The sequence below is a fragment of the Desulfoluna sp. CYM3A genome (genome assembly GCF_056829965.1).
In genome coordinates this window covers 5,096,920-5,153,753 of the sequence record NZ_CP186556.1, presented here as the reverse complement: position 1 = coordinate 5,153,753, position 56,834 = coordinate 5,096,920, and the positions used below count along the sequence as shown (strand labels likewise).

The 56,834-nt window shown below is 61.3% G+C and carries 53 protein-coding genes (2 of these 53 only partly in view); 36 read left to right on the top strand and 17 right to left on the bottom strand.

Features of this window, described 5'->3' with window-relative positions:
• Positions 1-948 carry the 5' portion of an alpha/beta hydrolase gene (locus tag ACOYW1_RS26110; protein ID WP_482420306.1) on the bottom strand. Its footprint begins 129 nt before the window's first position, so the window shows 948 of its 1,077 coding nt (coding positions 1-948); its start codon is at positions 946-948; its stop codon lies off the left edge, out of view.
• 155 nt (positions 949-1,103) lie between these two features.
• The gene (locus tag ACOYW1_RS26105) at positions 1,104-1,943 is read right to left on the bottom strand and encodes a glycosyltransferase family 2 protein (protein ID WP_482420305.1); all 840 of its coding nucleotides are present in this window, start codon (positions 1,941-1,943) and stop codon (positions 1,104-1,106) included.
• Between the two features lie 156 nt (positions 1,944-2,099).
• Here ACOYW1_RS26105 and ACOYW1_RS26100 point away from each other — a divergent pair, with 156 nt between their 5' ends.
• The 7 genes from ACOYW1_RS26100 (at position 2,100) to ACOYW1_RS26070 (ending at position 11,701) form a co-directional block, all read left to right on the top strand.
• On the top strand, positions 2,100-2,570 hold the full coding sequence (locus tag ACOYW1_RS26100) for an HAD family hydrolase (RefSeq protein ID WP_482420304.1): 471 nt from the start codon (positions 2,100-2,102) through the stop codon (positions 2,568-2,570).
• 644 nt (positions 2,571-3,214) lie between these two features.
• The gene (locus ACOYW1_RS26095) at positions 3,215-3,871 is read left to right on the top strand and encodes a TetR/AcrR family transcriptional regulator (RefSeq protein ID WP_482418378.1); all 657 of its coding nucleotides are present in this window, start codon (positions 3,215-3,217) and stop codon (positions 3,869-3,871) included.
• On the top strand, positions 3,871-5,763 hold the full coding sequence (locus tag ACOYW1_RS26090; RefSeq protein ID WP_482420303.1) for a TolC family protein: 1,893 nt from the start codon (positions 3,871-3,873) through the stop codon (positions 5,761-5,763). Before ACOYW1_RS26095 ends, ACOYW1_RS26090 begins: the two co-directional genes overlap by 1 nt.
• Complete coding sequence (locus tag ACOYW1_RS26085; protein ID WP_482420302.1) at positions 5,750-6,250, top strand: TolC family protein; 501 nt, start codon at positions 5,750-5,752, stop codon at positions 6,248-6,250. Before ACOYW1_RS26090 ends, ACOYW1_RS26085 begins: the two co-directional genes overlap by 14 nt.
• A gap of 51 nt (positions 6,251-6,301) precedes the next feature.
• Complete coding sequence (locus tag ACOYW1_RS26080; protein WP_482420301.1) at positions 6,302-7,405, top strand: efflux RND transporter periplasmic adaptor subunit; 1,104 nt, start codon at positions 6,302-6,304, stop codon at positions 7,403-7,405.
• A complete protein-coding gene (locus ACOYW1_RS26075) occupies positions 7,402-10,464 on the top strand; it encodes an efflux RND transporter permease subunit (RefSeq protein ID WP_482420300.1) in 3,063 nt (1,020 codons plus the stop codon). The genes ACOYW1_RS26080 and ACOYW1_RS26075 overlap by 4 nt, the downstream gene beginning before the upstream one ends.
• A gap of 103 nt (positions 10,465-10,567) precedes the next feature.
• A complete protein-coding gene (locus ACOYW1_RS26070) occupies positions 10,568-11,701 on the top strand; it encodes a GGDEF domain-containing protein (protein WP_482420299.1) in 1,134 nt (377 codons plus the stop codon).
• A 22-nt stretch (positions 11,702-11,723) separates the two neighbouring features.
• On the opposite strand, the gene ACOYW1_RS26065 is transcribed toward ACOYW1_RS26070, so the two are convergent.
• The 5 genes from ACOYW1_RS26065 to ACOYW1_RS26045 form a co-directional block, all read right to left on the bottom strand.
• A complete protein-coding gene (locus ACOYW1_RS26065) occupies positions 11,724-14,120 on the bottom strand; it encodes an ATPase, T2SS/T4P/T4SS family (protein ID WP_482420298.1) in 2,397 nt (798 codons plus the stop codon).
• Entirely contained in the window at positions 14,117-15,529 is a 1,413-nt protein-coding gene (locus ACOYW1_RS26060) for a sensor histidine kinase (protein WP_482420297.1), read from the bottom strand. Before ACOYW1_RS26060 ends, ACOYW1_RS26065 begins: the two co-directional genes overlap by 4 nt.
• A 23-nt stretch (positions 15,530-15,552) precedes the next feature.
• The gene (locus ACOYW1_RS26055) at positions 15,553-16,218 is read right to left on the bottom strand and encodes a GTP-binding protein (RefSeq protein ID WP_482420296.1); all 666 of its coding nucleotides are present in this window, start codon (positions 16,216-16,218) and stop codon (positions 15,553-15,555) included.
• Positions 16,219-16,233: 15 nt separating this feature from the next.
• Positions 16,234-16,809, bottom strand: a complete 576-nt coding sequence (locus ACOYW1_RS26050; RefSeq protein ID WP_180137775.1) for a response regulator — start codon at positions 16,807-16,809, stop codon at positions 16,234-16,236.
• A 231-nt stretch (positions 16,810-17,040) separates the two neighbouring features.
• Positions 17,041-18,318: a peptidase U32 family protein gene (locus tag ACOYW1_RS26045; RefSeq protein ID WP_482420295.1), complete on the bottom strand. Its 1,278-nt coding sequence runs from the start codon at positions 18,316-18,318 to the stop codon at positions 17,041-17,043.
• 193 nt (positions 18,319-18,511) lie between these two features.
• Here ACOYW1_RS26045 and ACOYW1_RS26040 point away from each other — a divergent pair, with 193 nt between their 5' ends.
• Positions 18,512-18,892 carry a nucleotide pyrophosphohydrolase gene (locus ACOYW1_RS26040; protein ID WP_482420294.1) on the top strand — a complete coding sequence of 127 codons (381 nt, stop codon included), beginning with the start codon at positions 18,512-18,514 and terminating at the stop codon, positions 18,890-18,892.
• On the opposite strand, the gene ACOYW1_RS26035 is transcribed toward ACOYW1_RS26040, so the two are convergent.
• A complete protein-coding gene (locus ACOYW1_RS26035; protein ID WP_180137769.1) occupies positions 18,889-19,800 on the bottom strand; it encodes a hypothetical protein in 912 nt (303 codons plus the stop codon). The two genes, ACOYW1_RS26040 and ACOYW1_RS26035, sit on opposite strands and share 4 nt — an antisense overlap.
• A gap of 292 nt (positions 19,801-20,092) precedes the next feature.
• On the opposite strand from ACOYW1_RS26035, the gene ACOYW1_RS26030 reads away from it, so the two are divergent.
• Together ACOYW1_RS26030 and ACOYW1_RS26025 are read left to right on the top strand one after the other, a co-directional pair.
• Positions 20,093-20,581: a hypothetical protein gene (locus ACOYW1_RS26030; protein WP_482418368.1), complete on the top strand. Its 489-nt coding sequence runs from the start codon at positions 20,093-20,095 to the stop codon at positions 20,579-20,581.
• A 132-nt stretch (positions 20,582-20,713) separates the two neighbouring features.
• Complete coding sequence (locus ACOYW1_RS26025) at positions 20,714-21,547, top strand: lysophospholipid acyltransferase family protein (protein WP_482420293.1); 834 nt, start codon at positions 20,714-20,716, stop codon at positions 21,545-21,547.
• On the opposite strand, the gene ACOYW1_RS26020 is transcribed toward ACOYW1_RS26025, so the two are convergent.
• Positions 21,544-21,744, bottom strand: a complete 201-nt coding sequence (locus ACOYW1_RS26020) for a hypothetical protein (RefSeq protein ID WP_482418366.1) — start codon at positions 21,742-21,744, stop codon at positions 21,544-21,546. The two genes, ACOYW1_RS26025 and ACOYW1_RS26020, sit on opposite strands and share 4 nt — an antisense overlap.
• A 2-nt stretch (positions 21,745-21,746) precedes the next feature.
• Positions 21,747-21,977, bottom strand: coding sequence for a hypothetical protein (locus tag ACOYW1_RS26015; protein ID WP_482420292.1), 231 nt, complete (start codon positions 21,975-21,977; stop codon positions 21,747-21,749).
• Positions 21,978-22,271: 294 nt separating this feature from the next.
• On the opposite strand from ACOYW1_RS26015, the gene ACOYW1_RS26010 reads away from it, so the two are divergent.
• Entirely contained in the window at positions 22,272-23,906 is a 1,635-nt protein-coding gene (locus ACOYW1_RS26010) for an NAD+ synthase (RefSeq protein WP_482418364.1), read from the top strand.
• A 667-nt stretch (positions 23,907-24,573) separates the two neighbouring features.
• Positions 24,574-25,578: a glycosyltransferase family 9 protein gene (locus ACOYW1_RS26005; RefSeq protein ID WP_482420291.1), complete on the top strand. Its 1,005-nt coding sequence runs from the start codon at positions 24,574-24,576 to the stop codon at positions 25,576-25,578.
• A gap of 12 nt (positions 25,579-25,590) precedes the next feature.
• Here the strand turns inward: ACOYW1_RS26005 and mnmL are convergent, their stop codons facing one another.
• On the bottom strand, positions 25,591-26,535 hold the full coding sequence (gene mnmL / locus ACOYW1_RS26000) for a tRNA modification radical SAM protein MnmL/YtqA (RefSeq protein ID WP_482420290.1): 945 nt from the start codon (positions 26,533-26,535) through the stop codon (positions 25,591-25,593).
• Positions 26,536-26,780: 245 nt separating this feature from the next.
• Here mnmL and mnmG point away from each other — a divergent pair, with 245 nt between their 5' ends.
• The 8 genes from mnmG (at position 26,781) to ACOYW1_RS25960 (ending at position 36,484) form a co-directional block, all read left to right on the top strand.
• A complete protein-coding gene (gene mnmG, locus ACOYW1_RS25995) occupies positions 26,781-28,655 on the top strand; it encodes a tRNA uridine-5-carboxymethylaminomethyl(34) synthesis enzyme MnmG (protein WP_482418361.1) in 1,875 nt (624 codons plus the stop codon).
• Positions 28,656-29,276 carry an ABC transporter ATP-binding protein gene (locus ACOYW1_RS25990; RefSeq protein ID WP_482420289.1) on the top strand — a complete coding sequence of 207 codons (621 nt, stop codon included), beginning with the start codon at positions 28,656-28,658 and terminating at the stop codon, positions 29,274-29,276. It abuts the gene before it with no gap.
• Positions 29,273-30,088 (top strand): ABC transporter permease, encoded by an 816-nt coding sequence (locus ACOYW1_RS25985; protein ID WP_482418359.1) that lies wholly within the window; start codon positions 29,273-29,275, stop codon positions 30,086-30,088. The genes ACOYW1_RS25990 and ACOYW1_RS25985 overlap by 4 nt, the downstream gene beginning before the upstream one ends.
• 178 nt (positions 30,089-30,266) lie before the next feature.
• Positions 30,267-31,040, top strand: a complete 774-nt coding sequence (locus ACOYW1_RS25980; RefSeq protein ID WP_482420288.1) for a DnaJ domain-containing protein — start codon at positions 30,267-30,269, stop codon at positions 31,038-31,040.
• Complete coding sequence (locus ACOYW1_RS25975; protein ID WP_482420287.1) at positions 31,012-31,155, top strand: hypothetical protein; 144 nt, start codon at positions 31,012-31,014, stop codon at positions 31,153-31,155. The genes ACOYW1_RS25980 and ACOYW1_RS25975 overlap by 29 nt, the downstream gene beginning before the upstream one ends.
• A 164-nt stretch (positions 31,156-31,319) precedes the next feature.
• A complete protein-coding gene (hpt, locus tag ACOYW1_RS25970; protein WP_482418357.1) occupies positions 31,320-31,838 on the top strand; it encodes a hypoxanthine phosphoribosyltransferase in 519 nt (172 codons plus the stop codon).
• A 56-nt stretch (positions 31,839-31,894) separates the two neighbouring features.
• Positions 31,895-33,991 carry a DUF3426 domain-containing protein gene (locus ACOYW1_RS25965; protein WP_482420286.1) on the top strand — a complete coding sequence of 699 codons (2,097 nt, stop codon included), beginning with the start codon at positions 31,895-31,897 and terminating at the stop codon, positions 33,989-33,991.
• A gap of 318 nt (positions 33,992-34,309) precedes the next feature.
• On the top strand, positions 34,310-36,484 hold the full coding sequence (locus ACOYW1_RS25960; RefSeq protein WP_482420285.1) for an acetyl-CoA hydrolase/transferase C-terminal domain-containing protein: 2,175 nt from the start codon (positions 34,310-34,312) through the stop codon (positions 36,482-36,484).
• Positions 36,485-36,619: 135 nt separating this feature from the next.
• Here ACOYW1_RS25960 and ACOYW1_RS25955 read toward each other — a convergent pair whose 3' ends face one another.
• From ACOYW1_RS25955 to ACOYW1_RS25940, 4 genes are all read right to left on the bottom strand, one after another.
• Positions 36,620-36,886: a hypothetical protein gene (locus tag ACOYW1_RS25955; RefSeq protein ID WP_482420284.1), complete on the bottom strand. Its 267-nt coding sequence runs from the start codon at positions 36,884-36,886 to the stop codon at positions 36,620-36,622.
• Complete coding sequence (locus tag ACOYW1_RS25950) at positions 36,874-37,881, bottom strand: diaminopimelate decarboxylase (protein ID WP_482420283.1); 1,008 nt, start codon at positions 37,879-37,881, stop codon at positions 36,874-36,876. Before ACOYW1_RS25950 ends, ACOYW1_RS25955 begins: the two co-directional genes overlap by 13 nt.
• Positions 37,872-38,351 carry an Lrp/AsnC family transcriptional regulator gene (locus ACOYW1_RS25945; protein WP_180137742.1) on the bottom strand — a complete coding sequence of 160 codons (480 nt, stop codon included), beginning with the start codon at positions 38,349-38,351 and terminating at the stop codon, positions 37,872-37,874. Before ACOYW1_RS25945 ends, ACOYW1_RS25950 begins: the two co-directional genes overlap by 10 nt.
• 116 nt (positions 38,352-38,467) lie before the next feature.
• Positions 38,468-39,880 carry a DEAD/DEAH box helicase gene (locus ACOYW1_RS25940; RefSeq protein ID WP_482418352.1) on the bottom strand — a complete coding sequence of 471 codons (1,413 nt, stop codon included), beginning with the start codon at positions 39,878-39,880 and terminating at the stop codon, positions 38,468-38,470.
• 323 nt (positions 39,881-40,203) lie between these two features.
• Between ACOYW1_RS25940 and ACOYW1_RS25935 the strand changes: the two genes are divergently transcribed.
• The 16 genes from ACOYW1_RS25935 to ACOYW1_RS25860 all read left to right on the top strand — a co-directional run bounded on the left by ACOYW1_RS25935 (position 40,204) and on the right by ACOYW1_RS25860 (position 55,895).
• Complete coding sequence (locus ACOYW1_RS25935; RefSeq protein ID WP_482420282.1) at positions 40,204-41,742, top strand: HD-GYP domain-containing protein; 1,539 nt, start codon at positions 40,204-40,206, stop codon at positions 41,740-41,742.
• Between the two features lie 176 nt (positions 41,743-41,918).
• Positions 41,919-42,368 carry a chemotaxis protein CheX gene (locus ACOYW1_RS25930; RefSeq protein ID WP_482418350.1) on the top strand — a complete coding sequence of 150 codons (450 nt, stop codon included), beginning with the start codon at positions 41,919-41,921 and terminating at the stop codon, positions 42,366-42,368.
• Positions 42,369-42,599: 231 nt separating this feature from the next.
• Positions 42,600-42,974, top strand: coding sequence for a chemotaxis response regulator CheY (locus ACOYW1_RS25925; RefSeq protein ID WP_092213365.1), 375 nt, complete (start codon positions 42,600-42,602; stop codon positions 42,972-42,974).
• 111 nt (positions 42,975-43,085) lie between these two features.
• Positions 43,086-44,432 carry a sigma-54 interaction domain-containing protein gene (locus ACOYW1_RS25920; protein WP_482418349.1) on the top strand — a complete coding sequence of 449 codons (1,347 nt, stop codon included), beginning with the start codon at positions 43,086-43,088 and terminating at the stop codon, positions 44,430-44,432.
• Positions 44,433-44,725: 293 nt separating this feature from the next.
• Positions 44,726-46,264, top strand: coding sequence for a tetratricopeptide repeat protein (locus tag ACOYW1_RS25915; RefSeq protein ID WP_482420281.1), 1,539 nt, complete (start codon positions 44,726-44,728; stop codon positions 46,262-46,264).
• Positions 46,210-47,175, top strand: coding sequence for a tetratricopeptide repeat protein (locus tag ACOYW1_RS25910; protein ID WP_482420280.1), 966 nt, complete (start codon positions 46,210-46,212; stop codon positions 47,173-47,175). The genes ACOYW1_RS25915 and ACOYW1_RS25910 overlap by 55 nt, the downstream gene beginning before the upstream one ends.
• Before the next feature lie 94 nt (positions 47,176-47,269).
• Positions 47,270-48,607 carry a sigma-54 interaction domain-containing protein gene (locus tag ACOYW1_RS25905; RefSeq protein WP_482420279.1) on the top strand — a complete coding sequence of 446 codons (1,338 nt, stop codon included), beginning with the start codon at positions 47,270-47,272 and terminating at the stop codon, positions 48,605-48,607.
• A 94-nt stretch (positions 48,608-48,701) separates the two neighbouring features.
• Positions 48,702-49,085: a flagellar basal body rod protein FlgB gene (flgB, locus tag ACOYW1_RS25900; protein ID WP_482420278.1), complete on the top strand. Its 384-nt coding sequence runs from the start codon at positions 48,702-48,704 to the stop codon at positions 49,083-49,085.
• A 19-nt stretch (positions 49,086-49,104) separates the two neighbouring features.
• Complete coding sequence (gene flgC, locus ACOYW1_RS25895) at positions 49,105-49,539, top strand: flagellar basal body rod protein FlgC (protein WP_482418345.1); 435 nt, start codon at positions 49,105-49,107, stop codon at positions 49,537-49,539.
• An 18-nt stretch (positions 49,540-49,557) separates the two neighbouring features.
• Positions 49,558-49,845: a flagellar hook-basal body complex protein FliE gene (gene fliE / locus ACOYW1_RS25890; RefSeq protein WP_482418344.1), complete on the top strand. Its 288-nt coding sequence runs from the start codon at positions 49,558-49,560 to the stop codon at positions 49,843-49,845.
• A 156-nt stretch (positions 49,846-50,001) separates the two neighbouring features.
• Entirely contained in the window at positions 50,002-51,504 is a 1,503-nt protein-coding gene (gene fliF / locus ACOYW1_RS25885) for a flagellar basal-body MS-ring/collar protein FliF (RefSeq protein WP_482420277.1), read from the top strand.
• Positions 51,505-51,509: 5 nt separating this feature from the next.
• Complete coding sequence (gene fliG, locus ACOYW1_RS25880; RefSeq protein ID WP_482418342.1) at positions 51,510-52,535, top strand: flagellar motor switch protein FliG; 1,026 nt, start codon at positions 51,510-51,512, stop codon at positions 52,533-52,535.
• A gap of 102 nt (positions 52,536-52,637) precedes the next feature.
• Positions 52,638-53,513 (top strand): FliH/SctL family protein, encoded by an 876-nt coding sequence (locus ACOYW1_RS25875; protein ID WP_482420276.1) that lies wholly within the window; start codon positions 52,638-52,640, stop codon positions 53,511-53,513.
• Entirely contained in the window at positions 53,503-54,993 is a 1,491-nt protein-coding gene (locus ACOYW1_RS25870) for a FliI/YscN family ATPase (protein ID WP_482420275.1), read from the top strand. The genes ACOYW1_RS25875 and ACOYW1_RS25870 overlap by 11 nt, the downstream gene beginning before the upstream one ends.
• Complete coding sequence (fliJ, locus tag ACOYW1_RS25865; protein WP_482423825.1) at positions 54,929-55,318, top strand: flagellar export protein FliJ; 390 nt, start codon at positions 54,929-54,931, stop codon at positions 55,316-55,318. Before ACOYW1_RS25870 ends, fliJ begins: the two co-directional genes overlap by 65 nt.
• 16 nt (positions 55,319-55,334) lie before the next feature.
• Positions 55,335-55,895, top strand: coding sequence for a MotE family protein (locus tag ACOYW1_RS25860; protein WP_482420274.1), 561 nt, complete (start codon positions 55,335-55,337; stop codon positions 55,893-55,895).
• Positions 55,896-56,040: 145 nt separating this feature from the next.
• Here ACOYW1_RS25860 and ACOYW1_RS25855 read toward each other — a convergent pair whose 3' ends face one another.
• Together ACOYW1_RS25855 and ACOYW1_RS25850 are read right to left on the bottom strand one after the other, a co-directional pair.
• Entirely contained in the window at positions 56,041-56,670 is a 630-nt protein-coding gene (locus tag ACOYW1_RS25855) for a hypothetical protein (RefSeq protein WP_482420273.1), read from the bottom strand.
• A 43-nt stretch (positions 56,671-56,713) separates the two neighbouring features.
• Positions 56,714-56,834: the 3' end of a substrate-binding domain-containing protein gene (locus ACOYW1_RS25850; RefSeq protein ID WP_482420272.1), read on the bottom strand. The gene runs 674 nt beyond the window's last position; 121 of the gene's 795 nt are visible here — the last part of the coding sequence; its start codon lies off the right edge, out of view; it ends in the stop codon at positions 56,714-56,716.

The following is a 56,834-nucleotide window of genomic DNA, read 5'->3' as shown; positions in this document are numbered from 1 at the left end:
ATGGCTGTCGCGCTCCTCGGTTGAGGCGTGGATCCCCCGGTTAAAGTCGATGCGCTTGGCCTTGACGTTGAGGCCGTAATAGAAGCGGAGCATCTGGTTGGGGGTAAACAGAAAATCCTGAAGGTTGGTGCTGATGCATACTGCCAGGTCCCGGTCCTCATCGTTGAATCGCTCCAGGAAATTGACGGGGGAGCGGTCCAGGGCCCAGGGAAGCAGGGTATCGAAGTGGGCCTCGTGCTCATGGTTGAAGAGCTGGTCCGTGATGATGCTGAGCTCAGGGTCCAGGTTGGCCGCGATGTCGCCCATGCCCACGAGGATCACCTTGACCCAGACCGGCTTGGGGCTCTGGTTGAGGTAGAGGGAGTCCACCAGATCTCCCCAGGGGACCATGGCCATCACCGCCTTGACCCGGGTGTCGAAGGCGGCCCCCATGAGGGAGAGGCCTCCGCCCAGGGAGATGCCGCACATGCCGATCCTGGCGTCGGAGTCGTCAGCGACGCTTCCGTCCGGAGCCTTCACAACCCCGGTTACCGGTGTGTTGGCCGTGAGCCAGTCAATGAGGGTGGTGATGTCGGACGTGTCCTTTCGACCTCCCACGTTCACCACGCCTTCGGACTGGCCCCAGCCCCTGGCGCTGTAGGAGAGGACGATATAGCCTTTCTCACAGAAGCTTTTGGCCTGGACCCAGTACTCGTGCTCTTCCATGAGCCAGCTGTTGGGCATCACCAGGGCGGGGAATGTCTCCCCCGGCACCTTGGGCTCGGGAAGAAAGAGGTTGCAGGAGAGGGTGACCCCGTCCTCGGGGTTGGTGATGTGCAGTGTGTCCTGATAGGTCCAGCGGTAGTCGGAGGGGCTGAGGGTAAATGTTTCGCCGGGCATGGTGCCCATGGCATGGGCCGCTTGCATGGGGGCAAGGGCCAGGAGAAAAGCAGCTATCCATCGAATCATTGGGTGATCCTCCTTGGGTTGGAGACCTTTCCCGTGACATTCAGGGGGGGGAGTGAAGGTCATGATGTGGAACGCTGTTTGTATGAATGAATTCGGTATTATGTTAGAGCAGGGTGAAGGGTAAATCAAGGATAAAGGCTAAGAAAGAGAGGGGGTTAGATGGTTTTTGTCGGGATCGTCTGGTTAACCAGACGGGTGATGGCGTCGGCCTCCTCGTCCCGTCCGTGTTTTCGGCAGCCTCCGGCGTAGATCCGCCCCTTTTTCTCTAAAACAGCTCGTGTCGCCTCGGCCTGGGCCGTGGACAGGACGCCGCTCTTCAGCAGTTTCACCAGGGATTGGATACGGAACCGGTCCAGAAACGGGGTTTTGGAGAGCTGGTCCTCGTGGCCTCCGTGCTTGATCACCAAAGGGGAGGGTGTCGTGTAGACAGGGGTTGTGCAGGCGATCCTCAGCCAGAGGTCGTAGTCTTCGCAGGCGGGAAGGGTCTCGTCGAAGAGGCCGACCTCCTTGAAGAGGGTGCCATGGAGCATCACCGCCGACGGGCTCACCAGGCAGAGGTGGAGGGATGCCTCAAAAATGTCCCCGGAGGGTTTTTTGTGATGCTTGCACGGGTTCACCCGTTTTCCGTTTCGGATCCAGAGCTCTTCGGTCTGGCAGATCCGCGCCTCGGGGTTGGCTTTGAAAAACGCGGCCTGTTCCGAGAGCTTTTCCGGCAGCCACCGGTCATCGGAATCGAGGAAGGCGATATATTCCCCCTGTGCTGCGGCAATCCCGTGGTTTCGCGCCCGGCTTACGCCCCCGTTGTCCAGGGTGATGACCTGAAGAGCGTCCCCGTAGGCTGCCAGCAGGGACGGTGTCTCGTCCGTGGAGCCGTCGTCCACCACGATGAGTTCCACCTCGGGGTAGTCCTGGGCCAGGACCGAATCCACGGCGTCGGCCAGGGCCCAGGCCCGGTTGTATGTGGGGATGATCACGCTGATCAACGGGTTGTTCATTCTTCCTCCAGGGTGGTGTATGGTATAAGCATCCCGGCAGATAGCCGTGCCGCGTCTCCTTAAGAGCCGTCCAGGCCCATGGCCTGTGACCTTCAGGGAGTGCATGGGCGCATACTTAGCACTTTTTTCCAAAAAAATCGACGCGAGGGGGTTTCCATGATCAACGAATCCATTCCGGGTTTTTCCGATATTGCCGTTTCTCACCTGGTCCTTGACTACAACGGGACCCTTGCCCTGGACGGGAAACCCCTGGTGGGGGTCAGGGAGCGTATTGAGGCCCTGAGCGGGTCCCTGACCATTCACGTGGTCACCGCCGACACCTTTGGCCGGGCCGGGGACGCCCTGGCCGACTGGCCCGTGTTTCTCACCGTCCTGACCCCCGGGGAAGAGGCGGAGCAGAAGGCCACCTATGTGCAGACCCTGGGCGCAGATTCGGTGGCGGCCGTGGGCAACGGCCGCAACGATTGCCGCATGCTGAGCCTGGCCTGTGTGGGCATAGCTGTTACAGGGCCGGAAGGGGCGGCCTCCCCTGCCCTGATGTCCGCGGACATCGTGTGCCCGGATATACTGGCAGCCCTGGACCTTCTCCTGCATCCCAACCGCCTGAAGGCCACCCTCCGGACCTGAATCGGTCTCGCGAAAGCGGTGGTGTAACGATTTCGCTCAAAAGCGCCTCCGGCGGCCCTGCCGGGGGCCAAACTTTTAGAACGTCAGACAAACAGGTTTTAAACCATCATTTCCAGACTCCGGCGAAGCACGGGGGCATTCAGGAATGTTTTTTGCGGCGATTTTCAATAAAGCGCCCCGCCGGAGTTATTCCGGTTAAAGTCAAGCGAATCCCAAAAGTTCTGCATCGTGTTTTTAGAAGAATGAAACGGGCCTCTCCTGCAAAGACGGTTGCCGGATGTCACACAACACGCGAATGCCCCGATAACGAAGGCAGAATGGCTGCCTTCATGCATTCGCCATAGGGTTTCAAGGTGCCCCCACCTTGCCGCCGGAGGCAAGGTGAACAGTTACCATCGATTCTTTCTTTATTTTTATGGCCACCGGCGCGTTTCGCCCCGCGGTTACGTCCGGTCGTCCCTTTCTCCCATGTTTTCCAATCCTTCTCTCCTGTCTGTTACCTGCGAATAAATATTGACATTCGAACGAACGTTCGTATATCTCCTATAACATTGTTTCTTTCATAAAAACCGAGTTTGCCGGATGACGTGTTCTTTTTTGTCCGCAGGGACGGGCACGCCGCCATGCCGGAGAAGGGACCCGTTATGCTGCCTTTCAAGTCGACCCGTCAGGTCATCATCGATGCCGCAGGGGCCTTGTTTGCCAGAAAGGGCCTCGACGGAACAGGTATCCGCGAAATCGTCAAAGAGGCGGGGACCTCTCTGTCGTCGGTGAATTATCATTTCACCAACAAGGAGGGACTCTACCTGGCGTGTATCCGTCACATCATGGAGGAGAAACTGGATCTGCCCGGCCTGTTCGGCACCCTGGACACCGGGGAGTACACCACGCCGCAGCAGGTGTCCGATGTGATGGGGTACATGATGCACCGGTGCCTCCTGGCCCTGCTCGGGCCGGGGGTGCCCGAATGGTACGGCATCCTCATGGTTCGGTCCCGCATGGACCTGCACCCCAAATCGTCGCGGGCCCTCATGCGGCTGGAGGAGCCCCAGAAACTGAGGACCTTTGTTCGGGAGCATGTCCCGGGGGTCGGTGACTCCTTTGTGCAGTACTGGTACGTCAGCGTCATGGCCCAGATCCAGTACTACATCATGGAGCGGGAGGCGGTGCTCATGGCCTTTGACCTGCCCGGGTACGATAAACCTTTTTTAACGGCCACGGCCAGCTACATGGCCGAGAGCATGACACAGGTCCTGGGCCTGCCGGCCCCGGACCACCGAGAGGTGGCAAGGAGGCTTTGATGGGTCATGGGGGGAGGCGGTGGGCAGGGAGCGGGGGAAAGAGGGTGGCGGGGTGGGTGCTGGTCTGGCTGATCCTCCTTGGGGCGTCTGTGCCCCACGCGGCGCCGGTGCGCAGGGTCGTGGGGGTTGTCATCGGAGGTGCTGCACCTTCCCAGGACGCCTTGCTCACGCGGGTGCGACACGAACTTGCCACCCTTGCCGGGCCGGAGATGGAGTTGGTACTCCCCGAAGGCAAGGTGTGGCGGGGAGAGCCCACCCCGGAGGGCATGGCCTCGGCCTTTGACGCCCTGGAGGCCGACGGTGAGGTCGCCTTGGGTGTGGCCCTGGGGTACGTGGCCTCGGGGGTTGCTGCAGAGAGGACCCGGTGGAACACCCCGGTGCTGGCCACCCACCTGTTGACCCGTCCGGAGGCTTCGGTCCCCGGGTTCCGGGGCATTGTGGTGGGGCCTTTGATCCGCACGGGGCTGGGGCAGTTTTTCGGGGCAGTGACAGTGCCCCGGGTGACGGTTCTGGTGGATGAGCAGGCCCGGCTCATCCTTCCCCGCATCGAGGCGTTTCTGGGAACCGTTCCTTTTTTGCAGGAGGTGCCCTGGACCCTGCGCACGGTCCCTGCGCGGGGGGATGCCCTGCGGGAGGCGGTGCGGCACGAAACGGGCGGGGTGATTTTTTCCCCGTTTCCCGGGATGTCCGAAGCGGCCATGGCCGGGGTGGCGGCAGAGCTCAGGGCCGGGAAGCGCCCCTCCTATGCCATGGGGGGAAAAAAGGATGTGGAGGCCGGGCTTCTCTTCGGGTCGGTGCCCAAGGGCGAGACCAGGCGTCTTGCCCGTCGGACGGCATTGACCCTGTACAGCATGGCCCGGGGCGAGACGGTGGGGACGGACCGGGATGAGTGGGCCGTGGAGGGAACCCCGGTGATTCATGTGGGAACGGCAAAGGCCATCGACTTTTCGCCGCGTTGGGAGCTGTACCGTTATGCGGAAAAGGTGGGGGAAGAGAGCCCGGAGCCGGTGCTCCTCTCCCTGGCGGAAGCCATGGAACGGGCCCGGCTGTACAACCCCGACCTGGCCTCGGAGGCCCGTCTGGTGGAGGCCGGGGCACAGGAGTCCAAGAAGGTGCTGGCCGCCTTGCTGCCCAGCATTGAGGCGTCGGTGACCGGGATCCGCATCGACGAAAACAGCGCGGAGAAGAGCCGGGGCACGGAGTCCGAAGATACCGTCAAGGGCAGCCTGACCCTGACCCAGGTGATCTATTCCGAAGCGGCCTTGAGCGGCTACAGCGCTTCAAAATCTTTTCAGCTCTCCCGGGAGGCGGAGCAGAAGGCCCGGGAGCTGGATAAGGCCCTGGCCGCGGGCCAGGCCTATATCAACCTGCTCAAGGCGCGCAGCCTGGCAGCCGTGCGCAAGGGAAACCTGGGGGTGACCCAGGAGAACCTGGAGAGGGCCCGTGCCCGGAAACAGGTGGGGGCCCTTAACCCGTCGGAGCTGTTCCGGTGGGAGAGCGAGGTGGCGAGCAATCGCACGGAGCTTCTCAACGCACGGGTTCAGGTGCGGTTTGCGGCAAATGCCCTGAAGCGGCTGTGTGGCATGGAGGTGACCGATACGGTGGACACCCTGAACGGCGAGGCAGACCAAGCGGTTCTTTTGACCGTGCACCCGGCGTTCCGGGAGATGCTGGACCGGCCCACGGAGTTCGGGGCCCTGGTGGCCTCCCTGGTGGACGTGGGCCGGGAGGCCTCGCCGGAGCTTCTCCAGGTGGACCATGCCCTGACCTCGGGCCGTCGCCGTGTCCGGGGGGCTCGGCGTGCCTTCTACCTTCCGGAGGCGGCCCGAGGGGAGCTGTCACCGAGATTTTTCCTACCGGGGCGGTTACGATCGGGTGTTGCCCAATTATGATGAGAAGGAGTGGTACGTGGCCATCCAGGCGAGCTTTCCCCTGGCCACGGGGGGCGAGCGCCTGGCCGACCTGCGGCAGGCGGCCGAGGAGACCTCGGCCCTCTCTTTGAAGCGGCGTTATCTCATGACGGTGCTGGCCGAGCAGATCACCGACGCCGCCGACGCGGTCCAGGCCACCGGGGCCACCATCGGGCTGGCCGCCACCTCCCGGGATGCCGCCGAGAAAAACCTTGCCCTTGTCACCGACGCTTACGCCGAAGGGGCCGTGGCGGTGATTACCCTGCTGGACGCTCAGAATACGGCGGTTTCAGCGCGTATTGCCGCAGACAATGCAGTCTACGATCACATGGAGCGATGCTCTCGTTCTCAGCGTTTGCTGGGGCGGTTGGATTTTTCCGGGGGGGCCGGGGAGACGATGGTCAGGCGGCTCGCAAAGGCCGTAGCAGAGGAGGTTGGGAACAGAGACGCGGGCATGGCGCCGATGTGATTGCTGGCCACGTGATTCATGAACCGAGACGGAATTGCATAAGGAGAGGGTATGGGCGGTCGGGTGTGGAGAGGAGTGGTTCTGGCGGCAAGCCTGTTGGCGCTGGAATGCGTGGGGTGTTCGGAGGACAGGGCGGCCGAGGAGGTTCACCTGAGGCCGGTGCGGGTGCAGAGGGCGGTGCGGGTTGCCCCTGAGGTCTCCCGGGTTTTTTCCGGGTATGCCCTGGCCTCGGTGGAGTCCAGGCTCAGCTTCAAGGTGCCGGGCACCCTGGAGCGAATCCCGGTGAGGTGGAGCCGTCCCCAGTGCCGGGACCTTGTGGCCTCCCTGGACGACCGGGACTACCGCCTGCGGGTCCAGGAGGCCGAAGCGGGCCTGGACCAGGCCAGGGCACAGGCCCGCAACGCCGCCCTCTCCTATGAACGGGCGCGGCGGCTCTGGGAGAACGACAACATCTCCAAGAGCGATCTGGACCGGGCCCGGGCGGCCTGGGAGTCGGCCACGGCCCAGGTGACCTCCATCGAGAAGAAGCGGGACCTGGCAAAGCGCCAGCTGGGGTACACCCGCCTGGTGTCGCCCATGTCGGGTTCGGTGACCATGGTCCTGGCCGATGAGAGTGAAAACACCGGGGCCGGGGTGCCGGTGGCCATTCTTGCCTCCGGGCGCCGGGTGGAGGTCCATGTGGATATCCCCGAGGTGATGATCTCGGACATCCGTGCAGGGCAGGCGGTGGCCGTGCGGTTTGCCGCCATGGGGAAGAGGCCCTTTCCGGCCGTTGTGTATGAGGTGGGCACGGCGGCCACAGGCTTTGCCGCCACCTACCCCGTGACCCTTCGCCTTGTGGAGGAGGTCAGGGAGGTGCTGCCCGGCATGGCGGCGGAGGCGACTTTTCGATTTCCGGGGCGCGGTGGGGAGCGGTTCCTTGTTCCTTCCCATGTGGTGGGGCAGGATGCGTCCGGACCTTTTCTCTTTGCCGCAGAGCCCGACGGGGAGGGCAAGGCCACGATCCGGCGCCTTCCCGTGGCCGTGGGAGCCCTGACCCAGGACGGCCTTGAGGTCTTTTCCGGCCTTTCCGGCGACGAGTGGGTGGTGACGGCGGGCATGAGCCGCCTGAGCCATGGCATGCGGGTGCTGCTCAAAGCCGGGGAGGCGCCATGATGCACATCACGGAAGCGGCGATCCGCATGAACCGGGTGACCCTGGTGGTGATCCTCATGGTGGTGCTGGGGGGCTGGGTGACCTTGCACAGGCTGCCCCAGGACGAGGATCCCGGGTACATCATCCGGGTGGCCATGGTCACCACCTATTTCCCCGGTGCCAGCCCGGAGCGGGTGGAGCAACTGGTCACCGACAGGCTGGAGAAGGCGATTCAGGAGATCTCCGAGCTCGATTACGTGGAGAGCGAGTCCCGGCCCGGGATTTCCATCATCTATGTGCACATCGACGAGTCATACAAAGAGATGCGCCCCCTGTGGGACGAGCTGCGGCGCAAGGTGGACAGGGAAACCCCCAGGCTTCCGGAAGGGGTCATCGGGCCCTTTGTGAACGACGACTTCGGCGATGTGTTTGGCCAGGTCCTGGCCCTCACCGGTGAGGGGTACACCTACCGCGAGCTCAAGGATGTGGCCGACGAGGTCCGTGACGAGCTTCTCCGCATCGACAACGTGGCCAAGGTGGAGATCATCGGCGCCCAGGAGGAGCAGGTGTTCCTGGAGTTTAACTCCGCGCGCCTGGCCCGGTACGGCATTTCGCCCCTTATGCTTCAGCAGGTGCTCTCTCAACGCAACATCATCATCCCCGGCGGGGCCCTGGAGTCGGGGCAGGAGCGGATCAACCTGGAGCCCACGGGGAACTTTGAGGCCGTGGCCGAGATCCTGGATACGGTGATCTCGGTGCCGGGCCGCAAGGAGGTGGTCTACTTAAAGGACCTGGTGGCCGTGACCCGGGGGTACAAGGACCCGCCCTCCACCCGCATGCGATTCAACGGTGTTCCGGCCCTGGGCCTGGCCATCTCCATGTCCGACGGCGGGGATATCATTGCCCTGGGCAAGGAGGTGACGGCCTTTACCAAGCGGCTGGAGGCCCTCTATCCCATCGGCGTGGGGTTTCAGTTCCTGGCCCGTCAGCCCGAGCGGGTCCATCGGAGCGTCAGCGATTTTCTCTCCAACCTCATGCAGAGCATCGTGATTGTCTGCATGGTGATGCTGGTGAGCCTGGGGGTGCGGACCGGGCTCCTCGTGGCCAGCCTCATCCCCGTCACCATCCTCATGGCTTTTTTGCTCATGGGCTTTTTTGGCATCGGCATCGACCAGGTCTCCCTGACGGCCCTGCTGATCTCCCTGGGAATCCTGGTGGACAACGCCATTGTCATGAGCGAGTCCATCATGACCCAGGTGCGGGAGGGCCAGAGCGTGGCCGAGGCCGCGGTGACCTCGGCAAAGGAGCTGGCGCGTCCGCTCCTCACGGCCTCGTTGACCACCTCCTTTGCCTTTTTGCCCATCTACATGGCCAAATCGTCCACCGGGGAGTACACCTCACCCCTGTTCAAGGTGGTGACCCTTACCCTCCTCAGCTCCTGGGTGCTGGCCCTCACCATGATCCCTTTGTTCTGTGTCCGGTTTCTGCGCGTCAAGGGGCCGGATAAGGAGCCAGGGTATCAATCGCCTTTTTATAACCGGTACCGGCGGGCCCTTCTGGGGGTGCTGCGCCACCGCCTGCTGTTTGTTACGGCCATGTGCCTTGCCTTTGTGGTGGCCATGGCGGGGTTTCGGTACGTGCCCAAGCGGTTCATGCCGGACTCGGACCGTCGCATCATCACCGCCACCGTGGAGACGCCCCCGGGCTCGGACATCGCCCACACCGAAGCCATGGTCAAGCAGATGGAAACCTTCATCCAGGCCAACCTCATGGCGGAAGAGGGGGGAGAAGGGGTGGTGAGCTGGGGGAGCTTCATCGGCGAAGGGGCTCCGCGGTTTATCCTCTCCTACCGGCCGGACCCGCCGGAGAGCAGCTTTGCCTATCTCCTCATCAACACCACCTCCTTTGAGGCCGTGGCCGAGGTGGTGAACCGGCTTCAGGATTTCTGTGACGCCGAACTCCCCGAGGTCCGGGCCAAGGTGTCCCGCCTGTCCGTGGGGCCGCCGGTGAACCATCCTGTGGCGGTGCGTATCTCCGGCAAGCGGGATGCCGTGCTCTTTACGCTGGTGAATGGGCTCAAAGAGCGTCTGCGCAAGGAGCCGGGGGTGCGGGAGGTGGGGGATGACTGGGGGCGCCACACCCGCAAGCTGGTGGTGCGGGTGGACCAGGAGCGGGCCCGGCGCGCTGGCATCACCAGCCGGGATATCGCCCTCTCCCTTCAGGGAACCTTAAGCGGCATTCAGGTGGGGCAGTACCGGGAGGAGGACGACCTCATTCCCATTGTGGTGCGCTCCGTGGCCGAGGACCGAAACGACATCGAAAAATTGGAAGGGCTGCGCATCTACAGCCTGGCAACAGGCCAGTCCGTGCCTTTGAGCCAGGTGGCCCATATGGACACGGACTGGCAGCACGGTAAGATCATTCGCCGGGACCGGCTTCGCACCGTGGAGGTGTACGCCGACCTCTTCGAAGGATTCAACGCCCTGGCCATCAACGAGAAGGTCTCGGCCTGGCTGGCGGAGCAGAGCGGCGGCTGGGGCCTGGGATACCGTTACGAGGTGGCCGGGGAAGCGGAAAAGTCGGCCAAGGCCAATCAGGCCATCGCCGATGAGCTGCCCTTTGCCGCCATGCTGATCATGCTGCTTCTCATCCTTCAGTTCAACTCCCTGAGGCGGACGGCCCTGCTTCTCTGCATCGTGCCCCTGGGGCTCATCGGCGTCACCGTGGGGCTTCTGGTGGCGCGATCCTATTTCGGGTTCATGACCCTTCTGGGGGTGGTGGCCCTTTCGGGCATTGTGATCAACAACGCCAACGTGCTGCTCGATCGTATTCGCATCGAGATCGAAGAGAACGGGCTGGAGCCAGGCGACGCCGTGGTGATTGCGGCCCAGCGGCGGCTTCGTCCCATCCTGCTCACCACCCTCACCACCGTGGGCGGGCTCATTCCCCTCTGGGTGGGAGGCGGGCCCCTTTTCGAGCCCATGGCGGTCTCCATTATTTTCGGGCTGGTTTTTGCCACGGTGATCACCCTGGGCATGGTGCCGGTTCTCTACACCTTGTTTTTCAGGGTTCGCCTCTGAGAAGGCAGAAAGGCTTCGCGACAACGGACAATGGACCACACGGTGGGGGCGGTCTCCGCCCTCCGTGTGCCTGGCAGGTAACGCAAGCAACGGGGTGACAGGTATGTCCGAGACAACATTCAACCAGGGGCTTCGGCTCAAGCGGTTTGCCATGGCCGCAACCACCTATCTTCTGTGGCTGGGGCTTTTTGCCTATGTTCGCTACATGGGGCTCTCCCAGATCCCCTGGCCCGTGTTGTGGCGGTGCACCTGCCTGGTGGCGTTGTGCAACATTGCCTTGCTGCTGGTGTTTCTGAGCGGGTTGAACCGATGCTTCAAAGATCCGAGCCTTACCCTGTTTCAGATGGGCATGGGGACCTTTTGGGTCATGGTGGGGGTCTACTATTCGGGGGAGGCCCGGGGCGGGCTGCTTCTTCTTTACCTCGTGGTCTTTGTCTACGGGCTCTTCCGGCTCAAGGTCCGGCAGTTCCTCTTTCTCTCGGCCTTTGCCATCGCAAGCTACGGGGCGGTGCTGTTTCTCCTCCAGAGGCAGGACCCAGCCGGATTCAACACCCGGCTGGAGGTGATGAACCTGCTCATCCTCATGGTGGTGCTTCCCTGGTTTTCCCTGGTGGGGGGCTACATCACCAGCCTTCGGGAAAAGGTGGCCCGGGCCATGGTCACCATCGAGAAGCTGGCCATCCACGACGATCTCACCCAGGTGTTCAACCGCCGCCAGATGTTCGAGATTCTGGAGCGGGAGAAGGCCCTGGGGGATCGCGGGGTTCACCCCTTTTCCATCTGCATCTTCGATCTGGATCACTTCAAGCGGGTCAACGACACCTTTGGCCACGAGGCGGGGGATATCGTGCTGCGCACCGTGGCCCAGGCCATTCAAAAGAACCTGCGGGACATCGACCACATCGCCCGGTACGGGGGGGAGGAGTTTATCCTTATTCTTACCAATTCCGGGGTAAGTGAGGCCATGCAATGCGCCGAGCGGGTGAGGGTTCTCACCGAAGGGCTTGCCTTTGAGGGACTTCCTGCGGATTTTCGGGTGACCATCTCCGTGGGGGTGACCAAGTACACCCCGTCCGAGGACATCAAGGCCTCCATTGGCCGGGCGGACGACGCTTTGTACCGGGCAAAGAGCAAGGGAAGGAATCGGGTGGAATACGAACCGGCAAGGCGCAGGGACGGTCAAGGTCCGGCTGGAACACGGGAGAAAAAGGGGGAGGGAGCCCATCCCGGCATGTGATGGTGACGGCCGGATGGGTTTTTCAGCGGTCGGTGACGCGGGTGGCGCAGTCCGGGCAGCCGTTCCAGTCCGGCTCCAGGTAGCACCCGCAGTTGATGCACTGAAGCAGGATCCGTCCCGAGCAGAAGGGGCAGTAGCGGTGGCGCTCCCTCAAGTTGGCGTTGCAGTGGGGGCACTTGACCTCCAGGGTGTTCTGGGGGCCCAGGACCCGGAGTACCTCTTCGGCGGTGGTGACGCCCTGGTTGATTTTGGTCCACCCGTCTTCCACCAGGGGTTTCATGCCGGCCCACCGGGCAGCCCGGGTGAGTTCGGACTCTGAGGCGGCGGTGTTGATGAGCTGTTTGATCTCCTGGGTGACGGTGAGGATTTCAAAGAGGCCGGTGCGTCCCCGGTAGCCCGAGTTGTTGCACCGGTCGCATCCTTTGCCGTGGAAGGCCGGGAAGGTGCCTCCGTTGGCGTTGATGCCCAGGGCATCGATGGTGGCAGGGGAGAGGGCCTCCTCTTCCTTGCAGTTGTCACAGATGCGGCGGACCAGACGCTGGGCGATGATGCCGCTTAAGGCCTCGCCGATGACGTAGGGCTGGATGCCCATGTCCCTGAGGCGCGTGATGGTGGGGATGCTGCCGTTGGTGTGGAGGGTGCTCAGGACCGTGTGGCCGGTGAGGGCTGCGTGGAAGGCCACTTCCGCAGTCTCGAAGTCCCGGATCTCTCCCAGCATGATGACGTTGGGGTCCTGCCGGAGGATGGCCCGCAGGATGATGGGAAAGTTCAGGCCGATCTTCTCCTTGACCATGACCTGCTCGGCCATGGACATGAAGTACTCCACGGGGTCTTCGATGGTGGTGTAGTTCTTGGTGACCGAGGCGTTTTCCTGCATCAGCGAATAGAGGGTACTGGTCTTGCCGCTGCCCGTGGGGCCGGTGGTGAGGATGCACCCCTGGGGTCGGTTGATGAGGCGGGTGACCATCTCCTTTTCCTCGTTGGTAAGCCCCAGGTCCTCCACGCTCTTGATGGAGGCGTTGCGGTCCAGGATGCGGAACACCACCTTCTCCCCGTTGATGGTGGGCAGGCAGGAGAGGCGGATGTCCACCATTTTCGAGGGGGTCTTCACGGTGATGCGCCCGTCCTGGGGGCGCCTTCGCTCAGAGATGTCCAGCTCGGCCATCACCTTGATGCGGGAGACGATGGCCGGGTGCATGGTGATGGGGACGTGGATTTTGTCGTTGAGGAGCCCGTCCATGCGGTACCGCACCATGACGTATTTGGTCTTGGGCTCGATGTGCACATCCGAGGCTTCGTGGCGCAGGGCGTCGGAGATGATGGCGTTGACGATGCGAATGGCCGGGGGCTGGTCCTTGGCGATGAGGAGCTCTTTGAGGTCGGCTTCCTCGTCCTCTTCGTCGAGGATGATCTCAATGGCCTCGGTGGGGTCCTCCATCTCCAGCACGGTGAGCTCATCCAGGCCCGCCTCTTCCTCTCCGTAAAGCTCCTCGATTTTTTTGATGATCTCCTTGCGCGTGGCAATGACCGGCTCCACCCGCAGGCCGGTGATGAACTGAAGGTCCTCGATCTTCAGGTATTCGCTGGGATCGTTCATGGCAATCATGATCCCGGTTTCCGTGCGCTTCAGGGGCACCAGCAGGTTGTTTTTGCAGATCTCCCGGGGAATCAGGGCCACCAGGGCCTCGGGCGTGCTGAACTCCGCGGGGTAGACGCGGTTGATGCCCATCTCTCGCTGGATGGCGTTCAAGATCGTTCCCTCGTCCACCAGGCCCATCTCCATGAGCACCTGGGGCATGGGCAGGTTTTTCTTTGCCTGGATTTCCCGGGCATTTTCCAGGTCATTTTTTCGAAGGAGGTTCTGCTTCATCAGGATGGATCCCACCTGGCTCCGGTGGGTGTTGATGAAACGGCTCATCTGGTTGATACGCTTGGTCTGGGAAACCTGGTTTTTTTTCAGGGCCCGGTTTTCCCGGATGAGGTCGTACTGCTCCAGGGCCAGGCCCACAGTGATACGCAGGTCTTCGTCGCTCCAGGGCTTGGTGATGAACTTGTAGACGGCTCCCTCGTTCACCGCCCCCATGATGGCTCCCACGTCGGCATGGCCGGTGAGCATGATGCGGATGGTGTTGGGGTACTCCCGTTTGATCCGGCGCAGGAGGTCGGCGCCGGTGATGCCGGGCATGCGGTGGTCGGTGATGATGACGTGGATCTCCTCCTGCCGGAGGCACTCTAAGGCCTCTTCGCCGCAGGACGCGGTAAAGATGCGGTAGGTCTCCTTTCGGAAGATGCGTTTCATGGCCGACAGCACACCGGCTTCGTCATCCACAAAGAGAATGGCGTAGGGCCGGGAGTCCTCGGGGGGCTCTTCCGAGTCGGGAGGGTCTTTGCCCAGGAAGAGGGATGCGAGTCGGCTCATGGTTCCTTCTCCTCGGCGTGAAGGGCTCGGTGCAGGGGCAGGCGCAGGGTGAAGGTGGTGCCTTTGCCCTCCTCGCTTTTGACGCTGATGGAACCCCGATGGCGCTTGACGATGTTGTAGACCACGTTGAGGCCCAGGCCGGTGCCCTTGCCCACGGGTTTGGTGGTGTAGAAGGGGTCGAAGATTTTTTTCAGCTTTCCCTTGGGGATGCCGGTGCCTGTGTCGGCGATGGCCACCACGGCATGGGTGCTGTCGTGACGGGTGGTGACGGTGATGGTCCCTTTGTCGGTGATGGCCTGGGCCGCGTTGACCAAGAGGTTGATGAAGACCTGGTCAAGTTGCCGGGCGTAACACTGCACCGGGGGAAGGGGGCGGTAGTCTTTTTCCAGGGTGACCTTGTATTTGAGTTCGCTGCCCACGATGTTGATGCTTTTGTCCAGGTTGGTGTTGAGGTCGGCCAGGCTGAGGGTCTCCTCGCCGGGGTGGGCAAAGTCCTTGAGGTCCTGGACGATTTTCCGGATGCGTTCGGCCCCGTCGATGGACTCGTTGAGCAGCGGTGGGATGTCTTTGAGGATGAAGTCGATGTCCGCGCCTTCGTCAATGTGGCGGAGTTCCGACAGGAGGCGGTCTGTTTTCTCTCCGGTGAAAAGGCCTGCCCGGTCGGCCTCGTCGATGAGGTCTCGCTGCAGGGTCACAAAGCGGATGAGTTCTCCGGCATACTCGTCGAGGCTGTTGATGTTGCTGGTGATAAAGCCCATGGGGTTGTTGATTTCGTGGGCCACCCCGGCGGCCAGCTGGCCGATGGAGGCCATCTTCTCCTGCTGCATGAGGTGTTCCTGGGCTTGCCGGATCTCTTCGGTTTTCCGTTTAACCTCCTTGTCCAGGCTGGCGGCCAGGAGCCGGTATTTTTTCTCGGATTTGGCCAATTGGGCCGCTTTCTCCTTGAGGTCGGCAAAGGTGTCTTCCACCACCTCGCCGTGGACCCTGGAGGCCATGGCCAGGCCGCATCCGCTTTTCATGATCTGGGTGATGGCCGTGGCCAGGATGGCTTCGGCGGCCGCCAGCTCGTCGGTGGGGACATTGCCGTCGGGGTTGAACCCCAAGGCCAGGTAGCCCAGGATGTCCAGCTCGTGGACCAGGGGCGTGAGGATCACCCATCCCTTGGGGGTCTCGGTCAGGGCCCTTGTCCCGGGCCGGGTTTCAGCCAGGCGTTCCCCGATGGCGCGGGTCACCTCCCCGCAGCTATCCTCCGGGAGCAGGGGCGTGCCGTCGGGCATGAGCACCGAGAGGTGGCCCAGGCCCAGGGGCGGGGCCGCACGGGCCCAGGTGAGGACGACCTCCGAGGGGAGGAGGTCCCTCAAGGAGTACTCCCTGTCAAAGGGGGTGATGGTCTCATGGGAACGCTCCATGGGCGGGACTCCTTGGGTTTGGGTCAATGGCTCACGGGGTCGGCGTGGGAAGGCAGCACCGAATGAAGGTTCTCTTCCATGATCCGGTAGCTGCCTCCCAGGTCGTGGGAGGTGTCCAGACTGCGGTAGGTGGCCGAGAGAATGGTTTCGAAGGTGGTGCGGACCCCTTGACCGGTGAGGGCGGTGGAGAAGGTGACGGGGAGCCCCGACGGCTCCCAGCGTGAGCGGATCTCCTCGGTGGTGAGGATATCCGGAAGATCCCGTTTGTTGAACTGGATAACCAGGGGAAGGTGCTCGAAGTCCAGGCCGATGCGCCCTGCGTTTTTTTCCAGGTTTTCAAAGCTCTGAAAGTTGTTGAGGGCCTGTGCCGTCTGGGAGTCGGCCACAAACACCACCCCGTCGGCCCGGGAGAGGACCGCCTTGCGCGTGGCATCGTGGGCCACCTGGCCGGGGACGGTAAAGAGCTTGATTTTTACCCGGTACTCCCCGTCGGTGCTGGCAAGAATGGGGAGCAGGTCAAAGAAAAGGGTGCGGTCGCCCCGGGTCTCAAGGCTCATGAGGTCGCCGCACCGGCCTGGCCGGATGAGGTCGTGAAGCTGCATGAGGTTGGTGGTCTTCCCGGAGAGGGCCGGTCCGTAGTAAACGATCTTGATGACGATTTTTTTTTCTTCGTCGAGGATCTCGGCCATTGGAACCCCCTTTTGTCAACTTCCTTTGGCCTGTTCGATATCGGTGATGATGGCTGTCAGGGTTTCCTGAAGGCGGCAGTTGAGTTCCTTGTACTGCCTGGCGGTCTCTTCCACATCGGTGAGGCAGGACCTCAGGCGGTTTTCCATCTCGCTGTTCAGGGCCAGCAGGGCTTCGTTTTTCTGTTTGATCACCTGGGACATCTGCTTGTTTTCCATGGCCAGGTTGAAGTGGTCCACCCCGTTTTTCACCGACATTTTAAGCTCGGCCTTGCTCCAGGGCTTGTTGATGAACCGGAAGATGTGGCCTTTATTAATGACGGTGATGGTGGCGTCGATGTCGGAGTGACCGGTGAGCATGATGCGCACCACCGAGGGCCATCGGATGCGGACCTTCTCCAGGAATTCCGAGCCGTCCATGTCAGGCATCATGCGGTCGGAGATCACCACGGCCGGTTTGATGACGTGGATCTCTTCAAGGGCGGTGGTCGGGTCGTCAAAGGCGTAGATCTTGTAAGGCTCGTTTCGAAAGGCGCGGGAGATGGAGTCCAGAATGGGTTTTTCGTCATCCACAAAAACGACTTTGTTATTCATGGGTCACCTCTGTCATGGTGAACGGGTGGGGGCGGGCGGGGCTTCCCGGGATGATCGGAGCCGCAGGAACGGGCTCGATATCTCCCAATGGGGTAGGGACGGAGAAGGGGCGCTTTGGGGGACTCAGTAAAAAAGGGGGGGACAGGGTCTGGTTGGAACCGGGAGCTATGGATTCATAATATCACAGCCTGTCAGGAGGTTGCAACTCTCCTGAAACAGGCTGCTTTTTGATCAGGAGCGCGGGGCGCTGCCGTTTTTGGGCAGCCGGGACGCTCCGGGGGCGTGGCCGTATGTGGTCTCTTCGGCGATGCGAATCAGGTCGTTTGGCGCGTAGCTCCCGTTGAGGGTGACGCCCACACAGGTGTTGGGCTGGGCCAGCTCCAGGGCATGCCCGTCAAGACTTTCAATGGCTGCGATGGTGTCGGGGCGGGCTGGCCCCTTTCGCGTGAGGACCTCCACCTCCTGGCCCACGGTGATTTTGTTGCGCACGTGGAGGGTTGCGCGGCATCCGTCCACGGCCGTGATCTTGCCGGCAAAGCGGTGGATGGTGCCGGGACGGGAGTCCCCGTAGTTGGGGGCGGCGTCCCCTTCGTAGCCGAAGTAGAAACCGGTGGAGTACTCCCGGCTGTTGATGCGGGAGAGCTCTTCGCCCCACTCCGGACGGGTTGTGTAATGTTTCGGGTCCTCGTAGTAGGCGTCGATGGCCTCCCGGTAGGTCTTCACCACCGAGGCCAGGTAGTTGATGCCTTTCATGCGCCCCTCGATTTTCAGGGAGTGGATGCCCGATTCGATGAGGGCGGGGACGTGGTCGATCATGCAGAGGTCTTTGGAGTTGAAGATGTACGAGCCCCTTTCGTCCTCCTGCACCGGGTGGTAATGCCCCGGGCGCATCTCTTCCACCACGGAGTACTTCCACCGGCAGGGGTGGCTGCACTGGCCCCGGTTGCTGTCCCGGTTGGTGAGGTAGCTGGAGAGAAGGCAGCGGCCGGAGTAGGAGATGCACATGGCCCCGTGGACAAAGGCTTCCACTTCCAGGCCGCCGTTGTCCACCACCCCCTTGATGTCGGTGAGGGGCAGCTCACGGGCCACGTTGATGCGGGTGGCGCCCAAGGACTTCCAGAAGAGGGCGGTCTCCTGGTTGGTGGTGTTGGCCTGGGTGCTGATATGGAGATCGATGTCGGGGGCGATGGACCGGGCCGCGGCAAAAATGGCCGGGTCGGCCACGATGAGGGCGTCGGGTTTCACCTCGGCCAGGGCGGCGAGGTAATCGCGCATGGCGTCGAGTTCGTCGTTTCGCGCATAGACGTTGCAGGCCACGTAGACCTTGACGCCGTGGGCGTGGGCGTGGCGGATGCCCGCCGCCATCTCCTCCAAGGTAAAGTTTCCTGAAAAGTTCCTGAGGGAGAAGGCCTTGCCCGCCAGGTAGACGGCGTCGGCGCCGTAGTGGACGGCAATTTCCAGTTTTTCCGGATTTCCCGCCGGTGCGAGGAGTTCAACTCGGTTGCTCATGGTTCGTGTATCCCTTGGGTACGGGGTTCCGGGCCCCAGGGGCCTGGATTATATATAAAGGTTGATAAGGGGACGGGCCCTGCGGGGCTCGGCACCCGGACGTGACGACTCTACCAAAAGGGTTCCCCCTTTGCAACGCGCCGTGGTATGGAGGGGCCGTTTCCACAACCAGTGACAGGAAAGGACGCACGGCATGAAAAATGACACGGGCATACGCGAATATCAGGAGAGGGTGGACCGCTGGGTAAAAGAGGTGGGGGTGCGGTATTTTTCCGAGCTCACCAACCTGGGGATCCTGCTGGAAGAGGCCGGTGAGGTGGCCCGGATCATGACGCGGGTGTACGGGGACCAGAGCTTCAAGCGGGAAGAGCCCGCCCCGGACCTGGGGGACGAGCTGGCCGATCTCATGTTTGTGCTGGTCTGCATCGCCAACCAGACCGGGGTGGACCTGCCCGAGGCCCTGGCCAGGAATCTTGCCAAAAAAAGCGCCCGGGACAAGACCCGTCACTGGAACAACCCCAAACTTTTTAAGGACAGGGACCCCGGTTCGGCACCGGGGCCCACTGACGATTAGGGCTCGGGCGGCGCCTGGGCCTCTTCGTCATCCGAGGCGTTTCTCAGCTTGGCAAAGCTGAAGACAGCGCTTCGGCCGGAGATTTTGCGCAGGGTCAGGACGTAGGTTTTTTCGTCCAGGGTAAAGGAGACCATTTCGTCGACGCCCATGACCTTGTACTCGTCGTTCAAGAAGAGCTCCACGGTGGGGCCGGTCTCGGCAAAGATGTCCATCTGATCGTTGACCTGCTTCACGTAGAGTGTGTAGAGGTCGGGGACCAGCTCGTGGTACTGGTTCTCTCCGGTGTTGATGAAGTCCCCGTACTCTCCGTTGCGACCCAGGGAGGCGGCCTTGCCCGCGGCCTTTTCGTCCAGCAGGGTGCGTATGTTTCGGTCCTTGGTGATCATGGCCGAGGCCGAGCCGAAGACGCCGCCCGTGCCCGTTGAGATGAGCTGGATGGAGAGCTTCACCGCGTTGCCCAGCACCACGGTGTGGCCCACCACGATGGCGTCGATGTTCAGGGCGCGACCCACCTTGCGGGCATCCTCTTCCTTGATATCGGAGTTTTTGGTCACCGCGCTCTCAACGAGACCGAGGACGCTGTCTTCCCCGGTGGCCTCCAGCATCTCGCTGCGCACCACCGTGAAGTAGCCGGTTTTGAACAATTTGTCCGAGACCTCCATCTCCAGGTATTTTTCCAGCTGCTTGCGTTTGCCGTCGATGCGGGTAAACTCCTTGACGGCCACGCGGCGGATGCGTCGTCGCGTGAGCTGTTTGGCCACCTGGGTGGAGAGGGTGCCGATTTGACCGTCCACGGCGGATTCATAACTGAACCGGGCCGGCTTTTTGCTGGGAACATACTGGGGAGGGCGAGCACAGGCGGTTGCCAGAACCAAAAGGACCACTACAAAAACCCACTGTTTCATCATATCACTCCAAAAACATTCATACCGGCCCCCGAGAACCTCACGGGAGGCGCCGTAACCTCAATATTTTACAACTGCATCATTCATTATCACAGAAGAGGGGGCGGGGCCACAGGGTTTTCCCCAAGGGCGCACAGCGGTGGGGAAATACCGGCGACCGGGGCCATGGCCCCATTTTACGAGGACGGGGGTGCGGTACGTAGTCTCGGGATAGTACGTATTGTTTTATTGACACGTATTGATGGGGTGTGGCAGGTTGTAGTGGGTAAAATTGCGACCATTTCGGGGGATACACATGGCAAAAAAAGTGACGATCAGCGTGCCGGACGAGCTCTACGAGCGCATGAAAGAGTGGCGCTCCAGCATGAACTTTTCCCAGGTTTTCCAGCGCTCCATATCCAACATGATCCGCAAGAAGGAGGCGCTTCGACAGAAGATCCATGACGAGCTGGACATGTCCAGCGTGGTGGAACGCCTGAAACGTGAAAAGGCCGAGTTCGAGGCCAACTTCATCGAAGAGGGAAAACGGGCGGGCCTGGAGTGGTCCCGCACGGCCCACTACCGGGAGCTGCAGTACGCCCTGGGCTGGACGCCGGGGGGCAACCCCTTTAAGGACGAGCACCTGGGGGACTACTTTTCCCAGGTCCTGAAGCATCAGTCCGAGCGTTTCGCCATCACCGGGCGCACCGCCCAGAAGCGGTTCCAGGGGTTCATCGACACCTACCTGAGCGGATGGAAAGAGGGGGTGGAGAGTTTCTGGAATGAGGTGAAGGACAAGGTCTAAGGCGCGGCCTTAGGGTTCTGTCGCAGACCCTCTGGCATGGCTGTGGAAAACTAAGATCGCGGGAACGTGCGTACTATGTCCCCGCGGCCAATGATTATTTTTTGGGTGCAGGATCCCCGCAGGAGAGAGACAATGGCAATGGGCAACGGGACAAAAAACAGTGTGGAGGCCGCCCTCAGGCGATACGCAGAAGAGTGGGGCGGCAACGTGGAGTGTGCATGGGACCGGGTGTGGGGGCGGTTCGGTCGCTTTTTGTACTGGCCCTACCGATGGGGTGTGGTGGTGCCGTTTCTGGGGCTCTCCACCCTGGTGCTGGCTCCCCTGGCCGTGCTGTTTTCCGTGACCGTCTCCCCAAACTTCGCGTCGAAAACCATCGCCACCTTCTGGGCCCGGGTCAACAGCTTCATGACCCCCATGTGGGTGTCGGTGTCGGGTCGGGAGAAGATCCGGGACGGTGTCTCCTACGTGGTGGTGGCCAACCATCTGAGCCACTACGACATCTATGTCCTCTACGGCTGGCTCGGCCTGGATATCAAGTGGGTGATGAAAAAAGAGCTGGAGAAGGTTCCCCTCATCGGCTGGGTCTGCAAGAGCATGGGCCATATCTTCATCGATCGCAGCGACAGCGCAAAGGCCGTCTCCACCCTCAACCACGCCCGCAAAAAAGTCCGGGGGGGCACCTCGGTGATCTTCTTTCCCGAAGGGACCCGTAGCGACGACGGCAGCCTCAATCCTTTTAAGAAAGGGGCTTTCCGGTTTGCCCATGACCTGGGATTGCCCATCCTTCCCGTGACCATCAAGGGGACCCGCGCCATTCTTCCCAAGGGGAGCACCGAGTTGATGCCCGGGGGCGTTTCCCTTGTGGTCCATGACCCGGTGGATGTCCGAGCCTACAAAAAAGAGGAGCTGGGGGCCATTGTCAACCGCGTGCGCAACACGATCCGCACGGAACTGGAAGACGTTTAACGCCCGGTCTTTTTTTCCGGCTGTTTTTTCTTGCGGAACATGAGGGTGACCAGAATCAGGGAGAGGGTCACCACGCAGGCCACGGCCGCCCTGGAGCCCGTGGAGCCGAAACGGGGCATGATGACCTGCGGAATCAGCCACAGGTAGCAGGTGGCGTGGAGGGCCCCGATAAAACAGAGTCGGATTATTTTCGGCACGACTACTCCTCTGACGCAGCGGTGAGGCGTTTTCGAAGGGTCAGCAGGATGTTGGCACCCATGAGGCAGATGAGGGTGGAGAAAGGGGCGAAGGAGCAGAGGGAGCGGTAACCGATGACATTGGGTTCCGTGGCCTGTGTCCAGGGCACAAGGGTGCCCGCCCCGGCAAGGACCAGGAGCCAGGCGGTAACGGCCATGGCCGTGGATTTTAAGCGGTGGTGTGTGGTGTTCATGGCGTCTCAGTCACTGTGTTGGAGCCCTTTGGGCTCTTTTTTTATACAATACGGCATCTTGGGATATCTGCTCGGTAGGCAGGAGACTATAGCACACCCTGTGGCTGAAAGATACCCCGCTGTGGTTGGAACAAGCCCTTGGTATGAATAGGGTTTGACCGCGGTGGCTTAGGTGGGATACTATCCGGGTGAAGAATGGCGGCATAGGCAAAATATGTCAAAAATTCAAATGGATAGGGGCTCTGCGACGGCGGGGCGTGATTGGAAAAGCGGAACAAGCACGGAAGCATGAATATGGTGAGAATAGCAGCAGGGCAGATCAATCCGGTCATCGGAGATTTTGAGGGCAATTGCCGAAAAATGGAGGCGGCTGCGGCCAAGGCCAGGGAGGCGGGGTGCCGCCTGGTGGTTTTTCCGGAGCTTGCCGTGAGCGGGTACCCGCCGCGCGACCTTCTGGAGAGGCGCTCCTTTATTGCGGACAACCTGGAGGCCGTTGAGCGACTCATGGAACGGGTCCGGGGCATTGCCGTTCTTCTCGGGTATGTGGAGAGAAACGGCGAACCCGGGGAGAACAACCTCTACAACGCAGCCCTTCTCTTTGAAGACGGCCGGGTGCTCCACAAGGTCCGGAAACGGCTGTTGCCCACCTATGACGTGTTCGATGAGCGCAGGTACTTTGAACCGGGCAGCGAGTCCCATCCTGTGATGTGGAACGGGGTGCGGCTCGGCATCACCATCTGCGAGGACATGTGGAACGACAAGGAGGTATTCTCCTCCCGGAAGTATCGCGTGGATCCTGTGTCAGACCTCTGCGAAAAGGGGGCGGAGCTGCTCATCAACATTTCGGCATCCCCCTTTAACGCCGGGAAACCCGCTTTTCGCGAGACACTCATCTCTTCGGTGGCCCGTCGCCACAAGGTGCCGGTGTGTTACGTCAACCAGGTGGGGGGCAACGATCACCTGCTCTTTGACGGGGGAAGCCTGGGCTTTCACGATGACGGCACCCTGGCCGCCCGTGGCGCCTCCTTCGAGGAGGACCTTCTGGTCTTCGAGCCCATGGAGAAGAGCCCCCAGCGCATTGCCGCAGCCCCTTCCTGCGTGGAGGAAGAGGTCTACCGCGCCCTGGTCATGGGCACCCGGGATTACGTCACCAAGTGCGGTTTCAAGAAAGTGGTCATCGGGCTCTCCGGTGGCATTGACTCGGCCCTCACCGCTGCGGTTGCCGCCGACGCCCTGGGGGGCGAGAATGTCTCCACGGTCTTTATGCCGTCGGAGTACACCTCCTCGGACAACGACGTGGACACCCGGTCCCTGGCAGAGAATCTGGGGACCCAGTACGATGTGGTGCCCATCGCCCCCATGTTTGATGCCTTTTTGGGGGCGTCGGAGGTGTTCTGCCGGGAGGAGCACGGGGTCACCGAGCAGAACATCCAGGCCCGGGTCCGGGGCACCCTGCTCATGGCCCTCTCCAACAAGACCGGAGCCCTGGTGCTCACCACCGGCAACAAGTCCGAACTGGCCGTGGGATACTGCACCCTTTACGGGGACATGAACGGGGGGCTGGCCGTCATCTCCGATGTACCCAAGACCCTTGTGTGGGATATCTCCCGGTATGTAAACCGCAACGGCGAGGTGATCCCCCAGCGGATCATCGACAAGGTGCCGTCGGCAGAACTCAGGCCCGACCAGTCCGACCAGGATGAGCTGCCCCCTTACGAGGTGCTGGATGCCATTTTGCACGCCTATGTGGAGGAGGTAAAGGCACCTGCGGAGATCGAGGCCATGGGGTTTGACGCGGCGGTGGTGGCCGATGTGGTCCGGCGGGTTGAGATCAACGAATACAAGCGCCAGCAGGCGGCCCCGGGGCTTCGGGTGACGGCCAAGGCCTTTGGCAGCGGGCGACGTTATCCCATTGCCAAGCGGATCTGATGCCGTACCACCCGATGGGGGATGGAGCACGGGATTTTCTTTTTTGTCTCGGGTCTGTCCCTGTCCTCGACTGACAGGGTAGTAAAGGCAAGGGGCCGTAAAAAAAATGCCTTTGATGCCCTTGAATGCTCGAATTTGCAGTGCTTTGAGCCGTTACACGGATGGGCTTGGGGGGATCCCCTAGGTAAATGAATGCATTACTCTATGTACAAAGCCCGGGGGGGCTGCATATAATCTCCAACAAAGCGACGGGGTGTACTTCGATGCGAACTTAGTTCGGCATCGTGCCTCCACCCCGGCGCCCCCACCGACAAACGGCCCACCTGCTGCCCGTGACCGGTGCCAAGGCCCGCGACGGAAAACTGTCAGGTACGCAGCTCCTGGCCCTTTCTTCTTTCATTTCAGGAATTCCCTTCTGGCACGTATTGTCGGATTTTATGGGTGTGGTGTCATAAAGTCCGACAATACGCAGCACCATTTTTCTTTGTGTCAACGTCCACTTTTTGAATTTCTTGTGTTTTAAGTTTTTCATTGTTATCAATGTTTATTGATAGGCGCATATGAAGTCAGTCTGTAATTGGTTTGATGTGAAGTGTCCATATCGGAAGCAGTTGTGGTAAACGGTTGTAATCGATACGTGTATTGGATAATCCGACATGAATCATTTATGGTTTCAGCGCGGCGGGTATGCCTCCAGCGTGCCAGATATATTGAAAAAGACTTTTCCCGAAAAAAAATCAAGAATATTGCCGTTATCCGCCATGCGGCTCTGGGGGACCAGGTCATCGCCCGGCCCTTTCTCATCGAAGTCAGAAAATTTTTTCCCAATGCCGAGATCACCCTGGTGGGCGTGTCCAACTATCGATACGGCATCCCGTCCGATTTGGCCGACACCACGATCATCGTGGCAGGCCGGGAGCAAAAGAGAGAGATGAGCCCCCTGGAGCGGTTCCGGGACCTCAGGCAGCTCCCACATCAAGACATCATCTTTGATATTGCAGGGACCAGCCGGTCCCGGTGGATGACTCTCTTAAGCAAGGCGACGCTGAAATTCGGCTTTCCTTACAAATCCTATTTTTACGGAGTTCTCTACAACGTGGCCGTTTTCCGTTCCGACTTTCAGCCGGAGCTGGAGTGCATGCTGGACATGCTGAAACTTCTGGGGCACAATCCCTCGCGCCCCCTGGATTTCGGGTACCCCAGTCACCTGGCGTTGTACGACCCGTCCCGCCCCGCTCCCTCCATTCTCTATTTCAATGGCGCCTCGTCGGTGCTGAAAATACTGCCCCAGGCACAGATGAAAGAGGTCCTTGAGCTCGCCTCCCGGGAACTTCCCGAGTACCAGCATGTCTATCTGGAGGGGAAAAACGACTACGAAAAAGGGGATTGTTTTCTCGGCCTGACGAAACGGGGCAATGTGTCGATCCAGCCCTGCCTGCCCCTGGACGGGTTGATCGACAGGGTCGCAAGGGCCCGGCTGGTTGTCTCTCCGGACACGGGGGTGCGCAACGTGGCCGTGGCTACCCACACCCCCAGTGTCGGTGTTTTTTATTCATCGGTGCCCTTTCGCTACACGCCCCTGGACGGCCGTCACCATATCGTGATGCAGGCCGACGGGGCGGTACCGTCAACTGAGCAGATTGTGGATGCCATCAAAGGCGCCCTGGCGTGATTTGTGGTGTCGCTATGCGTTCTCCGGCTTGATGTACCGGGAGCCCTGGCAGGTGCCCCTGCTTTCTAAGGTGGCCTGGATGCGGGCCAGGGTGGTCCCTTTTTTCAGGGGCCACTGGGGGGCGCGAAGCTCATCGCGATGGGGATCGCCGGTGAGGCGCTGGATCACCATCTCCGGGGGAAGCAGCTCCAGGAAGTCGCACACGGTCTCCACATAGTCGTCCTCTTCCATGCAGGTGTAGTCCCCGTTCAGGTAGAGGGTGTCCAAAGGGGTGTCCTTGACCACGTACAGGAGGTGCAGCTTGACCCCGTCCACGCCCAGGTCCGCCAGGAGCCGGGCCCCCTCCAGCATCATCTCCCGGCTCTCTCCGGGGAGCCCCAGGATGATGTGGGCGCAGATTTTGACTTCAGGGGCTGTTTTTCGGGTGAGGGCCACGGCCTCTTTGAAGCAGGCCACGTCATGGCCGCGGTTTATGGCGGCCAGGGTGGTGTCGTGGGCGGACTGAAGGCCGTATTCGATCCAGACGAGTTTCTCCTTGGAGTAGGCGTGTAAAAGGGCCAGTTTCTCTTCGTCCACGCAGTCGGGCCTTGTGCCGATGGCCAGACCCACCACGTCGTCAAAGGCCAGGGCCTCGTCGTAGAGGGCCTTCAGGCGCTGCACAGGGGCGTAGGTGTTGCTGTAGGCCTGAAAGTAGACCAGAAAGAGCTTTGCCTTGTAGCGTTTGAACAGGGCAAGGCGCCCCTGCCGGATCTGTTCCGACACCGAGGTGCCCAGCAGGTGCGCTCCGTTGCCCGATCCTTTTTCGTTGCAGAAAATACACCCCCCGGTTCCGGTGTGCCCGTCTCGGTTGGGGCAGGTGAAGCCCGCGTCCACGGTGAGTTTCTGCACCCGTTTGCCGAAGCGTTCTTTAAGGTGGCTGTTGAGATCTGTGTACCGTTTTGCCTGTGTTGCGTTCATATTGACCTTGCTTGAAACCCGATAATATATTAAGGGGATGATCGTAAAAATGTGATGGCGTTTCGGGATCCTGCGCCACGCGGGCCCCCGGAGCTGCCGATGGGCTCAGTCGGTGAAAACCGGCTTTTTGCGTTGGGGCTATCCCCCGGCAGAGGCCCATCATACATCGAACGGCCGGAGAGGTCGAAATGAAAAATGATCTCCGGTTGTTTGATCCTTCTGGCAGACAAACGAGCAGGCGAGAGATGGTATCAACGACACGAAAATATGATGTGATTGTGGTGGGGGGCGGCCATGCCGGGTGTGAAGCGGCGCTGGCCTCGGCCCGCATGGGGCTTTCCACCCTGATTCTGGCCATAGACCTGGACAAGGTGGCGTCCATGCCCTGCAGCCCGTCCATCGGCGGCACGGCCAAGGGGCACCTGGTACGGGAGGTGGACGCCATGGGCGGGGAGATGGGCAAGGCCTCGGATGCCTCGGCCATTCAGTTCAAAACCCTCAACACCAAGAAGGGGCCCGCCGTTCACTCCACCCGGACCCAGAACGACAAGAACATTTACCATCGTACCATGAAAGCGGTTCTCGAAGGCCAGGCCAACCTGCACCTCAAGCAGGGGATGGTGGAGCGCCTTGTGGTGGAAGGTGGCGCGGTGACAGGGGTGGTGGACCAGACCGGCTTCGGCTACGGGGCCGGGGCCGTGGTCATCGCCGCAGGGACCTTTCTGGGCGGCCTCGTCCATATCGGGGAGTGTGCCATTAAGGCCGGGCGTGCCGGTGAGTTCGGTTCCTACGGCCTGGCAGCCTCCATGAAGGAGCTGGGCCTGGAGATGGGGCGCATGAAGACCGGGACCCCGCCGAGGGTTCACCGGGATACCATCGATTACTCTCAGCTGGAGGAGCACCGGGCCGACGAGACCCCCTGCTTTTTCTCTTTTTCATCCACCCACGCCCCCCTGCCCCAGCTGCCCAGTTTCATCGGTCACACCACCGAGGCCACCCGCAATGTTGTTATGGAGAACCTCGCCCGTTCTCCCCTCTACTGTGGCACCATCAAGGGGGTGTCGGCCCGCTACTGCCCCTCTTTTGAGGACAAGGCCGTTAAGTTTCCCGACCGGGTCTCCCACCAGGTGATCCTGGAGCCCGAGGGGATCGACACCCGGGAGATGTACATCGGGGGGCTGGGCAACAGCCTGCCCGTGGACCTTCAGATCCCCTTTGTGCGCTCCATACCCGGTTTTGAAGAGGCGGAGATCATCCGCCCCGGCTACGCCATCGAATACGACTACGTGAACCCCGTGCAGCTGCGTCCCTCCCTGGAGACCAGAAAAATCGACGGGCTCTTCCTGGCCGGGCAGATCAACGGCACCTCCGGGTACGAGGAGGCCGCTGCCCAGGGACTCTGGGCCGGCGTCAACGCGGCCTTGAAGGTCATGGGCCGGCCTCCCTTTGTGCTGGACCGTTCCCAGGGATACATGGGGGTGATGGTGGACGACCTCATCACTCGGGGCACCCTGGAGCCTTACCGCATCTTTACCTCCCGGGCGGAGTACCGGCTGATGATGCGGGAGGACAACGCCGACCTCCGGCTCACCGAGATTGCCTACGACCTGGGCCTGGTAAGCGAGGACACCGTGCGGCAGGTCCGCGAGCGGCAGGCGGCCATCGACCGTGAGATGGGTCGGATCCGGCGTGTGGTGGTGAAACCCTCCCCGGAGATCAACGCTTACCTTCAAGCCCGGGATTCCGCCCCCCTCAAGACCGGGGCACCCCTGGACCAGATCCTCAAGCGGGCCAAGGTGGGCTACGATGTGGTGGAGACCGTGGCCCCTGCCGAGCCCCCGGTGGAGGCCCGGGTGGCCAAGCAGGTGGAGATCGAGGTGAAGTACGAGGGGTACATTGATCGCCAGCTGGCCGAGATTGAAAAGTTCAAGCACATGGAAAAGATCCGCATCCCCGAGGATTTTCGCTTTGAGGAGGTGCACGGCCTCTCCAACGAGCTGCGGGCCAAGCTCATGGAGGTACGGCCGGTCTCCCTGGGGCAGGCGTCGCGTATCGACGGCATCACGCCGGCAGCCCTTTCGGTTCTCATGATCCACCTAAAAAGGCTTGGAGGAAACTAAGTGCAGGGCGGCGACCTGATCATTGACGACCTGGTCATACGAGGCCTGGGCCCGGTGCGGCTTACGGTGCCCGCAGGAACATGCGTGGGGGTGTCCGGCCCCTCGGGCATTGGCAAGAGTTCCCTTTTGCGTGCCGTGGCGGACATGGAACCCCATGACGGGCGAGTCAACCTGGGAACCACGGCTCGCGATGCCCTTTGCGCTTCCGAGTGGCGGCGCATGGTGGGGTTGTTGCCCAGCGAGAGCGCCTGGTGGGCCGACGGGGTCGCCCAACATTTTTTGACGCCGGAGGCGGTGCGTCCCGAGGTACTGGGGCTCCGCGAGGAGGTCCTCTCTTGGCCGGTGAAGCGTCTCTCCAGCGGAGAGCGCCAACGCCTTTCCCTGCTTCGTCTTCTGGATCGCCGACCCCAGGCCCTGCTCCTGGACGAGCCCACGGCCAACCTGGACGGCGAGAGCACCCGGCGGGTGGAGTCGCTGATCCAGGATTATGCTCAGGCGCACCGGGCGCCGGTGATCTGGGTGGGGCACTCCGTGGATCAGCTCAACCGCGTGGCGCAGCGGGTGGTCTCCTTTGATGCGGACGGTGTGCTGCGCGAAGCCGGCGGGGAGGTGTGCCGATGAATTCGGTGATCGCGCTCTCCCCGGTGGACCTGTCCATTGCCGCCCTTCTGGTGGTGGCCCTGGCCCTGCTCTCCTTTCGCATGGAGCTGGGGGTGACCCGTCAGATCGTTGTGGCCGCCGTGCGCACCACCTTGCAGCTTCTCCTGGTGGGGATGGTTCTCAAGACCCTTTTTGACCACGCCCATCCCCTGCTTTTGGTTGGCATCGCCGTGATCATGGTGACCACGGCAGGACGTGAGGTCATGAGCCGCCAGACCCGGCGTTTTACCGGCCCCTGGGGGTTTGCCACGGGCACGGCCGCCATGACCCTCTCTTCGTTTTCCATCACCTGCCTGGTGCTCTCCACCGTGATCCGTATCGATCCCTGGTATGCCCCCCAGTACGCCATCCCCCTTTTGGGCATGATGCTGGGCAATACCATGACGGGCATCGCCATCGGCATGGAGCGCCTCACCTCCACGGCCTGGAGGGACAGCGCCGTCATTGAAGGGCGCCTGCTCCTTGGTCAGACCTGGGATGAGGCCGTTGGGGAGATCCGGCGAGAGAGCATCCGGAGTGCCATGATCCCCACCTTGAATGCCATGGCCGTGGCCGGTATCGTGAGCCTACCCGGGATGATGACCGGTCAGATCCTGGCGGGGAGCCCTCCCATGGAGGCCGTAAAGTATCAGATTCTCATTATGTTCATTGTCAGTGCCGGCACGGGCTTTGGTGCGGTCCTGGCTGTTTCCGTTGGGGCCAGGCGTCTGTTCGACGACCGGCAGAGGCTTCGTCTGGACCGCCTCGTCAAGGCCGGCGGCCGCGGTGGCTAAGATTGTGGCGACGTCCTTGACACCTGGGGCCATTGGCCCTATTTTCCTTGTATCGAAAGCGTTTGGATCTCCGGCAGGTGAGCAAACCGGGTGACAACATGGTAATAACGTATGGCCCGACCCCGGGGAAGAAGAGGGTTTCTTCCCGTGCCGGGCTCTTGCGATTGGATCAAACGAAATGGACTACTACAAAGTACTTGGCGTTGAACGAGGCGCCTCCGACGACGAGATTAAGAAGACGTACCGCAAGCTGGCAATGAAATACCATCCCGACAAGACCAAGGGAGACAAGGCCGCCGAGGACAAGTTCAAGCAGATCAGCGAGGCCTACGCTGTGCTCAGCGATCCGGCCAAGCGCAAGGAGTACGATACCTTCGGGGCCTCGGGGTTTCAGCAGCGATACAGTCAGGAAGATATTTTCAGGGGCTTTGATCTGGGAGACATCTTTCGGGAGTTCGGCTTTGGCGGTGGTGGATTTGGCAACGGCGGGTTCAGCAACGGCGGATGCGGCCGTGGCGGAGGCCGCGGATTCCAGAGCCGGCGCCAGGTCAAGGGCGAGGACCGGACCCTGGAGATCAGCCTCACCGTGGAAGAGGTCTACACCGGGACCACCCGTTCCCTCTCCGTGGGTGGCGGGGCGTCCACCATCAATGTGCGTATTCCCAAAGGCCTGGTGGACGGTAAGAAACTCCGGCTTTCCGGCAAAGGGGAGCCCAGCCCGTACGGCGGCCCTGCCGGTGATCTGTACATCCGGTCCCGCGTGGTGGGGGCAAAGGGCTTTTTCCCCGACGGCCAGAACGTGATTTACGACACCGACATCCGGGTGTCTGAAGCGCTCCTGGGGACCACCATCACCGTGCCCACCCTGGACGGTGGCGAGATCAACCTCAGGGTGCCCGCCGACCGAGAAGCACAAGACAAAGATGCGAATTCCAGGCAAGGGATTGCCTGAAATGAAAGGGGAGGGCAAAGGCGACCTGTTTGTTCGAATCGGTGTCTCCCTTCCGAAAACCCTGACGGACAGTCAGCGGGCGGCAGTAGAGGATCTGGCGAAAAACGGGCTGTAATGGCTTAAAATGATTGACATCCTGTTGATTTTGCGATACGGCCATGAGACGGATGTTTATCTTCGGTACCGCCGATTCATAACGCGTGAACATATACTCTCTTGCGGACGCCGGTCTGTAATCAGGTGTGGCGTAAGGGATAAAGTAATGATAAAGTAATCAGAATGTCCGAACTTATTGAAGTACTTTCGAAAGAAGAAATCGCTAGAAGTATCACCGAAGTGGGGGAAGTTATCTCCCATGACTACCAGGGCGGCAAGCTGGCCCTGGTGGGTGCCTTGAAAGGGGCCTTCATTTTCATGGCCGACCTGGCTCGTGAGATTACGGTTCCGGTACAAATCGGGTTCCTCGGCGTCTCCAGCTACGGCAAAAGTGCCGAGTCTTCCGGGACGACCACAGTCACCAAGGAGCTGGACCTCGATGTCACCGGAATGGATGTTCTGGTTGTGGAAGACATTGTGGACACAGGGTTGACCTTGCGGTTCATCGTGAACTACCTCAAGGAAAAAGGCGCCCGAAGTGTCAAGGTGTGTGCCTTTCTTGACAAGAAGGAACGCCGCGCCATGGACGTCCAGGTGGATTATGCCTGCCACGAGATCCTTGAAGGGTTTCTGGTTGGGTACGGCCTGGATTACGCCGAAGATTATCGGAACCTTCCCGCTATTTACCATTTGGAAATGTAAACAGGGCCGATCGACAGGATGGGTTGCATTCGCATGATGAAAAAGGGGACGCGCACATGATTATCACGTGTCAGGAGTGTGATTCCAGGTTCGTTCTGGATGATAAGCTGATCAAACCCACGGGCAGCAAGGTACGATGCTCAAGTTGCAAACACGTGTTCAAAGTCTTTCCGGAGACGGCGGCCCCGTCCGTTGAGGAGCCCCCCCAGGCCCCTCCGGCCGAGGCACCCGCGGCCCCTGCTCCACGAAATCTTGATGAAGGCGACGACCTGCAAAACGAACTCAACCGGGAGCTGGACCGCCTGTTCGGCTTGGAAGAGGACGAGCCGGGTGAACAGGCCGCTCCGGAAGCGGCAACGCCGTCCGTCGAGGCACCGGCACCTGAGCCCGTTGCCGAGGACACCCCTGCGGAGTCCATAGACGATATCGATCTTGATGACCTGGGCTTGGGGGATCTGGATCTCCAGGCGAGCCCGGACATGGGCATGCCCGAGGACCTGGACCTTTCTGAGTTTGACCTGGCCGATCTGGACCTGGATCTTTCCCTGGACGAAGGCCCGGCGCCTGCGGCTCCGGCCGAGGGGAGCGAAGTAGAGGAGACCCTCGATTTTTCAGGCTTGGAAGAGTCCCTTGCCGGGGTGGAAGCAGAGGGCCCCGGCCAGGAGGCGTCTGATTTTGCCGATGTGAGCCTCTCCCTGGATGACGAGGGGACGGTGGATGCCCCCGTGTTTGACGACGACCTCGACTTCTCTGACCTGGAGGCGGCTCTGGGTGTCCCGGAGGGTGATACCGCCAAAGAGGCTGCCGCTCCGGAAGAGGAGTTTGATTTTTCCGAAATGGCTCTCTCCCTGGACGGAGGGGCAGGCGACGTGGAGCTTGTGGGAGATGCCGAGTCCCCGGCATTTTCCGCAGGGGACGGCGACGCAGCTGCCTTGAGCATGGGAGGGCTGGATGAACTGGACCTTTCTCTGGACGACGGCCCCGTAGAGACGCCCAAAGGCACTGCCCACACCGACGCCGAGGAAGGGTTCATGGAACTCGACCTGGATCTCGATCTGGGTGACGAGGAGCCCCTGCAGGCTTCTTTGGAGAGCTCCCTGGATGAAGAGCTGGACCTTTCGGAGCTGGAGGGCCTTCTTCAGGAGGAACCCGCTGCCGGTGAGGCTCACCCGGAAGACGACGATATCGAGCTGGAACTCGACTTTGACTTCAAGGGCGATGAAAAGACCCAGGAGTTCGATCCCCTGGAGAAAGACACCCTGGACGATTCGGATTTCAGTGATATCGAGGCGATGCTCGAAAAAGACGACGCCCCCCTGGATGTGGAAGCCGATGTCAGCGGGGAGGTGGACCTTGAGCTTGAGCTGGACCTTGCCCCGGAGGCGGAAGAGGCCGTTGCCGCCGTGCCCGTGTCCGCCCCTGTGGCGCCTGCACCCGAACCGGTGGCCGAAGCCGTCCGCATTGATGAGCCCGAGTCCGAACCGGAGCCCGAGGCACCATCCAAGGCCTCCCGAAGCCATGCCAGGGACGGTGGCCGGGGAAGCGGCTTGCGTATTTTCCTTACCATTCTTCTGGTGCTGGTCCTTCTCTTTGCCATCCTCGTGGGTGTTTACGCCATGCGGGATGAGATTCAGGACCGGACGGGCGTTGCCATTCCCACCATCAACGCCGTGGAAAAGGCCCGTGAAACCCTTTTCGGTTTAGGGATTCCCCTGGTGAGCGATTGGGTGAAGCCCCCGGAGAAAGACCCCGACGGAAGCCTCCATATCCAGACTCAGGATCTCACCGGTCGGTTTGTGGTAAGCTCGGATCTGGGAGATCTGTTTGTGATCACCGGTAAGGTGCGCAACAACTACGGAACCACCCGGCACTCCATTGGCCTTGTGGGCCTTCTCTACAACAAAGAAAATGTGGAGGTCCGTTCCAAAGAGTTCTATGCGGGCAACACCATGACAGACGCCGAACTGGCGACTCTGAGCATGGAAGAGATCGATCAGAGACTCAAGACCACCCTGGGCAGGGAAAACAACAACGCGCGGGTCAGCCCGGGTCAACTGGTGCCCATCATGGTGGTGTTTGAAAAGTACCCCGAAGATCTGGCTAAATTTGCCGTCGTCGTCAAGACCTCAAAGGAGGGTGCCGCCATCAAGTAGCCGAACCTCCGGGCCCTGACCCGAGGCACTGTTTTTGAAAAAGACCCCATGTCGAGCGCTGCTCGGCATGGGGTTTTTGTTTGGAAAGGTGGTGAACATTGATACATTAAAGGGTCGTTTGTAAAGCAAGGGCAATCATGTAAGAAACGTTTTGTGGCGTTTCGCAGGGGAATTGTGATTTACAAGCTCACCGGGTTGTATTATAGAATTTTAATTCTATTTATGTAATCAAGGAATCATTTCGCCGGAGGGGATGGGAAGCCCCGAAGGGGACAGCCCAATCAGGAGGGGCTGAAGGTAAGGAAGCAGGAGAGAGTTATGGAAACAAGAGAACCTGTCTATTATCAGGATGTGGAACGATGTGTTGATGATCTGGTGGCCAAGGTGGGCAAGAAGATCATCATGGCTGTCCCGCTGGCCGTGGGCAAACCGAACCATCTGGTTAACGCCATCTATCGGAGGCTCAAGACCGACCCCTCCATGCACCTCACCCTCATCACCGCCGTGACCCTGGAAAAGCCCTCCTGGGGCAACGACCTGGAGCGGCGCTTCATGCAACCCCTTGTGGAGCGCATTTGGGGGGATTTTCCCGATTTTGATTACATCGGCGACCTTCGCAAAAACGAAATTCCGAAAAATTTCGAGCTGGTGGAGTTCTACAACAAGACCGCCCAGTTCATGAACTGTCCCCATGCCCAGCAGCACTACCTGGGCTCCAACTACACCCACGCCATCCGAGACGGGTTGCTCCAGGGGGCCAACGTCATCTCCCAGCTGGTGGCCAAAAAAGAGATCGACGGCAAGACCTTTCTCTCCATGGGCTGCAACCCGGACACCCACCTGGACGGGGCCGAGTACATCCGGGCCAGCGAAGGGGACGGCATTCCCCGGGCCATCATCGGTCAGGTCAATGGGGACATGCCCTTTATGTACGGGGACGCCGTGGTGGAGCCCGGTCACTACGACATGATCATCGAGAACCCCGATTACGAGTTCAAGATCTTCCGCGCTCCCAAAGAATCCGTGAGCACCACGGACTGGATGATCGGCCTCCACGCCAGTGCCCTGGTCAAGGACGGCGGGACCCTGCAGGTGGGCATCGGCTCCCTGGGGGATGCCATTGTGGCGGGGATCATGATGCGTCACACGGAAAATGACGCCTACAAGTCCGTCATGAACGAGCTGGGGGTCATGGAAAGGTACGGGACTCTCATTGAGGAGTGGGGCGGCCTCGACGTGTTCGACGAGGGGCTCATGAGCTCCACGGAAATGTTCGTGGACACCCTCATCGAGCTCTTCAAGTGCGGGGTCCTCAAGCGCAAGGTCTACGAGCACCTGGACCTCCAGACCCTCCTCAACGAAGGGACCATCACCGAAGAGGTGACACCTGAAATGCTCAACGTCCTGCTGGACCGTGAGGTGATTCGGCCCCAGCTTCGGGAAAAGGACGTGACCTTTCTCACGGCCTTCGGCATTTTCAAGAAGGGGATTGTCCTTGAAGGCGACGAGCTGGTGGACGGCGACACCCGCTACTCAGCAGATCTTTCCGATGCGGCCAACCGTGACGCGGTGATCGCGGGCTGCCTGGGCGAGTGCCTGGACCAGGCCGTGGTGATCTACGCCGGGTTCTTCGTGGGGCCCGAGGCCTTTTACGAGACCCTCAAGGCCCTGCCGGAAGACCAGCTCAAGCTCATCGACATGCGCAGCGTGGCCTTCATCAACCAGCTCTACGGGGACGACTACCAGCTGCGCGTGGCCCAGCGCAAGCACGGGCGCTTCATCAACGCAGCCCTCATGGCCATGCTCAACGGCGCCACCGTGGCCGACGGCCTGGACGACCACCGCATCATCAGCGGGCCCGGCGGGCAGTACAACTTTATCTCCATGGCCCACGCCCTGCCCGATGGCCGAGCTGTCACCATGGTACGAAGCACGCGCGGCTCCGGAGCCGGTGCCACCTCCAACATCGTGTGGCAGTACAACCACACCACCATTCCCCGTCACCTGCGGGACATCGTGGTGACGGAGTACGGCATCGCCGACTTAAGGGGCCAGCAGGACCACGTGGCCATGACCCGCCTGATCTGCATCGCAGACTCCCGGTTCCAGCAGCAGCTTCTGGACACGGCCAAGGCCAAGGGCAAGGTCCCTGCGGACTACGAGATCCCCGAAGCCTTCCGGAACAACACCCCCGATCGCCTTGAGAAAATCCTGGTCCCCCATCGCCAAAACGGGCTGTTCCAGGCCTTCCCCTTCGGCACGGACTTCACCGATGAGGAGATCATCATCGGCAAAGCCCTGAAAGGGTTCAAGTCCCGGGCAAACAAAAAAGTGGCCCTGGGACGCGATCTTATCAAGAAGATGATGGCACCGGTGCCCGAAGCGGCCCGTCCCTACCTCAAGCGCCTTGATCTGGACGCACCCAAGACCATGAAAGAGAAGGTGATGCAGAAGGTCGTTCTGCTGGCCCTGGAGGGCGCAAAGGCGATTTGATAACGCCTTTGGCCTGAGGCCGACACCATAAAAAAAAGGGGAGGGACCGCCTGGCGGTCTCTCCCCCTTTTTTATTTCCTGTTGGTGAACGGCTTGAAAAAAAAGCCTTCGGCGGCAAGGTGTGCCATGGCTGGTTTATGGCATGTACGGGTCGGCGTCGCAGTTCAGGGTGGCGGTGTAGTCTTCGAAGGTCTCTTCCCTGCGGATCTGGCGCACGGCGCCGTTGGTCTCAAGGAGGAGCTCTTTGGGGCGCATCTTGCCGTTGTAGTTGAAGCCCATGGCGTGGCCGTGGGCGCCGGTGTCGTGGATGAGCAGGAGGTCCCCGTCCTCAAGGGCGGGCAGGGGGCGTTGCACGGCAAACTTGTCGTTGTTTTCGCACAGGGAGCCTACTACGTCCACCACGCGCATTCGTCGGGGGCGTCGCTGGTGGACGGCACGGTGATGTGGTGGTAGGCGCCGTACATGCCGGGGCGCATGAGGGCAGACATGCAGGCGTCCACACCCACGTAGGTGCGGTAGGTCTCTTTACGGTTGATCACCCGGGTCACCAGGGCGCCGTGGGGGCCTGCCATGAAGCGGCCGCTCTCCATGTAGAAGCGGGGCATGTAGCCTTCCTCGGCCTGGAATTCCTTGAACAGGGCGGTGATCTCCTCGGCCATGGCGCGGACGTTGAGAGCGTCCTGATCGGGCTGGTAAGGGATGCCCAGGCCGCCGCCGATGTTGATGAACTCAAAGGTGATGCCCAGGGCTTTTCTCAAGGCCCGGACGCGGTTCAGGAGCATGGCGGCGGTCTCCACCATGTAGCTGTAGTTCAGCTCGTTGGAGGCGAGCATGGTGTGCAGGCCGAAGCGGGTGGCGCCTTTGGCCATGGCTTTGCGGTAGGCCTCTTCGAGCTGGTCGTGGCTGACCCCGTATTTTGCCTCCATGGGGTTTCCGATGATCTCGTTGCCTGTCCGTCGGTTTCCGGGGTTGTAGCGAAAACAGATCAGCTCCGGCATCTCCGGCACCTTGTCGATGAGGGTGATGTCGTCCAGGTTCAGGACGCACCCGCCGTCGGCCGCTGCCGCACGGAACTCCTCCTCGCTGGTGTTGTTGGAGGTGAACATCAGCTCCTCGCCCCGGCCGCCGGCCATGCGGGCCAGGTCCAGCTCCGGCGTGGAGCTGCAGTCGAAACCGAATCCCTCGTCCTTGAAAATCTTCAGGATTTCGGGGTTGGGCAGGGCCTTGACGGCAAAGTATTCGCAGAACCCGGGGAGGCCGGAAAAGAGCGTTTTGAGCTCCCTGCAGGTGTCTCGGATGCCTTTTTCATCGTAGATGTGAAAGGGGGTTCCGTAGTGGCCTGCGATGCCTTGCAGGGCGGGGGTGAGGCGTTGGGTATAGTCCGGGCTCATGGGCATGGGTCACACTCCTTTGCGGAAAGGGGGATCTGGGAGGTCTCCTTGTAGGTTGACAGGGCCACGGAGGTGGCCGTGGGGCGCAGCCCCTCAAGAGAGCCCAGGGGGCTGGCAAGGAACGCCGCCAGGCTGGCTGTGTCCTCTACCCGGACCTTGATGCGGAAGCCGGTGTTTCCCGAAAGGAGATGGACCTCCTGGACCTCGTCCAGGGCGGCCAGGCGTTGCCCGGCGTCGTCCAGGCGCGAGATATCGTCCACGGCCAGGTCCACGAAGGCGATAAGGCTCCTGCCGAATTTTTCGGGGTTGAGGATGACTTCGTATCCGTTGATGTAGCCCTGGTTTTCCAGTTTGCGGATTCGTTCCAGAACAGCCGAAGGGGCCATGTTGACACGTCGGGCCACTTCCACGTTGGGGATCCGGGCTTTTTCCTGAAGGATCTTCAGGATGGTCAGGCTGATGCAGTCAAGGGTCATGATTGGGTTCTCTCCATGGTTTATAGCAAAGATACCTCGCCCGGAAGGAAGGTGTCAAGAATATAGTTCTGGTTATTTGTAATGCTGCAGAATATAATTCTGTTAAAAAGTGTCGATCAAGAATTAATCACGTCGTCCCCTGACGGTGGGGGACCGTCGGCAATGGCGATGCTGTTGGACCGGTAGACCGAGAGCCGGGCCCGGGCCGCAGACTCCAGGACACCGATTTCAGCGTCCACGTAATCCACGATAAGCGCCTTGTCCTTGCCCTCTCCGGGCCTGAGGACCCGCCCCAGGTACTGGATGAGCCGACCGGAAAAGCGGATGGGATAGGTGAGGAACAGGGTGGCCAGACAGCTGGCGTCAAACCCCTCTCCCAGGAGCTGGCTGGTGGCAAAGAGCACCCGGGTCTCTCCTTTTTCCAGGCGTTCCAGGGCCTCGGTCCGGGCTGATTTCGAAAGGTCTCCGGTGATGAGGTCGGCCTCGATGCCGTGGTTGTAGAAGAGCAGGGTTTTCATGTTTTCGCAGTGGGCTTTCCGGTCGGAGAGTACGAGAAGGGTGCCCTGGGTGTGGGGAAGCTCTTCGGAAATATCCTTGACGATCAGGGCGTTGCGGGCGGCATCACCGGTAAGTTGCGCCATGAGCTTAGGATAATGGGTGGTTCCGTCGATATCTGAATAGAAGGGGGTGAGTCGGAAGCGCACCTCGGCCTTGAGGAGGTGCCCCTCTTCGATGAGGGGGCTCTTGTCGATCTGCCAGGCGGACTCCCCCAAATGGAAGAAGATGAGGCGGGAGAGTTTGTCCCGCCGCCAGGGCGTGGCCGAGAGACCGGTCATGTAATGGGAGTCAAAGCGGGTTACGGCTTCGGTAAAGGTGCGGCTGGGTGCCCGGTGGCATTCATCCACGATGAGGTGCCCGATGGTGGGGGCCACTTCGGCCGAACGTTTGTACAGGGACTGGACCATGGCCACGGTGACCTTGTCTCCTAAGCGGCAGGTGCCGCCCCCGATGAGGCCCACCTCTTTTTCGGGAATGCCGAGGAAGGATTCGATGCGGGCGATCCACTGGCGGGCCAGGTCCTTGGTGTGGACCACGATGAGGGTGGGCTGTCGCCGCTGGGCCACGAGGTAGAGGGCCATGACGGTTTTTCCGGCGCCGGTGGGGGCGGTGAGGACCCCGAACTCTTTTTTCAGCACCGCATTGCAGGCCTCTTCCTGAAAGGGGCGCAGGGAACCGGCAAATTCAAAGTCAACCTCCGGGCATGTCCTGCGGTTATCCGTAAGGGAGAAGGCCACGTTGTGGTGCCTGCAGGCGGTGATGAGCATCCGCATGCAGCCCCTGGGGACGCTTAAGCCCTCGTCGGTCTCTTCGTAGAAAAGAAGGTCCTTGTCCACCCCGCGGTTCCACCTGCCGCGGCGCTGGTTTTCCTGCCAGACGGGGTTGGGAAGGGTCAGGTTCTGCTTGACGGTATCGGCCAGCTCCTCAGGGGGGGCGATGAGGGTGGCCCGGTTGTCTAAACGAATTTCCACGGTTTTTTTTAGCTGGCTCCCTTTGGGGTTGGGCGGTGCGGAGGGGGAAAGGGCCGAAGATGGCGCGCCCGCTCTGTGCAACGGCATTAAATCGGGTTAGTTTTTGCAAAGGCCTATAAAATGATCTATGATGATGTACCACAAAGGACCGAAGCCTGCAAAAATGAAGGCAGCTTGCCCCGTTTGACGGCTTCGGCTCTCCGGAAAGGGACTCACCTGAGCGCCGGCATTTCTGCGGTGCTTTTTTGCGGTCCCTGTCCCACGGCCACACGGCGGCTCTCCATGCCATTCGTCGATGATCCCATGCCATTGGTAAGCAGCAGATGACGGAACGCGGAAAAGAAACGATACTTTTTGTGGATGACGAGGAGAGCATTCTCGACATCACCGGGGAATACTTCAGGCACAAGGGGTACCAGGTGTTGACGGCGGGCAACGGCCATCAGGCCCTGGAAGTCCTGGCCTCGCACCAGGTGGACTGCTGCTTTACCGACATCAACATGCCGGGCATGGACGGCCTGGAGCTTGCCGAACACATTCGCCAGAAGGATGTCTCCATTCCCGTGGTGGTCATGACCGGGTTTCCCTCCCTGGAAAACACCCTCTCCACCCTGAAAAACGGGGTTGTTGATTTTCTCATCAAGCCGGTGAAGCTCGAGCAGATGGAGCTGTGCGTCAACCGTGTCTTCAGGGAGCGGGAGCTCTTTTTGAAGAACCTGCTCCTGGCCAAGGAGGTGGAGGGCAAGGAGCGGCTGGAGTCCCTGAATTCCGAGCTTGTGGGCAAGGTGGAAGAGCTCAACATCATGAACCGCATCATGGATGACTTCTCCGCCATCAGCTCCAGTGAGGAGCTTTTCAAGAAGGCCACGGAGTCGGCCGTGGACATCACCGGCGCAGAGTCCTCCCGGTTTTTTATCGTGAGCGAGTCCGTGGACACCCCCTTTGAGATGGCGGCCACCGGTTCCAACGGGGCACGCATCGCCCTGGACGGCCTTGCCCGCTACGGCGGTGAGCTTGAAACGCTCATTCGGGAGGTGGCCCTGGAAGGGGTCCCCACCCTAATCTCCCACAGCTCCAGGCTACGGGAGATGAAGGCCCCCATGAGTTCCGTGGTGCTGGTGCCCTTGAAGATCCGGGCCAAGAGCCTGGGGGTGCTGGTGACCTGCCATCTGGACGAAGAGCGTCATTTTTCCGAAAAAGATGTCTACCATCTGAATTTCATGACCCAGAAGGCTGCGGGCAACGTGGAAAACGTGGCCCTCTACGAGAACATCTACGACAATCTTTTCTCCACCCTGTCCGCCTTTGTCAAGGCGGTGGAGGCCCGTGATTCCTACACCAACCAGCATTCCAACCGGGTGGCGGAGCTGGCCATTCTCCTGGGCTCGGAGCTGGGGTGCACGAAAGAGGAACTCGATGTCCTGAATTTTGCCGGACGGCTCCACGACATAGGAAAGATAGGGATTCGAGATGCAATACTCCTAAAGCCCGGGCGCCTGACGGACGAAGAGTTTGAAAAGATCAAAGAGCATCCCGACATCGGGGCCGACATCGTGGGCCAGCTCGGTCTCTGGGACCGGGAGGCGCAGATTATCCGTCACCACCACGAGCGGTTTGACGGTCAGGGCTATCCCGAGGGCCTGCGCGGGGTGGCCATTCCCTTTCTGGCCCGGATCCTGTCCGTGGCCGATGCCTTCGATGCCATGGCCTCGGACAGGGCCTATCGCCGAAAGATGCCTCTGGACAAGGTCACGGCCATCATCCGGGACGGGGCCGGGGGCCAGTTCGACCCCAGGGTGGTGGACGCCTACCTCAAGGTGGTGCGTAGCGGCGGCCTTGAGGGCACGGTGAAAAAAGAGTGACACAGGTATGTGCTGCGGCGCCTTTGCTCAGGGCGGGTGCGGCTCGACGGACCTGGGGCAGCCCCGGGAACGCATGACGTCTTTGGCCCCTGACCTGCTTGGGGGGGGGAAGACACCAAACGAGCGAACCAGGCCGAAAGGCCCGACGGACGAGTGAGTGCGTTATGGATGCAAATGTGATCAACCCATTTATTCACGCCACCTCCAATGTCTTGGAGACCATGGCCTTTGTCAGCTGCAAGGCGGGGGCACCCTACCTGAAGAAGGACGACCGGGCCACGGGGGACGTCACCGGGATCATCGGATTGACGGGGGAGACCAACGGCACCATTGCCGTGACCTTTGACGAGGGAAGTATCCTTCGGGTGGTCTCCAACATGTTCGGTGAGGAGATCACCGAATTGTCCCATGAGGTGTCCGATGCCGTCGGTGAGATCATCAACATGATCTCGGGCCAGGCACGGCGTGAGATGGAAGAGAACGGTCGGGTGTTTCACGCTTCGATCCCTTCGGTGGTGAGCGGGCGGGGCCATGCCATCACCCATTACTCCGACGGGCCGAAGATCGCTATCCCCTTTACAACCGACGGAGGGGAATTTACCATAGAAGTTTGCCTTGAATGTTAACGAAAGCGCCTGTTGTGGATTTGTGTCGCAGGTGCTATCTGTTAGGGTGAGGCAGGCCCGTGTGGGATAGATTTTGGAACCGCCTCGACGAGGCGCCATCATCCGGTGTTGTGTCTCGAACAGGAGAGACCGTCCTGTGGGCCATGAGATTAGAGAACCCTTGGGTACCGTCATGAGGATACCCCTTGAAGGGACGGTGGGGTCGCGTTAGAGATCGATGGAGATCGGGAAATGAGTACATCCTTGAAGATCCTTGTTGTTGATGATTTTGCCACCATGCGCCGAATCATGAAAAACATCCTCAAGCAACTGGGGTACACCAACATCACGGAAGCCGATGATGGGACCACGGCGCTGGAGGAGTTGAAGCGGGGCAGCTTTGACCTGATTATTTCGGATTGGAACATGCCCAAGATGACGGGTCTTGATCTGCTGAAACTGGTGCGTTCCGATCCCGTTTATAAAGATATCCCTTTTCTTATGGTGACCGCCGAAGCCCAGAAACAGAACGTCATCGAAGCGGTGCAGGCGGGTGTATCAAACTATGTGGTGAAGCCGTTTACGGCTGAGGCCATCGCAGACAAGCTGGGCAAAATAATTGGATAGACAACCGGGGTGTCCCCTCGTTATCTCCCCTTCCCTTGGCTTTGCGTAATAACCCACTTCCACGACCGAATGCAGTAAGATAGGACCGTAGCAATCATGGCGGACACCAGGATGATCAAAGTACTCATAAAAGGGGAGCTGAACAGCTCTCTGCTTATGGGGATGCTTTCCAATTGCGACCTCAAGATCGAGTCGGCGCCGGAATTGACGGCAGCCACAGAGGTGTCCGGCGACTCCGGCTACGGGGCCGTTGTGGCCTCGCACCTGTCCGAAAGCGACGCTTCGGCCCTCTCCCTGTTCCTGAAACGATGCGGTGAACCGCCCCTTATCCTCGTGGGTAAAGGCCCGGAGCCCGATTATGGCAACACCCTGCATTTGGACGACGGGGTGGGCGCGGACGAGCTGGTGGATGCCTGCCGCTCCATGGCCCTTGCCGCCCCGGGCGCATCCGCTGCAACGGGTTTTGACAGCCGGGGCCTCATCGGAGAGAGCGAGGGCATTCGGCGGGTCCTGAAGGTGGCCAACAAGGTGGCCACCACCGACAGCACCGTGCTGATCACCGGGGAGAGCGGGACGGGCAAAGAGCTCATCGCCCGTGCCATCCACCGGAACAGCCCCCGGCGCAACGCCCCTTTGGTGGTGATCAACTGCGGCGCCATCCCCGGAGAACTTCTGGAGAGCGAGCTGTTCGGCCATGAAAAAGGGGCCTTTACAGGGGCCCACAGGGCCCGGCCGGGCCGGTTCGAGCTGGCCGACGGAGGCACCATCTTCCTCGATGAGATCGGGGACATGAGCCCCGACCTCCAGGTGAAGCTTCTCCGGGCCATCCAGGAGAAGTGCTTTGAGCGGGTGGGGGCCACGCGCTCCATCCACGTGGACATCCGCATCATTTCCGCCACCAACAAAGACCTCGCCCTGGCCGTGGAGCAGAAAGCGTTCCGCGAAGACCTCTACTACCGTCTCAACGTGATTCCCGTGATCATGCCCCCCTTGCGTGAGCGGCGAAGCGATATCCCCCTTCTTGCAGAGCATTTCATGGACAAGCTGGCGCGCCGCACCGGCATGGAGAAGAAGAGCTTCTCCCCCGAGGCCATGGAGACCATGACGGCCTATGACTGGCCCGGCAACGTCCGTGAACTCGAGAACCTTGTGGAGCGGTTTTCCGTGCTGGTGGACGGCAACATCGTGGACGTGGAGGACCTGCCCGATCACTTCACCGCAGAGCTTTCCGACGGCGGTGCCCCCCAGGGCGCGGCCCTCTTTTGTGATGTGCGCCACGGAGTCAACTTTCAGGAGTCCGTGGAGCAGCACCAGAAATCCCTGATTCTTCAAGCGCTGAACGAATCCAACTGGGTGAAGGCCAAAGCGGCTGAGCTTCTCAACATGAAGCGGACCACCCTGGTGGAGAAGATCAAAAAGATGAAGATTGAAGAGGGGTCGACCTCCTCTGCTGTGTAGGCCGTTTTGTGTCGGCATGCTCCTCTCCGCGGTTCGGGTGCCCCTTGCGGCACCGGGCCTTACCCGTGCGACTTCCCCTGTCCTGCCCTGTCAAATTCTTGGCGCCTGTCCAGCTCGCTTACCGCCTCTTTTCAGAGGGGCTCCGACTCCGAATTAACGGCATTTTGCCGTGCTTTCCCACGGTTATGGCCTGTCTGGGCCTTCTGGCACAGGGGTTGCAAAACCCATGGACGACCGGTTGCGCCAGATGTGCATCCGGCGGGGAATCACAAGGGACCACGAAGGAGTTGACGATGACGGCATTCCCAAAACGGCAGGGCAGATGGATTCCATGGGCGGTGGCAGCCCTTGTGTTGATGGCGTGGGGACAGGCCATGGCGGTGGAGGTGACCCGGGTGAAGGTTATCCGGGCACCGGATCGCGTGGAGCTCACCGTTTCGGAGCCCGTGGCCGCCAAAGTGGTGAAGATCGACGACCATGAACTGCTCATTGCCCTGAAAGACGCCACCGTTTCCGAGAGCCTGCTTCCGGGACCCGGGCCCATAGAGGTGGCGGTTCGGCGCCGGACGCCGTCGGTCACCACTCTGCTGGTGCGGACGGCTGACCCCATTTTGGCCATGGAGCACGGATGGACGGGGTCGCGCCTCGTGATCTTGCTCTCCCTGAAGGAGACCCTCCGGAGCAAGGCGCCCCGTAGCGTCAAGCGCCCGGCCGATGTCCTCACACCGGAGCGGGTCCTCGGACGCATTCCGGCCCCGGCCGGTTCCCGCGCCGAAGAGACCCATCTCGTGGCCCGGGAGGGCTTTTCCGGCACCGTGGACGACCTGCTGCTGGAGGTGAAAAGCACCCTTTGCCGGGAGGGGGACGGCATGGATCGCATCCTGACCCTCATGCAGAGCGGTGCGTACCGACGCGCCGAACAGGAAGCGGCCAAGAGCCTGAAGCTTTCGGACATGCCCCGGGGGTGTGCCGAGGGCCTTGAGATCCTCCGGGTGCTCAGCGCCTTCCGCTCCGCGGAGAGCAGCCGTCATCAGGACGGGTTTGTCTCGCTTCCGGCCCGCATCAACGATTTTATCAGCCGGTACCCGGACTCCCCGTACCTGCCCTATGCCCTCTCCATGCTGGGAAGCACCTATGCGGCCCTGGGGGATCACGGCATGGCCGAAGGGTACTTTCGTGTGGTTCTGGAAGACCACATCGGCTTTACCGGGGCGCCGGACACGGCGTTTCGCCTGGCAAAGCTCCTGCGTCGCACGGACCGCGCCGTGGAAGCCCTGCCCATGCTCAAGACCGTGACGGATCTGGGCGAGTCCCTGGCCTTTGCCGACGAGGCTCGAAAGGAGATGGCCCTGGTCCTCTATGACGTGGGGGATTTTGCCAAAAGCCAGGCCCTCTTCGAGGCCCTCATGGCAAAGAGCGAAGAGGCGGTGTGGCAGGACCCGGACCTTCTCCTTTACGGCGGCCAGGCTGCCTTGAGGGCGGGGCATCGCGAGGTGGCGCGCCGCTACCTGGTGCAGTTTGCCAACCTCTTTCCCGATGCCCAAGGCGCGGACATGGCCCTTGAGAGCGTGGGGGAGAGCTGGCTGGACGACGGCCGCCCGGACCGCGCCAAGGCCTTTTTCCGCATGGTCATCGAACGCTACACCGAAGGGGAAGGCTATGTGACGGCCCTGGTCCGCCTGGCTGAGCAGCTTCCGGACCGAAAGGAGAAGGAGGCCCTCTACACCCAGGTCATCGATGATTTTCCTGAGCATCCCCTGGCGCTGCCGACCTGCGCATGGCGTCCCTTTACGATGAGGCCGGTGAGCACGAGGCCAGCGTTGCCATGGTGAAAAAACTGCTGGAGGTCGGTGCCGGGGGCCTGCGGGCCGAAGCCTACGCCCGGGCCGAGCAGGCCGTGCTGGGCCACTTCAAGGGGCTCATGGCCGAGGGTCGGTACGTGGACCTCATCGCTTTTTTTGAAAAGGAGCGGCGTCTCCTGCACAAGCTCGAGAATCCCGACATCTTTCTCCTGGCCGGAGAGGCTTTTATGACGGCCCATCTCTACGGCAGCGCCGCCAAGGAGCTGGAGCGCGCCATTGTCCTGTCCATGAAGCGGCTCAAGTGGTCGGGGGAGGAACGCCTGGCCGGGCTCTACTTCCAGCTGGGGCAGGCCCTGGACGAAGGCGGGCGCAAGAAAGAGGCGCAAACCATTTTTACACGCTATCTGGAGCGGTACCCCAAGGCTCCGGGCCAGGGAGAATCCTCCCTGCGGCTGGGGCGCATCCTCTACGAGGCCGGTGAGCTGGAGCAGGCCGAGGTGCTGTTCAAAAAAAGCCTGAGCTTCGGCGAGGGGGCTGAGGCCCAGGTCTGGCTCTCCCGGTGCCGGGAAGACCTGGGGGACCACGCCGGAGCCGCGGCTCGTCTCAACAAGGCGATTCCCCTCCTGGAAGCCGGGGACCCCGTGCCGTCGGATGATCTCTACGCGGCGTACCGCCGTCTGGGCGATTTGGAGATGAAGCTGGGCCAGTACCTGAAGGCGGTAACCGCCTTTGCCGGGGCGGAAAAATATGCCGGTGAAGAGGTCTCCGGCGAAGAGCTTCGCTTTTTACGGGCCGATGCCCTGGCCAAAGGGGGCGAGACAAGCCGTGCCATGGTCCTTTACCGGGCCGTTTCAACCTCGGACGACGAGTTCTGGAGCGGCATGGCCACGGAGAGGCTCCGGGCCATGGAGCTCGACAAACGCCTTGGGGGGGATCGCTGATCCCACCGGCGACGATTTAAACCGGTTGGCCTTCTGGGGCCGACAGATGCAGATGTGTTGAGAAGACGAAGGGAAGGACATGGCAGCGTGCCGGGTGTTATTGGTTGATCAGGGGCTCTCCCGAAGCCGGGAGTGGGGCCCCGTCCTGGAAACAAAGGGCCACGTCCTGGATCGCGTGCCGGAGCTCCCCCATGTGTCGGAGCTTGCGGCCGGTCATCACGACTTGGTTGTGGTCCATGCCCCGTCCGCGGGCCATGGCCTCACCCCCTTTCTTGCGGCCCTGGCCGCCGAGGAGGAGGGGCCCGAAGCCGTGGTGGTGATGGACACCCCGGACGCCGCCCTTGCCGTGGCCTGGATGAAAGAGGGGGCCCGGGATTGCCTCATGGCCCCGGTGAGCCCGGAACAGATTGCCCTTTTGGCCGACGCCCGAGTGGCCGCATCTGCCGCGGGCCGGGGACGGGTGGCCGGAAAGACCCGCATCGTCACCTGTAACCCGCGCATGGAGGCCCTGCTCTCCATGCTGGACCGGGTGGCCGACAGCTCGGCCTCGGTCCTCATCACAGGAGAGAGCGGCACGGGCAAGGAACTTATTGCCCGGTACGTGCACGGCAAGAGCCGCAGGGGCGGCGGCCCCTTTGTGGCGGTGAACTGCGCAGCCCTGCCCGAGAGCCTCATGGAGAGCGAGCTTTTCGGCCATGAAAAGGGCGCCTTTACCGGCGCCACCTCCCGAAAGGCCGGAAAATTTGAGCTGGCCCAGGGGGGGACCCTGCTCCTGGACGAGATCACGGAGATGCCCGTGATTCTCCAGGCCAAGCTGCTGCGGGCCATCCAGGAGAAGGAGGTGGATCGCCTGGGCGGGACCTCGCCGGTTTCCGTGGATGTGCGGGTGGTGGCCACCTCCAACCGGGACTTAAAAGAGGCCATCGAACAGGGGCTGTTCCGGGAAGACCTTTACTTCCGGCTCAACGTCATCCCCGTCAAGATTCCCCCGCTCCGGGAGCGGCAGGAAGACATCGAAGCCCTGGCCCGTCATTTCATGGCGCGGTTCAGCGCCCAGGACGGGCGTGCCGTCAAAAATTTGACGTCCGACGCCGTGGACCGCCTGCGAAACTACCCCTTTGCCGGCAACGTGCGGGAGCTGGAGAACCTGATTCACCGCGCCGTGCTTCTGGCCGACGGGGAGACCATCGGGGCCGAGGCCCTCTGGTTCGAGGAGGGTGAGATGCCCCAGCCCGCTGCAGCTCCTGACGCGAGTATGTCCCGTGATTTCAAGGGCGCGCCCCTGCGTGAGGTGGAGCGCATGGTGATCTTCGACACCCTGGAGCAGACCGGCGGCAATCGGACCCACGCGGCTCGGATCCTGGGGATCAGCGTGCGGACCTTAAGGAACAAATTGAACGAATACCGTGCCGACGGTTCCGAAATTCCGTAAAGGCACGGATGTTGCATTGAATTCTCTCCCAGGAACGTAAAGGGCGCTCACGCGCCAGTGGACAACCCATCACCACAAAAGAGGCCGGACCATCATGTCACGCGACTTACCCATCGACAGCACCTACGCCATGCTCGGCAAGGCCATGGATGTCTCCGCACGGCGCCATAACCTCATCACGGGCAACATTGCCAACATGGACACGGTGGGGTACAAGGCCAAGGACCTGGACTTCCAGAAAACCCTGGAGATGGAGTTGACCCGGGGGGGCGGCCCCCTGGACCGGACCCACGAGAAACACCTCCAGGGTCGCCCCGCAGGGGCCTTTGACGCCGAGATGGAGGAAGACGCGCCCGTGGATCTGGACCGGGAGATGTCCCGGCTGGTGGAGAACAACATCCGGTACCGCTCCACCGTGGAGATGATGATGCGCAAGGTGGCCACCCTTCGGGATGCCATCGGCGAAGGCGTGAAATAACACTTGAGGGGGAATGACCATGGATCTTCTGGGAGCCATTAAAGTCAGCAGTTCGGCCCTTACGGCCCACCGCACCAAGATGAACGTGGTGGCGGAAAACATCGCCAACTCCGAGACCACCCGCACCGCCGAGGGCGGGCCCTACCGTCGCAAGATGGTGGTCTTTGAAAAAGAGGAGCCCCAAAGCTTCGATGACGTCTTCGCCCGGGAAATGGCCCGGGGTGACGCCGTGAAGGTGACGGAGATCGTCAGCTCCCCCGAGGACTACCGCCTGGAGTACAACCCCGAGCACCCGGACGCCGACCCGGAGACGGGGTACGTGAAGATGCCCAACGTGGATGTCCTCTCCGAGGTGGCGGACATGATGGTGGCCAGGCGTTCCTACGACGCCAGCGCCACGGCCGTGGAAAACTCCAAAAACATGATCATGAAGGCCCTTGAGATCGGGCGCTGATAGGAGACAGGTGATACCATGAAGATTACCCAGCTCACACAAGGCGTCTCCACCCCGCAGCCTGCGGCTGAAAACCGGGTGGGAAACGGCCCCTCCTTTGAAGAGCGCTTCAAGGGCGCCCTGGCCGAGGTCAATACCAAGCAGCAGGACGCCGACAGCGCCGCCCAGCAGGTGGTCTCCGGCAAGAAAGGCATCCACGAAGGGATGCTGGCCCTCCAGGAAGCGGACATTGCCATGAAGGCCCTGCTCCAGGTGCGCAACAAGGTGATCTCCGCCTACAACGATGTGATGAAAATGCAGGTGTAGTTCCTGCCCGTTGTCTTATTCCCCCTCCCGTGACGCATCTTCCGATGGACCGAGGAGCTCGATTTACGCTGTCTGCCATGAGGTAACCTGCAGGTGTTTCAGTTTTTTCAACAGATCCGTGACGTTCTCGAACATGCCCCTCCTGGAACATCGGCGGTGGGCGCCCTCCTTTTTGTGGTCATCAGCCTCTTTGCCGGGATTATTCTCTGGAGCAATATGGTGGAGTACCGCTCCCTGTACCGCGGCCTCTCTCCGGAAGACGCCTCCCAGGTGGTGACCCGCCTCAAGGAACTCAAGATCCCCTACAAGCTCGAATCCGGTGGCTCCGGTATCTCCGTGCCCGCGGACAAACTCTACGACCTGCGCCTCTCCATGGCCGCCGAGGGCCTGCCCAAGGGCTCCGGCGTGGGTTTTGAGATCTTCAACAAGACCGAGTTCGGCACCACCGAGTTTGTCCAGAAGCTGAACTTTCAGCGGGCCCTCCAGGGGGAGCTGGCCCGGACTATCCGGGAGATCGAGGAGGTGCGGGATGCACGCGTCCTCATCGTTATGCCCAAGGATTCTGTTTTTGTGGAAGAGTCCAAGCCCCCGTCGGCCTCCGTGCTTCTCAAGTTGCGCAAGACCCTGCCCCAGAGCCAGGTGGAGGCCATCGTGCACCTGGTTGCAAGTTCCGTTGAAGACCTCACCCCGGATCGGGTCACCGTGGTGGATTCCCGGGGCAAGATCCTCTCCAGCGGTACCCCCGAGGATGCAGACAAGCAGCTCCTCAACTCGCAGCTCTCCTACAAGCTCGCCTACGAGCGGAACGTGACCCAGCGCATCCAGAGTATGCTGGAGCGCATCGTGGGCCAGGGCAAGTGCATCGTGCGCGTTACCGTGGACATGGATTTTTCCCGGGTGGACGTGAGCGAAGAGCTCTTTGATCCGGATGGGCAGGTGGTGCGCAGCCGTCAGAACGTCGCTGAAAAGAGCGACAAGAGCAATGTCGGGCCGGACAAGATCTCCAGCGTTAACCCCCTGGCCGACCTGGATCCCAACCGAAAAACCGAGAGCAAGCAGCGCAACGACGACACGGTCAACTATGAAATCAGCCGCACCACCCGCCGCACCACCCGCCCCCTGGGCGAGGTGATGCGCATCTCCGTGGCCGCGGTTTTAGACGGTACCTACACCACGGAGATCGCCGAAGACGGCACCCGGAGCCGCAAGTACGTTCCCAGGAGCGCCGAAGAGATGAAGCTCTTTACCACCATCGTGCGCCAGGCCATGGGCTACAGCGCGGACCGGGAAGACCAGGTCTCGGTGGAGTCCATGCCTTTTACCATGGACGACGACTGGGAGCTGGAACAGCCCCCTGCCACCGGTGTGGACAAGCTGGTGGACGATTACGGCAAGCTGGGGCTCAACCTCCTGGCCATCCTCCTGGTCTTCCTCTTTGTGGTGCGGCCCCTGATCCGCACCCTGCGTGAGGTGAACCAGAAGGAGGAGGACGACATCTTCGATGAGGATGACGACGGCGTCACCGTCTCCATCGGTGGGGATGCCCAGGCAGAGGGGGTACTCCGGGATGGTACGCCCCAGGAGCGCGCCATGCGCCTGGTGCGTGAAGACGTGGATAAAGCGGCCAACATTATCAAAGGCTGGCTGGGGGAGGAGTAGGGACAATGCCTGCAGAAAACGCACAAAAAGGGGACAAGGCCATGACAGGCCCCATGAAGGCGGCCATTTTTCTTCTCTCGCTGGGGGAAGGCCGGGCCGCCGAGGTCTTCAAGAAATTAAACGACGCCGAGATCCGGCTGGTGGCCACCACCATGACCCAGATCCGGGAGATCCTGCCCGAAGACCTGGCTGCCGTGGCCAACGAGTTTATTGAGCTCTTCGAAGGGGACACCAAGCTGATGGTGGAGTCCGGGGACTTCCTCCGAAACGTCATCAAAAACACCCTGCCTGCGGACCGGGCCGAAGAGATCCTCAAAGAGATCGAGGCCCTGCAGCGGGACAAACCCTTTGGCTGGAGCCGGGACGTCAACGTGGCTTCCCTTTCCACGGCCCTGCTCCTGGAGCATCCCCAGACCATCGCCATGATCATGGCCCATCTGCCCCCGGACATTGCCGCAGATGTGCTGATCTCCTTTCCCGAGGATATGAAAGGGGACGTTGCCTTAAGGGTGGCCCGTATCGGGCAGATCCCCGAGGAGATCGTCCGGGACGTGGACGGCGCCCTCAAAGACGAGCTCAAGAACATGGTCAGCTCCGGCGGCAAAGTGGGCGGACTCCAGGTGCTGGTGGACATCATCGGCGGCGTGGACAAGGCCACCGAGGACACCGTCATGGAGATGATCGAGGAAGAGGATATGGAGATGGCCATGAACGTCCGGGACATGATGTTTGTCTTCGAAGACCTCGTGGGCGTGGACGATCGCGGCATGCGCGAGGTGCTCAAGCGGGTGGAGGGAGCTCAGCTCACCATTGCCCTGAAGACCGCCAGCGAAGACATGAAGAACAAGATCCTCGGCAACCTCTCTTCACGGGCCGCCGAGATGATCCTGGAGGATCTGGAGGTCATGGGGCCGGTGAAACTCTCCGAGGTGGAGGGGGCCCAGCAGGCTGTGGTCCAGGCGGCCAAGGACCTGGAGGCCGAGGGCACCATTACCCTGGCCGGAAAAGGCAAAGACGATATCCTGGTGTAACCCAGAAGGTGTCCGCAGCCGCGTTGGCGCAGGAACGGACACGCACCAGGCAGTGTGAGTTTGAATGGTTTGCCCGGGGTACCGGGCTGGTTGGGAGACGGTATGACGGAAAACGGGTTTCGCCCCCTGGTGGGGGTCTCCTCCGGAGCGTTTGAAACATCAACGGTACCCAGTGGGGAGAGTGGCGGAGGGGTGCAGAATTTCCACCGCCTGGAGTTCAAACAGGAAGAGCCCAACCCCGAAGGGGACGAGCCGGTGGAGACCGGAGAGGCCCCCTTTGCCCCCGAAGCGCCGGAGCCTCCCCCGGCCCAGGCCGCACCGACGCCCCCGCCTGCCCCTGAACCGCCCCCTGAGCCCGACACCGCCGATGTGGAAGCCGGCGATGAAGAGGCAGCCCCTGCTGCCGCCCCCGCCGAGGACTCCGGTCTTTTTGAGGTGGAGCGCCAGGCCTTTGAGATGGGCTTTGAGAAGGGCGAGCGCGAAGGCTTCAGCAAAGGCGAAGAGCGGGCCATGGAGATGCTGGTGCGCCTTGAAAACCTGATCCTGGGCTTTGAAGGTGCGTGGCGCAAGAGTTGTGAAAACCGGGAGGAGGAGATCGTCCGCCTGGCCCTGGTGGTGGCGGAAAAAGTGGCCCTGGCCAAGGCAGACCGGGACGATGAAATAGAGGAGAAGATCCGCTCCCTGGTGGAAGCCCTGGCAGCCCTGGAGAATCCCGGGACCTGTACCGTGCGCGTGAATCCCGATGACTTTGATTCGGTGGAACGCCTGAGGGGCGATCTTTTCCAGCGTGTGGCAAACCTCCAGGAGATCACCATTCTCCCGGACGGGGTGGTGGACGAAGGCGAGGTGCGCCTGGAGAGCGATAACGGGTGGCTGGAAACCCACGCCAGAAAACGCCTGGATGAGGTCCTCTCCCGCGTGGGCGAAGCCGCGGGCATCTCCATGGGCGACCCCGGGGAGGTGCCGGGTGGCGTATGACCACGGGGTCTGGAAGATCATGGAAGAGGCGGCCCGCCAGACGCGTCTCTTTTCGTCGGAAGGCCGTGTAGAACAGGTCCTGGGGCTTGTGGTGGAAGGCCGGGGCCTCAAGGCGGGCATCGGCAGCCTGGTTACCATCCTCACCGCGTCGGGCAGAGCCCTGGCAGGGGAGGTGGTGGGGTTCCGGGAAGGCCGCGTGGTGATCATGCCCTACGGCGATATCGCCGGGGTGTGCGAGGGCGACCGCATCCGCCTGTCTGAATCCGAGCCCGCCGCCAGCGTGGGAGACGGCTTTCTGGGCCGGGTGGTGGATGGCCTGGGCCATCCCATTGACGGCAAGGGGCCTTTGGGGCCCTGTGTGGATTACCCTCTCTACGGCAAACCCATCAACCCCATGGAACGGCGGCCCGTGGAGGAGTTCCTGGACGTGGGGATCTCCGCCATCAACCTCATGACCCCGGTGGGACGGGGCCAGCGTGTGGCCATCATGGCCGGTTCCGGGGTGGGCAAGAGCGTTCTCATGGGCATGATGACACGCTACACCGAAGCCGAGGTGGTCATCATCGGCCTCATCGGCGAGCGCGGCCGGGAGGTCAAAGATTTTGTGGACAAGACCCTGGGCGAAGAGGGGCTGAAGCGGGCCGTGGTGGTGGCGGCAACCTCGGACAGCCCCCCGCTGGTGCGTATGCGCGGTGCCTACCAGGCCACAGCCCTGGCAGAGTACTTCCGGGACCAGGGCAAGGACGTGCTCCTGATCATCGACTCCATCACCCGTTTTGCCATGTCCTCACGGGACGTGGGGCTCTCCGCAGGCGAGGCCCCCACCAACCGCGGTTACACCTCCTCATTTTTCGTGAAGATCCCCATCCTGCTGGAGCGGGCCGGGGCCGTGGAGGGCAAGGGCTCCATCACCGGGTTCTACACCACCCTGGTGGAAGGGGACGACATGAACGACCCCGTGGGGGACACCGTGCGCTCCATCGTGGACGGCCACATCGTCCTCTCCAGGGACCTGGCCAACCGGGGCCATTACCCCGCCATCGAAGTACTGGGCAGCGTGAGTCGTGTGGCAAGTGACGTGGTGGGACCCGACCACCTGGCCCTGCGAAGCAGGCTCCAGGGATTGATGTCCACCTACCGTCAGTCCGAAGACATGATCGCCATCGGGGCCTACAACCAGGGCAGCAACGCCCAGATCGACGAGGCCATTGCCTTAAAGCCCAAGATCGACGACCTGCTTCGCCAGAACGTGGAGATGAAGTGCAGCTACGGCGTCTCCCTCAACCGGTTGAAGGCCCTTTTTATGGCGATGAGGGTAACCGTTTATCTCCCGGCAGGGCCGCCGGAGGCACTCTATGCACTCATTCAAATTAGAGTCGGTGCTCTCCCTGCGCGAGCACAAGGAGCGCCTTGTGATGCAGGAGGTGGGGGCCCTCACCCAGGAGCTGGCCCGGGTCAAGGGGGAGATGACGGCCCTTGAGGAGGAGCGGGCCGAGGTGGAACAGAACCTGGCCCGGCGCATGGGCCACGGCATGAGCGGCGCCGAGCTTCAGGGGGTTCAGGCCTACATCAAGGGCATCGCCGTTCGGTGGCAGGAAGAGCTGGTCCTGTCCGAGAAGGTTCAGCGGTACCTGGACGCCAAGCGCAGTGAGCTGGCCAAGTGCGCGGTGGAGCGAAAGGCCATGGAAACCCTGAAGGAGAGACAGCGTGACGCGTTTTTCCGCGAGCAGGACGAAGAGCAGCGCAAATTGGACGAAGAGACGGTACTGGTGCACCGGGCAGCCACGGCCCGGGGCCGGGAGTGAGGACGTGATGAAGGCAATGAGAGTTGTGATGATGGGGATGCTGATTTTCTGGAGCCTGTGGGCTCCTGTGCTGGCAGCTGATCCACAGGACGGGGAAGCGCCCGAGGGCCAGGAAGCTGTCGCCCCTGTGGTGGAGACCCCGGAAATCCTCTTCCGGGGCCTGGAGGCCAAGCGCATTGCCCTGGAAGCCAGGGCAGAGGCCATTCGCCTGGAGGAGAAAAAGCTCAAAGAGCTTAAAACAGAGCTGGACGCCACCCGTGAAACCCTGGAGACCCTCCGCCGTCAGATCGAAACCAGTCTGAGCCGCCTGGAAGCCAAGGAGAAGGCGGTGAACGAAGCACAGCGCCTGGAGGAGGAGAAAAAGATCAAGCAGCTGGTCAAGCTCTACTCCAGCATGAAGCCGAAACAGGCCGCAGCCATCGTGGACAGCATGGACATCGTCATTGCCGAGCGCCTCTTCATGAACCTCAAAGGGGACGTGGCAGGAAAGATCCTCGCCTATGTGGCAAAGGACAAGGCAGCGCGCATCAGCGAACGTCTCGCCGAAACGTTAGCCGACCTGCCGGAGGTGAAGTAGAACACCCCCGGTGAACTTCAGACAAACCAAACGCAAAAAGGCCGTGATTCCATGGGAATCACGGCCTTTTTGCGTTTGTGAGTGTTGCGCCTCCGGCGGCCCTGCCGAAGGGCAACGCGCAATGGCAATCAGCTTTCGAGGTGGCTCACCTCGCCGCCGGAGGCCTGCTTTTCTTGCTCAACGTCATCTGTTCAGTGCGTATAGGTCTTGTCGATGGTTGAGATGTAGAGGATGTCGTTCTCTTTTTTGACGAGGCATGCGATTCGAGGTCGTGTTCCTCAGCATCGTCAGGCCGGATGACGGCGTTTTCGTCCGTCAGGAGGTTTTTGAGCCTCCCGGAATCCGGGAACTGGAGAAGGACCTTTTCCCCCGGGGCGTTTTCCACGTCCCCGCAGGGGATCACTTCGCCGGAGTCGGCCATGAGGCGCCCCAGCTCCTCTTCGCTGGCGTTGGCATAGATCTTGGCCATGAGGTAGTCCACGGCCCCCAGGCCGTAGAGGGGCAGCTCGCACAGGGCAATGATGAAGCCCCTGGGGCGTTTTCGGGAGATCTGGATCTCCTCCACGGTCTCCTTGCAGTAGGGCTGGCGGGTGAGGGTGTAGATTCCTTCGTCTTCTTCGAGCATGTAGACGGCGTTGATGCGCTGGCCCACCCCTTTGTCTCCGGTGCGGGTCTCCTCCACGCGCGGGGCCGACATGGTCAGGGCCGAGGCGCACCCCATGGCGAGAAGGAGACTTGAAAGCCAGATGAGGCTGATGGTTCTTTTCAGGTACATGGTGTTCTCCCGTTACGCTGGTGGCGGTTGGCTTCAAAACGGATCACTGGATAAGGGGGGTGAGCCCCCGGCGCGTCATGTTTGCCCTGGCCTTTTCCGACAGGGTGTAATTGAGCACTTCCCGGACCACCCCGGACGGCTGGCCCCGGGTCACCAGGGAGAAG

Coding starts and splice junctions, on each gene's coding strand:
- ACOYW1_RS26105 (WP_482420305.1), bottom strand. CDS start 1,943: ATGAACAACCCGTTGATCAGCGTGATCATCCCCACATACAACCGGGCC.
- ACOYW1_RS26100 (WP_482420304.1), top strand. CDS start 2,100: ATGATCAACGAATCCATTCCGGGTTTTTCCGATATTGCCGTTTCTCAC.
- ACOYW1_RS26095 (WP_482418378.1), top strand. CDS start 3,215: ATGCTGCCTTTCAAGTCGACCCGTCAGGTCATCATCGATGCCGCAGGG.
- ACOYW1_RS26090 (WP_482420303.1), top strand. CDS start 3,871: ATGGGTCATGGGGGGAGGCGGTGGGCAGGGAGCGGGGGAAAGAGGGTG.
- ACOYW1_RS26080 (WP_482420301.1), top strand. CDS start 6,302: ATGGGCGGTCGGGTGTGGAGAGGAGTGGTTCTGGCGGCAAGCCTGTTG.
- ACOYW1_RS26075 (WP_482420300.1), top strand. CDS start 7,402: ATGATGCACATCACGGAAGCGGCGATCCGCATGAACCGGGTGACCCTG.
- ACOYW1_RS26070 (WP_482420299.1), top strand. CDS start 10,568: ATGTCCGAGACAACATTCAACCAGGGGCTTCGGCTCAAGCGGTTTGCC.
- ACOYW1_RS26065 (WP_482420298.1), bottom strand. CDS start 14,120: ATGAGCCGACTCGCATCCCTCTTCCTGGGCAAAGACCCTCCCGACTCG.
- ACOYW1_RS26060 (WP_482420297.1), bottom strand. CDS start 15,529: ATGGAGCGTTCCCATGAGACCATCACCCCCTTTGACAGGGAGTACTCC.
- ACOYW1_RS26055 (WP_482420296.1), bottom strand. CDS start 16,218: ATGGCCGAGATCCTCGACGAAGAAAAAAAAATCGTCATCAAGATCGTT.
- ACOYW1_RS26050 (WP_180137775.1), bottom strand. CDS start 16,809: ATGAATAACAAAGTCGTTTTTGTGGATGACGAAAAACCCATTCTGGAC.
- ACOYW1_RS26045 (WP_482420295.1), bottom strand. CDS start 18,318: ATGAGCAACCGAGTTGAACTCCTCGCACCGGCGGGAAATCCGGAAAAA.
- ACOYW1_RS26040 (WP_482420294.1), top strand. CDS start 18,512: ATGAAAAATGACACGGGCATACGCGAATATCAGGAGAGGGTGGACCGC.
- ACOYW1_RS26035 (WP_180137769.1), bottom strand. CDS start 19,800: ATGATGAAACAGTGGGTTTTTGTAGTGGTCCTTTTGGTTCTGGCAACC.
- ACOYW1_RS26030 (WP_482418368.1), top strand. CDS start 20,093: ATGGCAAAAAAAGTGACGATCAGCGTGCCGGACGAGCTCTACGAGCGC.
- ACOYW1_RS26025 (WP_482420293.1), top strand. CDS start 20,714: ATGGCAATGGGCAACGGGACAAAAAACAGTGTGGAGGCCGCCCTCAGG.
- ACOYW1_RS26015 (WP_482420292.1), bottom strand. CDS start 21,977: ATGAACACCACACACCACCGCTTAAAATCCACGGCCATGGCCGTTACC.
- ACOYW1_RS26010 (WP_482418364.1), top strand. CDS start 22,272: ATGGTGAGAATAGCAGCAGGGCAGATCAATCCGGTCATCGGAGATTTT.
- ACOYW1_RS26005 (WP_482420291.1), top strand. CDS start 24,574: ATGGTTTCAGCGCGGCGGGTATGCCTCCAGCGTGCCAGATATATTGAA.
- mnmL (WP_482420290.1), bottom strand. CDS start 26,535: ATGAACGCAACACAGGCAAAACGGTACACAGATCTCAACAGCCACCTT.
- mnmG (WP_482418361.1), top strand. CDS start 26,781: ATGGTATCAACGACACGAAAATATGATGTGATTGTGGTGGGGGGCGGC.
- ACOYW1_RS25985 (WP_482418359.1), top strand. CDS start 29,273: ATGAATTCGGTGATCGCGCTCTCCCCGGTGGACCTGTCCATTGCCGCC.
- ACOYW1_RS25980 (WP_482420288.1), top strand. CDS start 30,267: ATGGACTACTACAAAGTACTTGGCGTTGAACGAGGCGCCTCCGACGAC.
- ACOYW1_RS25975 (WP_482420287.1), top strand. CDS start 31,012: ATGCGAATTCCAGGCAAGGGATTGCCTGAAATGAAAGGGGAGGGCAAA.
- hpt (WP_482418357.1), top strand. CDS start 31,320: ATGTCCGAACTTATTGAAGTACTTTCGAAAGAAGAAATCGCTAGAAGT.
- ACOYW1_RS25965 (WP_482420286.1), top strand. CDS start 31,895: ATGATTATCACGTGTCAGGAGTGTGATTCCAGGTTCGTTCTGGATGAT.
- ACOYW1_RS25960 (WP_482420285.1), top strand. CDS start 34,310: ATGGAAACAAGAGAACCTGTCTATTATCAGGATGTGGAACGATGTGTT.
- ACOYW1_RS25950 (WP_482420283.1), bottom strand. CDS start 37,881: ATGCCCATGAGCCCGGACTATACCCAACGCCTCACCCCCGCCCTGCAA.
- ACOYW1_RS25945 (WP_180137742.1), bottom strand. CDS start 38,351: ATGACCCTTGACTGCATCAGCCTGACCATCCTGAAGATCCTTCAGGAA.
- ACOYW1_RS25935 (WP_482420282.1), top strand. CDS start 40,204: ATGACGGAACGCGGAAAAGAAACGATACTTTTTGTGGATGACGAGGAG.
- ACOYW1_RS25925 (WP_092213365.1), top strand. CDS start 42,600: ATGAGTACATCCTTGAAGATCCTTGTTGTTGATGATTTTGCCACCATG.
- ACOYW1_RS25920 (WP_482418349.1), top strand. CDS start 43,086: ATGATCAAAGTACTCATAAAAGGGGAGCTGAACAGCTCTCTGCTTATG.
- ACOYW1_RS25915 (WP_482420281.1), top strand. CDS start 44,726: ATGACGGCATTCCCAAAACGGCAGGGCAGATGGATTCCATGGGCGGTG.
- ACOYW1_RS25910 (WP_482420280.1), top strand. CDS start 46,210: ATGGCGTCCCTTTACGATGAGGCCGGTGAGCACGAGGCCAGCGTTGCC.
- flgB (WP_482420278.1), top strand. CDS start 48,702: ATGTCACGCGACTTACCCATCGACAGCACCTACGCCATGCTCGGCAAG.
- flgC (WP_482418345.1), top strand. CDS start 49,105: ATGGATCTTCTGGGAGCCATTAAAGTCAGCAGTTCGGCCCTTACGGCC.
- fliE (WP_482418344.1), top strand. CDS start 49,558: ATGAAGATTACCCAGCTCACACAAGGCGTCTCCACCCCGCAGCCTGCG.
- fliG (WP_482418342.1), top strand. CDS start 51,510: ATGCCTGCAGAAAACGCACAAAAAGGGGACAAGGCCATGACAGGCCCC.
- ACOYW1_RS25875 (WP_482420276.1), top strand. CDS start 52,638: ATGACGGAAAACGGGTTTCGCCCCCTGGTGGGGGTCTCCTCCGGAGCG.
- fliJ (WP_482423825.1), top strand. CDS start 54,929: ATGCAGGAGGTGGGGGCCCTCACCCAGGAGCTGGCCCGGGTCAAGGGG.
- ACOYW1_RS25860 (WP_482420274.1), top strand. CDS start 55,335: ATGAGAGTTGTGATGATGGGGATGCTGATTTTCTGGAGCCTGTGGGCT.
- ACOYW1_RS25855 (WP_482420273.1), bottom strand. CDS start 56,670: ATGTACCTGAAAAGAACCATCAGCCTCATCTGGCTTTCAAGTCTCCTT.